Source organism: Campylobacter felis (assembly GCF_030250085.1).
In the GTDB taxonomy this organism is placed as follows: Bacteria; Campylobacterota; Campylobacteria; order Campylobacterales; family Campylobacteraceae; genus Campylobacter_D; species Campylobacter_D upsaliensis.
Map to the genome: position 1 here is coordinate 1 of NZ_JANURX010000001.1, position 57,671 is coordinate 57,671.

Sequence of the window (57,671 nt, forward strand, 5' to 3'; positions counted from 1 at the left end):
TGTGACTCTTAACAATAATAAGTTAAAGAACGGCTTTCTAAAGGAGTTAAAATGTTGTATTTAGACTTTTTTAGAAAGTGAAAGTCGAAATTATACATAAAGAAGCTTAAGGGAAGATGAAAGTGGGAAGATTAATAAATATCAATCCCCCTATCATTTAACTCTCTATATGCCACACAAGCTTCTTTATGTTTTTTATCACAAGCTATGCCAAAATAGCGTTTTGCCCTTTTCATATCCTTTTTTTCAAGCTGATTATAACGCCCTAAAATATAACAGCTTTCTCCTAATCCAAAAGTGCAAGATTGAGAATAAAAATGTAAAGCGGTGTTTAAATTTTGCCTAACTTTTTCACCCTTCTCATAAAGCAAACCAAGCTTATAACAGGCATTAGCGTCCTTTAACTCGCAAGATTTTTTATAAAAATAAAGACTCAATTCACTATCTTTTTCTTCTTCATAAAATAAAGCTATATTGTTGCAACTTCTCGCATCTCCCAATTTGCAAGCTCTATTATAGGCTAAAATCGCCTCATTTTTATAGCCATTTTCCTCCAAACTTAAAGCCAAATTTGAACACCCCTTAGAATAGCCGAATTTGCAAGCCTTATCATAAAATCGATGGGCTTTTTTCAAGTCTTTTGAAACACCTTGTGCTTTTTCATTCATATAGCCTAAAGAAAAGCAAGCTCTTGGATTATCTTTTTCACACAAATCTTCAAAAAGCTTATAAGCTTTGGCAAATTTATTAGCCTCATAAAGCTTTAAAGCCTTTTCTATGTCTTGTGCTAAAAGCCCACTAAGTCCTAAAAATAGTAACAAAATGAATCTTTTCATAAAGCCTTAATCCTTTCCTCTAAAGCTAGAATATAATTTAAACGCTTATTGTTTTCCTCTTTTTTAGTTAAAATCAATGCTCTTTTTTGCGTAATTAGATCTAAATTCTGCTCAAAAAATATACTAATAACCTTTAAAATAACAGGCTTTGCAATCAATAAATTTTCAAATTCATACACATTAAGCTCATTTAAAACTCTTTCGTAAATTTCGCTTTTTTTAGGATAATATAAAGAAAATTGTGAGCTGTCAAGCTCGTAAAATGTGCGACTTTCGTTCATTTTGCGCTCAAAAAAGGCTAGGCTGAGTTTGGCGGCGTTTTCGTAATTGCTAAGAGTCTTGCTTTTGAGTTTTTCAAAAAAAAGCTCAAGCTCTAAGGTGCTTTTAAGTAAGGCGTTTTCAAAATCCCTCAAAAAATGCTCCTCACTCGCACTAGCAAAGGCTCTAAGGTCGGCAAAATTTTTCTCACTTTGCAAAAAATCATCTTTTTGAATATTAGAAATTCGTGCCTTAAAAAGCAAAATTTCTTTTTTTAAAGTTTCAAAACTCTCTTTTAAATGCCATTTTAAATCTTCAAAAGAAATTTCAAATTCCTTTTTAATACGCTTAAATTCCCTATTCATCACATCAGAATGGTAAAACATCGCCAAAAAGGCATCATCGCTGGAAATAAAAGGAGTTTTGTAGCTGTATTTATGATATAAATTTTTCTTAAAAAAACCTTGAGTTTCCTTATAAAAAAAAGCCTCCTTTTCTCTAACAAAACTAAAAATTTCTATACTCAAACGCTCAGCAATACTTTTAAGTTGTTCTAAAATTTGGTGATTTAAAAGTTTAATTTTCTCTCTTAAATCGGCAAAATAAGCTCTTAAATAATTCTCATAGGCTTCAAATTTAAGCTCAAGTTCATTAAAAATAGTATCAAAAAGAATATTTTCTTCCTTAGTGATTTGGCAAAATTCAAGCAATTTTCTCTTGCTAAATTCACGCTTTAAATTTTTTGCGTCAATGTTTTCTAGATATTTTAATAAAGTATTAAAGTTAGATTTATCATATTTATCTTTTTCTTTAGCTTCCTTACAAGAAATGGCGATAATTTGCTTAAAATATTTTCCAAAAACACTTTCTGCATACTCAAGGACCCTTTCAAGTTCTACCTGATTTAATTTATCCTTTTGATTTAAGACGCACAAGCTATTTTTACCAAGAAGTTTTAAATTTGCTTTAATAGCATCCTCTTCGCTTTTTTTGCCCGCATTATCAATTAGACTTAACCAAATTACACAGTGAATATTCTCAAGCTCCCTAAAAGTCGTTAGCGTATCGCTTTCATTTGCATTAAGTCCGGGAGTATCCACAAGACTTAAATGCTTTAAAAGTGGCACAGGTGCATAAATATGTATGCTTTTGGCTTCTTTTAAGCTTTTTCTTTGATCTGTATAAAATTCAAGCTCACTAAGCTCTGCGATAACATCGCTTCCATCTTCAAATTCTACACGCAAAATATAATCTTTTCCATAATGTAAAAAAGTGGGTTTAAAGGTAACAGGCACAACACCAGTCGGCAAATATTCACGCCCCAAAATCAAATTTAAAAGACTTGATTTTCCACTAGAAAATTGACCTATAATGGCTATTTGTATATTTTTCTCCAAAGAAAAAATGAGGCTTTTTAAACGCTCTTTTAAGCCTAAACTAAGATGCATAAAAGGTTCATCAAAATCTTTACAAAGCTTTTTTATCTTTCCTTCAAAACTCTCATCAAATTCTTTTTTATAAGCGTTTTCATAGGCTTCAATAAATTGTTTTAAAAACTCAATTTGCATTTAAAAGATCCTTTTGAAGTTCTTTTAGCTCGGCAATTTTTTCTAAATTTGCTTCATAATTTTGCGTAAAATCAAAATGTTCTTTTTCTAAATTTTGAAGTAAATTTGTGAGATTTCTTAATTTTTCTTTCACATTTTTTTCAAAATACGCTAATTTTTCATTTAGAAAATTTAAAAAGTTTCCATTTATATCTAAATTTTCCAAAATCTTATCAAGCTCAAACCCCATAAAAGCTTCCATTATAAGCTTGTCTAATTTTTTTTCCATAGTAAAAATATCGCTTTTTTCTTGTATCATTTGACCAAGTTCTAGCTTTAAAAACGCAAATTGATCTGTCGCAAAAATATCCTCTATCGCCCTTGAAATACCCTCTTTAAAGTCTTCAAAACCACTATCAAATTCTGCTTGCAAGAAATCATATTTTAAGCTTAAATTTTTCTTAATATCATCAATTTTCTTCAAATTTTCAAATTTTACCTCCCTTAAAATGTCATTAATCCCATCTCTTGTCGTAATATCAACCATATTTAAAACGCGATTTAAATCAAGTTTTTTAGCATTATTATTAAGATATTTTAATTCATCAATTAAGCGTTCCTTAAGCTTTTTGGCTAAAAGCAGGACAAGTTGATTAATATCATTTTGAGAATTTCTAAGCTTTGAAATGGAATTTTTAATATCATCTTTGGCATTTAAAAGTTCTCTTTCTTGTTTTTTAAATTCCGCTAAAAATTGCATATTTTCATCTTGAGCGGTATGTGAGCTTTCTTTAAAAAGCTTATTTTGCATTTCATACTCGCTTAAGATTTGCACAAGCTCTAAACCAAGCTCTTTTTTATAGGCATTTAAAGCCGTTTTACTTTTCTCTCCAGAATAGAGCGCATTTAATAAATATCTTTCAAATTCCTCCATTCCGCTTTGCCCAAATTCCTCTTTGCCTACCAAATTTTTATAAAAGTCATTTGCTTTTTTTGCACTCACACAGAGAAAATCAATTTTTTCAATCAACATTTCCTCTCCCTTAAGTCTCTCTTTTAACGAATTTTTCGTATAAGCAATAACCTCTTTTAAATCCTCCTCACTCAATAAATCCACCTTAGTCAAAACGACCAAAAATTTACCAAGACGCGAATTTAATAAACAAGAAACTAAAAATTCCATATCCTTTTGTGTCAAGCTTTGAGAAGCATTCATTAAGTGAATTAAAAAATCACTTTGTTTTAAATAAGTTTTCGTCAATAATTCTCTTTGAATAATTACATCATCAAGCCCCGGAGTATCAACTATGGAAATATTATTTTGCAAAAATTCTAAATTTGCCTCAAGCTCAATCTTTTTAATAAAAGCTGAAATTTGATTTTTCGCGCTACTAAATTCCTTAAGCTCTTCTTGTGAAATTTCCTTTATCAAACCATCTTTTTGTATATACTCATCGATATGATATTTTTTCGAAAGCCCATTGACAAAACTTTCAAGCTCAACACTAAATTTAGAATTTAAAAGTATATTTTGCCATTCCTTTTCACTCCAAAAATATACTTTTGCCTTTTTAGACTCCCCATATCGCAAAACGCTTAAATTTGCCGTCTCTGGTATATTTGAAACGCCCAAAAATTCTTCTTTGAGTAAAGCATTTAAAAGGCTTGATTTACCAGCGTTCATCACGCCTGTAACGGCGACATTAAATTCTAAATTTTTAAATTTTTCTAAAGCTTCTTGTAAATTTTCTTTACTAGTTTGACTAAGAGCTAGGGACTGAAGCTTGAAGTTAATAGCATCTAACTCATTAAAAGAAGTTTCAAAAAGGGCTTTTTTATCTTTTTCTTCTAGTTTAGTCTTTTCTATAAATTTTATTATCAAATCATTGTTAGTTATCTTTTCTAAAATCCTCAAAGCTTTTAACAAATCTTTTTGATTTAAAAAACCTTTTTGCAAAAGATTTAAAGTGCAAATTTGTGCATATTGAATACTAAAAATATCCACTCTTAAAGCAATTTTTTTCATAATATTTGCAAATTCTTTTAAGAGAAAATACCTTTCATAATTTGTTTCATCAACACTTAAAATAATAGCAAATTCACTAAGATCAAGTTGGATTGAATGGTCAAAAATCGAGTTAAAATCTAAAAATTGTAATTTATTTTGCCAAAGTTGCTGAAGAATATTTTGCATTAAAATCCCCCTTTAAAAAGGGGGAAATATTTATTTACATTTTTGCGCAACAAGCTGTCTTCTCATGTAGGCGATCTTGCTTTGAAGCGGCAGATCCTTAGGGCAATTATCCTCACAAGCAAGCAAAGACATACAGCCAAAAACCCCATCATCATCACCCACAAGCTCGTAAAAATCCTCTACGCTTCTGTGATCGTGTGGGTCCTGCAAATAGCGCGCCGTGCGAAGCAAGCCCGTAGCCGCGATGAAATTAGGACGCATTAATTTAGTCGCACACGAAGCAACACAAATGCCACACTCTATACATCTATCAAGCTCAAATGTTTCATCAGCTACTTCAGGCTCGATGCGCTCCTCAATCTTAGAAATGTCGGTTTCTTTTTCATTATGCACCCAGCTTTCCACCCTCTTACACATCGCCTCAAACCACTCGCCCGTATTGACACTCAGATCCTTAATGTGCCTAAAGGCTGGCATGGGCATGAGCTCAATCACACCCTCAGGATAGTCCTTAGTGAGGGTCTTGCAGGCAAGCTTTGGAACGCCATTGATCATCATCGCGCAGCTTCCGCAAATCCCCGCCCGACAAACAAAATCAAAACTCAAATCCGCATCCATTTTCTCGCGAATCTGAGTCAGGCACACAAAAACAGTCATAAAGGGAGTTTCCTCAAGCTCATAGGTTACAAAATGTGGCTTTGAAATTTTGCTTAAAGGGTTGTATTTAAACGCTTTCACAATTAATTTTCTACTCATAATCAACTCCTATTCTTTGATTGGGTGCTTTGTATTTTGCCTGAAGCTCATAAGGCATTAAAGCATTTTGAATTTCATAGCGCCCCTTGCCCTCACTTTCCATTTTTTCCCGTATGGCATCCACCTCGGCTTGACGCTTTTCGCTTAGTGGGTTTTCTATGATATTGCCCTTTGCGCCGTATCCACGAAAGGCTGGAGGCATTTCCATTTTCATAATGTCAAGCTCATCATACTCGATTTTTGGCAGAGTCTCGCCCTCAACCCAATAAGCAAGCGTCCTTTTCATCCAGTTTAAATCATCTCTTTTTGGATAATCTTCCCTGTAATGCGCCCCGCGACTTTCTGTCCTCAAAAGCGCGCCGTAAGCAACGCAAAGGGCGATTTTAAGCATTCTAGGCACTCTATAAGCTTCTTCAAGCTCAGGATTTGCAGCATTTAATTCTTTGCAATGCACTTTAACATTTAAAGATTTTTTATAAAGCTCTTCAAGCTCATTAACGGCTTCTTTTAAGCCCTCGCCCGTTCTAAAAATGGCAACCTTATCCCACATTACCTCTTTCATTCTATTTTTAATTTCAAAAACATCATTTTGCCCCTCTTTATCCACTAAAGATTTAAGATATTGATATTCTTTACTTAAAAAATCTTTTACAACATTAGTATCTACAACTTCGCCATTATTTTTACAATAATCCGCAAAATAATCCCCCACTATCATCCCCGCCACAACGGTCTCCGCGCAAGAATTTCCACCCAAGCGGTTAAAGCCGTGCATATCCCAGCAAGCCGCCTCCCCGCAGGCAAAAAGCCCCTCAAGCCACTGACTTTCTCCTGTTGGCTTAGTGCGAATTCCACCCATAGAGTAGTGCTGCATAGGAAGCACGGGCGCCCAGCCCTTCGGCCCCTCATCGGCCGGGTCTATGCCGTTGAAAGTTTTGCAAATATCTTGCACATCGCGCAAATTTTTCTCCACATGCGCCCTGCCTAAAATAGAAATATCAAGCCACAAGTGATCCCCATAAGGACTTTTCACACCCTTACCCTTGCGAATATGCTCCATCATTCTACGACTTACCACATCACGGCTAGCAAGTTCTTTTTTTTCTGGCTCATAATCAGGCATAAAGCGGTAACCATCCACATCGCGCAAAATTCCGCCATCCCCACGACAGCCCTCAGTCAGTAAAATTCCACTCGGCACGATGGGGGTCGGGTGAAATTGCACCGCTTCCATATTAGAAAGTCTGCAAAGTCCTGTTTCAAGGGCAATCGCCGCGCCTGTCCCCTCGCAGATAACGGCATTGGTCGTTTGCTTGTAAATTCTACCATAGCCGCCCGTTGCTATCATCGTGCCGCGTGCGATGTAGGCGATGAGCTGCCCATTTGTCAAGTCCCTAGCGATGACGCCCAAGCATTTTTTCCCATCGTGCATGATACGCACTGCTTCCATTCTATCAATAACTTTAACTTGATGCTTAATCGCTTCATTTGCTACACCATAAAGCATACAATGCCCTGTCGCATCGGCGATATAACAGGTTCGCCATTTTTTCGTGCCGCCAAAGTCCCTTGCGTTAATAAGTCCGTGTGCCTCTTCTTTTTCTTCAATCACGGTTTTTTGTGCGTTGATAACGACCGTTCTAGGACCCTTCGTAACTCTAGTCCAAGGCACACCCCAAGCCGCAAGCTCTCTAACTGCTTTTGGTGCAGTTTGAGCAAACATTCTTGCAACCTCTTGATCGCATCCCCAGTCTGAGCCTTTTACGGTATCTGCAAAGTGCAAATCCTCATTATCTCCCTCACCCTTAGCACCATTTCCAAGACTTGCTTGCATACCACCTTGCACGGCTGCTGAGTGAGAACGCTTCACGGGACAAATACTTAAAAGTGTTACGCTTTGCCCACTTTTTGCCACTTCAATGGCTGCCCTAAGTCCTGCTAGACCGCCGCCTATTACTAAAGCATCACTATATTGTATATTCATAATTTGCTCCATTGTAGTTTTTTATCATCGCGTTTGCTTGATTTTGATAATTTTCAAATCCAATTTTTGCAAATGCGGCAAGAGATAGCACACCTAAAACTAAGAAAAATACGCTAATAACCCATTTTGCCATTTTGAGCTTTTTGCGACTTTCTTTAGCGTTTTTACCCTCAAACCAACCCCATTTAACACAAAGCCTATAAAGTCCTATACTTCCGTGAAGTTCCACGCAAATAAGTAAAACAATATAAAAAAGCCACATAAAGTGATTAATCACTCTTTCGCCTGACATATCGCCACTGATTTTATCGGCATTTGTAATAATGAAGATAAGATGAGCTGAACCTAAGAAAAACATTACAAAACCTGTGAAAGCTTGCACCCACCAAAGTGTCGTATCTTCGTGCTTCATTTTTTTTGTATGTGTTCTTAAAAGTTGATATTGACGAAAATTAATAGGAAATTTTCTCATCGCAAGAGCTGCATGCACGATGAAAATAATCAAAACACAGGCGGCGAGAAATGAGGTGGTGTAACTCATAATAGGGTTATCATAAACAAATTTTAACTCTAGAAAATGGACAACAGAGTTAAAAAAATCTTCACTCACCAAAATTGTAGATACAAAAAGCATATGTAGCCACATAAAAAGTCCCAAAAAAAGCCCTGAGGCGCTTTGGATAAAATCAAGCCTGGCTGGCATTTTGCTTTTTTTGCCATCGATGCTCTTACCCAAATAACCTTCGATAAGATCACTCATCTTTTCTCCTTAGAATAAATTTAAAAACTATTAATTATAATTTTATTAGCCTTTAAGATACATTAAATTTTTTTTAAAAAAAAGATAAAAAAGCAAAGCAGCCACAAACATTATTAAGCTTAAAATTTGTCCCATACTTAGTCCAAAAACAACGAAGCCGATCCCAAAATCAGGCTCTCTATAAAACTCGCACACAAAACGCGCCAAAGAATAAGCTCCAGCATAAATAATAATAAGCTCTCCCTCAAATTTTTGTCTCAATTTAAACAAATAAACAACAATAAAAACAACAATGCCTTCCAAAAATGCTTCGTAAAGCTGAGAAGGGTGTCTTAATAAGCCATCAACATAAATTCCCCAAACTACATCACTAACGCGTCCAAAAAGCTCTTGATTGAGGAAATTTCCTACGCGACCAAAAACATAAGCCAAAGGAACACTCAAAGCTACAACATCAAGATAAAGCCAAAGTCTTTGTTTATATTTCTTACAAAAAAGAAAGGTTGCTAACAAAAATCCCACAATAGCACCATGATAGCTCATACCACGAATACCTACAAATTCGCCATTTATATCAAAGGGATTAAAAATTTGCCAAGGATGCGTAAGATAATAAAGAGTATGGAAATCATAAATCAAAATATAGCCAAGTCTAGCACCCAAAATTACGCCAAGTTCAACCCAAATAAAATAATTATCCAAATGTTTATTATCTATATCTAAATTGAATTTCTTAACAAAAAATTTCGCCAAATATAAGGCTAAAAGTAAGGCTATTACATACATAATGCCATACCAATGCACCTTAAAACCAAAAAACTCAAAGGCTACAACATCAAAATTTGCATAAATATTTTGCCAAAATTTCATTTTAAATCCAAATTTTTTAAGGAAAATATAGCAAAAAAACTTTAACTTGTTATAATTGCATTTAAAAAAATAAAAGGTTAAATAATGAAAAAAGCTTTTTTACTTAGCGCAGCCTTATTCTTTGCAGCTTGCTCAAATACAAGCTCAAATTTCGTCCATGTTTCTATGCCCAATTTCAAGCCCCAAACTCCCACTCAAATTCAAGCTATAAATTCTGGCATTAAAATCGCTTTAGAGCCTTTAGCTTTAGAGCAAAATAATAATTATTCGGATAATTTTGAAAATTCTGTGCTTAAAATTCGCATCGATAAAGAAAATGAGCTTTTAAAACAAAATTTAGAAGAGCAAATCAAAACAATCGCAAAACTTAAAGGCTATGAATTAGATAATACAAATCCCGATTACAAACTTAAAGGTATAATTAAAATTTTCATCGATGAAAAAGAAATTCAAAAAACAAACGAATGGCTTAGTGGAGATTCTATAGACTCAAAACTTGGTTTAAAATTTGAAGGGAAAATCGAATTTGTCGATGCTTATAATCCACAAAATAAAACTAAAATCTCAAGCGATACTAAACTTGATTCTTTCATCGATTTAACCTATCCTATTAAAAGTAGTGATGGTGTGGGTATATTTAAAACGACACTTAGTAATGTCCCAACCCAACTTAACAAAGGCTTAGAGCGCCCAGCTTTTGAAATAGACAAAGCCTATTTAGCTTTTTACAAAAACACTCTAAATTCTCTTCACGCAAATCTTCCAAAAGCTCTAGATTTGGGCAAAAGTGAGCCGCAAAATACTAAAGAATATAATGAATTTATAAATGAAGGCTTTAGCGAAGAAAATCCTACTCAGCAAAGGCATAAGAAAGAAAGCCAAATGCAAGAAACTCCAACAAATAACGAAGAAAATGGGGTGATTATCTTTGAATAACCCTTTTCATCTAAGATAATAGGCGATTTGCTCTTTCTTTAAAATACGTATAAGATTACTCGTTCCCTCCACACCCGTTGGAAAACCAGCGCTTAAAATATAGCATTTATCTTCGCTCATAAAGCCTCTTTCTACGCTAGATTTTACAGCATCTTTGAGTAATTTTGTTAATTCATCACTTTTATTAACTAAAATAGCAGGATTAACTCCCCAAACTATACTAAGAAAATTAAGCGTTTTTTCACTATGTGCTATGGCTATAATCTCTATATCAGGACGATAGCGAGCGATTTTAATGGCGGATTTACCGCTACTTGTGAGAGCGAAAATAGCATCCGCATTTAAATCTGCCGCTAAATGAGTGCTTGATTGCATAATTTTATCCGTATCATCTAAATAATCAAAACGATTAAATTTATTGTAAGGATAATTTTTCTCCACTTCCACTATGGTCTTACACATCACATCAACGGCATTAGCAGGGTCTATCCCTACGGCACTTTCTTCGCTTAACATTACCGCATCCGTTCCATCTAATACAGCATTTGCCACATCTGAAATTTCGGCTCTTGTCGCAGTTTTAGCCTTGGCAAGAGAAAAAAGCATTTGTGTCGCTGTAATAACAGGCTTTGAAGCATTGTTTGCCTTTTGAATAATGCTTTTTTGTATATTTGGAACCTTATAATAAGGCACTTCAATACCCAAATCTCCACGAGCTACCATTATGCCATCACTTGAAGCGATAATTTCATCAATATTTTCCACCGCATCAAATTTCTCAATCTTAGCAAAAATAGCAATCTTCGCTCCATTTTGTGCCAAAATTTCCCTCACCTCATCAATATCGTGAGCGTTTTGCACGAAAGAAATGGCAAGAAAATCAACACCATTTTCAATACCCCAAAGCAAATCTCGCTTATCCTTTTGCGTAATCACATCGATATTAATACGCGTATTTGGAAAATTAATGCCCTTGTTAGAATTTAAAAAGCCATCATTTTCTACCACACTTTGGATAAAATTTTCATTAACGCTCACTATTTTTGCACGAATGCTACCATCATAAAGATAGACATATTCCCCTATTTTTAGCATATTTAAAATATCGCTTTGATTAATGCTTAATTTATAATGTGCCCCATCAATCCTTTCTCCAAGAATTTTACTACGGTAAAAATCTAATCTATCACCCTTTTTAAGATCGAAAGGCTCTTTAAGCTCACCTGTGCGAATTTTAGGACCACTAATATCTTGAAGTATCCCTATTCTTGCATTTAGCTCACTTGCTACCTTACGAATTTTTTCTAAATTTTGCTTATGATACTCGTGAGTTCCGTGAGAAAAATTTAATCTAAAAACATTAACGCCATTAATGATCATTTGGCGTAAAACTTCCTCACTTTCACTAGCTGGACCAACTGTGGCGACTATTTTAGTTTTTTTAAGCATTTTTACCTCACAATAATTCTGTGCTAAATTTATCCTCATCAAATTTAGCACCCAAATAATCACAAACCATTTTTGCATCTCTTTCGGCATTGCCAAGACAGCTTGTCGCACCCGGACTTGGTGTCATATTGAAAATAATACCATCAACCTCATTAATGCTGGCTTCACCTAGCATAAGCTCTCTTTTTGTTTTATCAATCACTTGCGGACGCACCCCACCAAAACCCTTAGCATAATAAATATCATCAGCCTTTAAGCTTGGGACAATCTTTCTAGCATTTCTAACAAATAAGTTTTTATTAATAAAAGGCAATTCATATAAATAATTATAGAGAATATAATTTCGAATCGTAGCATCTTTAAACATGCCTAAACTCACACTTAATACAACCCTATCAAGCTTCAAAGCCTCAAAAAATTCTGGCACAGATTTCAAGCCTTTATAACGCTCAAGCTTAGGAATTACTAAAGCTGTTGGACCAAAACGCGTATTCATATCTGCCATTAAATCAGGATCTCCGTGAAGTGCTGCAAATGGGAGCTTAGGATTTTGCACCATATAAACTTTGCCATTTAAAAGTTTTTGTTTTGTAAGATAAAAACTTCCTGCCACAGGCCAACAAGATTTATCAAGCCCCAAGCCCATTTTGTGTGCGAGATACAAAGAATGTGCGCCAGCATTTACCACAACAGCCTTAGCCTTATACTCTTTAAAATTTGCAGTCCTTATAGTAAAAACCCCATTTTCTTTAGAAATATGCACAACCTCCTCATTAAAAGCTACCAAAGTGTTTTTACCCTGCTTTTGTCCTTCTTCAATTAAACTTTCACTCATCTTAGCAAAATCAACAGTCGTAAAAACTTCTCCCGCTTCAACACCCATAGCGACAATATTTTCCCTCCTATCGCTTACGCCGTCCTCCCCAAGGGCGACCTTAGGTTCTATCTGTTTAATTTTATTTTTATCAAAAAATTTAATATAAGGGTAAAGTTCTTTAAATTCCTCATAGCGACCCTTCATATACTCACATTCTGTATCATCTACAGCTAAAGCCATTTTTTGATGAGAAAACATAAACTTGTTTTGTGCATTTTGCAAAAGTCCATATTTAACTATCATATCGGCAGTGCGTTTGACTTTTTGTGCCTTTTCCAAAGTGTAGTTTGTCTCTATATCGCCACAATGTATAGTTTGTGAATTACTTGTGCTTTTGCTGTTTATAGTTGCTGGAGCGTGATACTTTTCTATTAAAGCGATATTTTTAATATCTGTATATCTAGCAAGCTCATAAAATAAAGCTGCACCAGAAATTCCAGCTCCTATAACTAAGACATCAAATTCTTGCCGGCTCATTAATTTTCCTTAAAATAATTTATTTCTTTACAAAATAAAAGTGTAATTCATTTTATTTTATAAAAAAATAAAAGCTATAAAAGCTTAAATTTTATGAGTAAAATAGTAACATTTTAAAGCTTTAAAATGCGAGGATTTTCACTGATAAGCTTTTTCATTCCTCTAAAAATTAACAATTTATCATAAATAGCATTGTCAAAAAAATTTGCTAAAAACTGACCATCTCCTCCCGTAAAATATAATTTTTCATTTTTTGCCACATCTTTGATAAGTAAATAAATTCCTTTAAAAACAGCATAGCTTAAGGCATCGCTTGTTTTTTGTGGAAAGGCATCAAAGCTAATTTGTGTATTAAATTCACTTTTTAAGCGTGGGGATATATGAGCGTAAATTTTTTTATAATTAGCAATTCCGGGCAAAATGAATCCTCCCAAATGAATAAAATTCGACACCAAATCCACAGTAATTGCGCTTCCAGCATCAACAACCACTCCATCGCTTATAGTATAACAAGCCGCGATTCTATCCACGCCAAGCCCCTGATAAATCGTATCAAAAGCAAAATAAGGCTCAAGATTGATAAAATGATTTTGTGTGGATAAATAATTTTTAAGTCTTTCATTGACATTAATATAATAAATTTTTTGCTCACTTTTAAATTCTAAAAACTGCTCTATGTTTAAAGTAAAATATTTATTATCATCTAAAAAATTGGTACTAGAATTACCTATATCACATAGAAGCATTAATACTAAAGCCTTTCATTTGCAAATAAGTCTTAGCCTTAGAACAAAGCGTTGAGTGTGAAATGAAAGAAAAATTAGCATTTTTAATATTATATTTTTCCAAAACATCAAGACATAAGCGTTCTAAAAATACTGCATCTTTTAATACAAATCTCGACTTGCCCGTATAAGAAAAAACCAAATTCTTCCCACTCAAAACACAAGAATAGCTTCGCTTCTTGGTAAATTCACTCAAATCCACATCAATCCTATAAAACTTTATCTAAATCCAAAATACGATTATCGTAATAAAACTTATTTCCATCCATAAAAGATTTTTTATCTATGGCTCCTTCGAGTTTAAAAATTTCTATATTTTCAAGTTTAGTATCACACTTAATTAAAAACCCCATTTTTTCAAAAACATACAAATGATTTCCATAAATGCTTGCTTTATTAAAAATAGCAAATTCAAATTTCTTTTCATCAAGCTTTTTTAACTCAAAATCCGTCTTTATTACACTTCCATCTTTTCCTAAAATAAAAATAGCATTATCATCAACAAGTACTTCTTTAATATCTAAATCTAAATAAAAAGTCTTTACAGGAGTAACAACTATAATCTTTTTTCCACTTGCAGCTATCATTTTATCACCTAAAACGCTTAAATGAATAATATTATTAAAAAAGTCTTGCGATGAAACAATCACATCTTTTATAATTTGAGAACTAAGTCTTGAAAAAACAACAAGCTTTCCATCCAAGGTAGGATAAATAATTAACTCTCCTAAAAATACAGGAGCAGCAAAACGATAATCTTGTGCTACGGCTTGCGTGAAAGTCTTAGAAAATTTCACGCCTAAACTACGATTTGCCAAAACAATAGTATTATTTGCCAAAATTAAAGCAATATCATCTCCATCTAAAGCTACACTTAAAACACTTGCATCAAATTGATATGCGTAAAGCTCCTCCTTATCCGCATTTAAAATTTTCAAATTACCCCTATTATCCGCGACAACAAATTCGCCATTTTGATAATGTAAAAGAGTATAATTTTTCTCTAGCTTAAAATCTAAAATGCCGTCATTTTTGAAGATTGTTTTGCTATTATTTAGTTTAGCTGAAGCAATATTATAATCAATAATTTTAGCTCCCAAACTTCCACTAGAATTTAAAACTCCATCCTCATAGCTAGGTGTAAAATACTGCCTTTTTGTGCCACAAGCACAAAGCAAAAAAAGACAAAAAAGAGTTACTATAATATGTTTCATTGTGATATACCTTGATAATGTTTAAGATTTTTAGCAATTTTCTCTAGAGGTGTATTTGGCTTAATTTGCGCAAGAATAACATTTGCTTCTTCAATTTTCTTTTGCTCTAAAAGAACATAAGCTTCCAAAATTTTAGCATAATCTTTTAAAAATATGGATTTATTATTGTTAGTCAAAGCTATAATATTGCGAAATATGGGGTCGATTTTTTCACTCTCACTCAATGTGTTAAGTTCTTGCAAAATTTGCGTATTTGTTGGATTTTGAGTCAATTTCTGCATTAAAAAAATGGCATATAAATTAAGATTTTTATTTTTTAATTTATCTAAAAGAATTTTGTCGTCATTTTTTACGAGCAAATTGGCGTAAATTTCATTACTTTCCCTTACATTACTCTCTTTTATAGTATCCATAACAAAACTGACTATCAACCATAAAACAAAAATAATGACAAAACTGACAAGATAAAGTTTATATTTGCGTATAAATCTCTCACCTTTGATGAAATTTTCCAAAAATTGCTCTTCTGTATTCATCTCTGTTTTTATCGCTCTTAAATTCTCTTTTAATGCCAAAATAATTCCTTATTTAAATTTTTGCAAAATTGTATCATAATAAACGCAAAATATTCTAAACAATTAAGCCTTTTATGTTATAATTCGCTCGAAATTTTGAAAAATTTAGGATTACAAATGCAAATTGATGAAAAACTTTTAAATAAGCTTGAGAAACTTAGTGCTCTAAAGATTAATGAAGAAAAAAGACAAAGTGTAATTAACGAATTGAGTGAAATTGTCAATTTTGTCGATAAGCTTAACACGCTAGATTTAAGTCAAAACAAAGTTACCATTAACACACTAAAAGGTGGCACACCTTTAAGAGCCGATGATGAAAAAACATCTGAAGTGATAGAAAATGTATTAAAAAATTCACCTAGCCACGAGGAAAGATTTTTCTCTGTGCCAAAAATCATAGAGTGATTTACTCATCATTTTTGGATTTAAAGTAAAATGTGTTTTATAGATTTTTATTTTTAAGGTAAGATTAAAATGAATTTTTATTGGTTTGATGCTTTTATTATTGGCTTCACTTTATTACTAGGACTTAAAGGGATTTTAAATGGACTATTTAGGGAAATTTTTGGACTTTTAGGTATAGTGGGTGGAGTTTTTGTTGCTTCAAAATATGCCAATGATGGTGCTTCCTTCATACAAAATACTTTCTATAGAATAGAAAATGAATCTTTAGCTTCTTTTGCGGGCTTTTTGGCGATCTTAATTGTTTTTTGGATTGCTTGTTTATTACTTGGAAATTTTTTAGCAAAACTTGTTAAACTTAGTGGCTTAGGCTTTCTAGATAAAATTGGTGGCTTTTTGTTTGGCGGAGCTAAGGTTTTTTTAATTTTTGCAATTTTAATCTTTTGTGTCGCTAGAATAGACTTTTTAAACGATAAATTAGAAAATTTCGCCAAAGATAGCTACACCTTAAATTTACTTAAAAACACCGGTGCATTTATAATGAATCAGCCTTTAGCGAAACAAAACCTAGAAGAGGCACAACAAAATTTAAAAGAAAGTGTAGAAAATATATCCAATGAAACTCAAGGACAATAAATGCTAATGGAAAATTTAGAATATGATGTTTTACTTGAAAAATTTAAAAAAATTTTGCGTGAGGGTGGGCTCAAATACACAAAACAAAGAGAAGTTTTACTTAAAACGCTTTACCATAGCGACACACACTACACTCCAGAAAGCTTATATATGGAAATCAAACAAGCCGAACCAGACTCTAATGTCGGCATAGCCACAGTGTATAGAACGCTTAATTTACTTGAAGAAGCTGAAATGGTAACCTCCTTATCCTTTGGCTCTGCGGGCAAAAAATACGAACTTGCAAACAAGCCTCACCACGACCATATGATTTGCAAAGTCTGTGGAAAAATTATAGAATTTGAAAACCCTATCATCGAAAGACAGCAATCTTTAATCGCCAATGAGCATCATTTTAAACTCACGGGACATTTAATGCAACTTTATGGAATTTGTAGCGATTGCAATCATAAAACAAAGGTAAAAATATAAATGTTTGATAATATTTTAGAACAGCAAAGAATCGCCAAAATAGCAGAACTTAAAACAGCAGGGATCAATCCTTACCCACATTTTTTACAAAAAGAATTAAGCATTAAGGAATTTAAAAATAAATTTGCTTACATTACACAAAAAGATGAAAAAAGAGATGAAAAAGTCTTAGTAAGCATAGCAGGACGCGTTAAGCTTTTAAGAATAGCCGGAAAATCTATCTTTGCAAATATAGAAGATGAAAGTGAAAATGTCCAAATTTATTTTTCTAAAGACAGCATAGGAGAAGAACAATTTAATCTCTTTAAGAAAAATTTAGAAGTGGGCGACATTATTTTAGCTAAAGGCTATCCTTTTTTAACGAAAATGGGAGAATTTAGTCTGCACATTAGCGAATTAATTCTTGCGACAAAAAGTATAGTGCCTTTACCTGAAAAATTTCACGGACTCACAGATATAGAGCAAAGATATCGCAAACGCTATGTGGATATGATTATGAACGCAGATGTTAGAAAAGATTTTTTCACGCGCTCTAAAATTGTGAGTTTGATTAGACATTTTTTTGAAAATAAAGGTTTTTTAGAAGTAGAAACCCCTATGATGCACCCCATTGCAGGTGGAGCAAATGCCAAGCCTTTTGTAACCTTCCATAATGCACTAGGCGTAGAAAGATTTTTAAGAATTGCTCCAGAACTTCATTTAAAAAGGTTAATTGTAGGGGGATTTGAAGCTGTTTTTGAGATTAATCGCTGTTTTAGAAATGAAGGTATGGATCTAACGCATAATCCAGAATTTACAACCATTGAATTCTATTGGGCTTATCACAATTATAGGGATTTGATGGATTTAACAGAGAAACTTTTCGCTCTACTTTTGAAAGAATTAAATTTAGAAACGAAAATCACATTTGACGATAAAATCATCGACTTTTCTAAACCTTTTGAAAGGATTAGCTATAAAGAAGCCTTAAAAAAATATGGAAATTTAGACAAAGAACTAATCGAAAACAAAGAACAAATTCTAAATAAACTCAAAAATGACGGTTTTGAAGCAAATGAAAAATTAGATTTAGGACATTTACAAGCAGAACTTTTTGATCATTATGTCGAAGATAAGCTTATTAATCCCACTTTCATTATAGACTTTCCTATATCTATAAGCCCTCTTTCAAGGCGTAGTGAAAAAGATGAAAATATAGCCGAGCGTTTTGAGCTTTTTATCGCAGGTAAAGAGATAGCTAATGGTTTTAATGAATTAAACGATCCGCTTGATCAATATGAAAGATTTTTAAAGCAAATCGAAGCCAAAAATGCTGGAGATGAAGAAGCGTGTGAAATGGACGAAGACTTTGTTAATGCTCTAGGCTATGGTATGCCACCAACTGCTGGTGAGGGTATAGGCATTGATAGGCTTGTAATGCTTTTAACCGGAAAAAAATCTATCCGCGATGTGATTTTATTTCCAGCGATGCGTCCGTTAAAATCAGAACTTAAGGAGGATAAAGAATGAGTTTAGAGCAATTTGATAAAGAAATTTACGATCTTACCACTGCAGAATTAAAGCGTCAATGCGATGGACTTGAAATGATAGCAAGTGAAAATTTTACTCTGCCTGAAGTGATGGAGGTAATGGGTAGTGTTTTGACAAATAAATATGCCGAAGGTTATCCGGGGAAAAGATATTATGGTGGCTGTGAGATTGTTGATGAAATTGAAACTCTTGCTATCCAAAGATGCAAAAAACTCTTTAATTGTGCCTTTGCTAATGTCCAGCCAAATTCAGGCTCACAAGCAAATCAAGGCGTTTATGCTGCCTTGCTTAATGCAGGAGATAGAATTTTAGGTATGGATTTAAGCCACGGAGGACATCTCACACACGGAGCTAAGGTTAGTAGCTCGGGTAAAATGTATGAAAGCTTTTTTTATGGAGTTGAGCTTGATGGGCGTATTAATTATGAAAAAGTAAGAGAAATAGCACACATCGTTAAGCCAAAACTCATTGTATGCGGGGCAAGTGCTTATGCTAGGATTATTGATTTTGCTAAATTTAGAGAGATAGCCGATGAAGTGGGGGCTTATCTTTTTGCAGATATTGCTCACATTGCTGGACTTGTCGTAGCCAGTGAGCATCCTAGTCCTTTCCCTCACGCACACATCGTAAGCTCAACCACACACAAAACCCTAAGAGGTCCTAGAGGTGGAATTATTATGTGTAATGATGAAGAAATTGCTAAAAAAATTAATTCTGCGATTTTTCCTGGAATTCAAGGCGGTCCTTTAATGCATATCATTGCCGCTAAGGCTGTGGGCTTTAAATTTAATTTAAGTGCTGAGTGGAAAAACTATGCCAAGCAAGTTGTGCAAAATGCTAAAGTTTTAGCAACAATCTTAATGGAAAGAAAATTCAAACTTGTAAGCGATGGCACGGACAATCATCTTGTTTTAATGAGTTTTTTAGATAAAGAATTTAGCGGCAAAGATGCGGATTTAGCTTTAGGAAATGCAGGCATTACTGCCAATAAAAACACAGTCCCTGGTGAAACGCGTAGCCCTTTTATAACAAGTGGCTTAAGACTTGGCACACCAGCGCTTACTGCAAGAGGCTTTAAGGAAAAAGAGATTGAAATAGTAGCGCACTCCATTGCGGATATTTTAGATGATATCAACAATACAAATTTACAAATCAACACAAAAGAAAAGCTTAAAAAACTTGCGAGCGATTTTATCATTTATCCAAAGGCTATGTTTTGATTTCCGCTATGGATATGTCGCTTATAAAAATGATAAGCGATCATTATTATATTAAACGAGATAAGATTGTCAGCAAATGCGAACATAGAGGTAGGTATTTTTTTAATAAATTTGAAAGGATTGATGCTCCTCTTAACGCAAATATTTTAAGGGAACACGCTAATAAAAAAATCGTTGTTGCTCACGACCTTATCACAAAAGATAATAAGGTCGAAAATATCGTTTTTGACTATAATGGCTTTAACGCTGAGAGGTTTTGGCATAGAGCACAGCTTATCCTACGCGAAGAGGGTTTTATTAATTTTACAGCCTACAAAACTAAAACGCCAGGACATTTGCATCTTTATATCCATAAAGGACACACGGCTTTAAATGAGGGCTATTCTCTAGCCTCTAAACTTTCTATGATGTTTGCTAGTAAAATGCCTATTGAATGGAAGGTTTTTCCTAGTATGGATATGCCAAGGGATTTTAATATTTTAGTGGTGCCTTATGAGGTTTATCAAAAAGAACGCGGTAGTTCGTGGTCTAAACATATGTAAAAAGGAAAATTATGGAAAACAATAAAAAAAATGAATTTGATGATATCATCTTAGAAAAAAGTAATAAAAATGAGAAAATTAAGAAAATTCTCCTTAGGGCTATCGCTCTTATCATACTTTTTTTAGTCGTTATGATAGTTATGAAGCTTATCAATAGTGATGAAAGCACGGAGCAATTAACCCCACCAAGCGAACCAATCACTCAAACCCCAACAGAATCTAACAATGGTTTTGAAAATATGCCAATCACAGAAAATAGCCCTGAAGATCAATTTGATCTTTTAAGAAAACAGCTTCAAGGCGAAGAGAGTAACGAAAGCTCTCAAGCTCAAATAGAGCCTAGCGTCAATAACGAAACGCAAACGCCTCCACCTGCCATCCAAGAGCCAGCAGAGATAGAAGAGCAAACGCCTCCACCTGTCGCCAAACAAGAATCAAACCCAGTAAAGCAAAACATAGCTAAACCAAAACAAGAAGCTCCAGTCAAAGAAAACCCTAAGAAAGAAACTCCTAAAAAAGAAGCTAACCCTAAGGACTTATTTAAAAATGTCGAAGCTGTCCCAACACACTCAAGCGGTCTTGCTATGGGTATGTATGTGCAAATTTTTTCGGTTAGTAATTTAGACCAAAAATCTAAAGAACTTGCCAATGTCAAAGCTAAAGGTTATGATTATAAACTCTTTAAAACGACGGTTAATGGCAAGGAAATTACTAAGGTTTTAATCGGTCCTTTTGAAAAAGATAAAATTGCAAATGAACTTGCAAAAATTCGCCAAGAAATAGCAAAAGACGCCTTTTCTTTCACGCTAAAATGAAATTTTTTTGTGTCATAGGCGATCCTATTTCGCATTCTAAATCGCCTAGAATTCACAATAATGCCATTAAACTCTTAGGGCTTAATGGCATCTATACTCGCTTCCACCTTAAAGATAAAGAAAAGCTTAAAGAAAGCCTTTTTAAGCTTGAATTAAATGGTGCAAACATTACCCTACCCTTTAAAGAAGAAGCTCTTAAAATAGCCGATTTTAAAGATTATTTAGCCGAGCAAATAGGCTCTGCCAATACTCTTATCTTAAAAGAAAATCAAATTTATGCTTACAATACAGACGCACCGGGCTTTTTAAAGGCTATTGAGGAATTTAAAGATGTAAAAAAAGCCTTAATTTTAGGTGCGGGAGGCACAGCTAGAGCTATCGCTTATGCCTTAAAACAAAAAAATATTACAAGCCTTATAGCAAATAGAAGTGAGAAAAATTTCGCCCATTTTAAGGATTTTAATTGTGTGCTTTATGAGGATTTAAAGGACTTTAATTTCGATCTTATCATTAATAGCACTTCAGCAGGTTTAAGCGATGATTACTTGCCTTGCGATGTCAATTTATTGAAAAAAATACAAACAAAATACGCTTTTGAAGTGATTTATGGTAAAAAAACGCCTTTTATAAAATTTTATGAAGAAAAACATATCAAACATAAAGATGGGCTTGATATGCTTTTATGGCAGGGCGTTTTTGCTTTTGAGCTTTTTTTTGACTTAAAAAATCAGCAAAAACAAATTCAAAAAGCTATGTTAGAGGCTCTAAATTTAAGCTAATTAGCTCTCAATTTTACACTAATATCTCCCGCTCCAAATCCTATAATAAGCCCCTCATCAAAAAGCTCTCCCCTATTTGCTACCAAGAATTTTCCCTCTCTTTTAATATCATCTACAAATAAGGCTTTAGGAAAATGTGTCCTTAAATCAATCTCAATTTCATCTTCTCCAGCCGCATAAATAGGCAAAATAACAAGAGCATCCACCTCACTAAAAGCCTCCTTAAAATGCTCCAAATTTGCCACCAAACGCGTATAACGATGTGGCTCAAAAATAGCCGTAAGTTTAGAGTAACCCGCCAATTTTGCATATTCTTTCGCCGCCTTTAAAGTTGCCTTAATCTCCGTTGGATGATGTCCATAATCATCAATAATAGCCAAATCTTCATCTGCATATAAAATATCAAAACGCTTTTTAATGCCTTGGTAATTTTTAAGCTTTAAACGCACCTGCTCCACATCTTCAAATTCCAAAGCTACCATTACCGCTAAAGCCGCATCAAGAGCTAAATGATAACCCATACCAAAAACACTAAATTGCCCCAAATTTTTAAATTCAAAACGCGTAAGTGGCTTATAATCTTCAATTTGCATAGAAACATTTTTAATATCCAAACTTGGATAAAGCCTTAAAGCTTCGCCTTTATAGTTTCTTAAAAAATGATCTTCAGCATTAATCACTCGTATTTTAGCTGCATTTAAAAAATCCGCATAAGCATTATGGAGCTTAGAAAGGTCGTTATTATAATGCTCCAAATGTTCAGCTTCTACATTTGTAACAATCGCCAAATAAGGATTTGAATTTAAAAAAGAGCTATCGCTTTCATCTGCCTCAAAAACAAGCCTTTCGCTCTCTTTATAAATCATATTTGAACCAAATTCCTTAAGCACCGCCCCGATAATCACGCTCGCATCATTTAGCAATGAAGCCAAAATGCTAGAAGTCGTGCTTTTGCCGTGTGCTCCAGCCACAGCAAAAACCTTTTTATCTTTTAAAATTAAGGGTAAAGCTTCTTTTCTTGAAAGACATTTAATGCCAAGGGCTTTAGCGTGTTTAAATTCTTTATTTTCCTCCTTAATCGCCGCAGAATAAATAACTAAATCTTTACCGCATACATTTTCTTCATTATGGGGGATTGATACTTTCACACCCTCGCTTTCAAGCTCTTTTGTGATTTTACTAGGCTTTAAATCGCTACCACTTATCTCATAGCCCTTTTCTTTTAAAAATCTAGCCAAAGCAGAAATTCCTATGCCGCCTATACCTATAAAATGAATTTTACGCATCATAAACCCTCTTTATAAAAGGGAGAATTCTAACAGCTTATGTTGAATGCTTGATTAAGAAAAATTTAAAATTGTAATTTATAAGGCGGTTTAAATTTTTAAAAGCTTTTAAAAGCATTATGTTGATAACCCTCATCAATCATCTCATATATCACATTAGAAACTCTTTCTTTAAATTCTTCTTTATTGTCAAGCTGTGTAAAAAAATCCTTGTTTCTCTTAAAAAATTGTAAATATTGATTTTTAAAAATATCCGCAAATAACCTGCGTGCATTTTGCTCATCACCTAAAGAATCTCTAAAAGTCTGCTCCTTTGCAATATCATCTTTTAAATCCATAAGTTCTTTTGCTATCTTTTCATTTGTCCCAAAATCCACGCTACCAAATTTAGTGTTAAATTCCCTAACGATGTTTAATAAGCGTTCAAGCTCTACTTCCTTCTTGCTAGAGCCATCAGCACTTGATGGTTTAACCCCGCCTTTATCCTCCTCTAGCTCTATATCCTTTTTGCTCTCAAGTATTATGCGTATGCTCTCTAAATCTACATTATTTACTATCCCCTTTGCTAAATCCTCCGTGCGTGGTGGGGCAATCTTTGTGATAAGCATTTTTAGCAAAATAGATAATTTTTCAAGTTCTATATCATTAAAGGGTAAAATTTGTGCTAGAAAAGAATATTCTCTTAAATACACCCTTGCCTTTGTGTAAAACTCTGTCTTTTTATCATCGCTTTTTGCGTTATATTCTTTTATCATATTATCAAGTTTAGAGTGGATTTTATCCTCGCTTTGCTCATCTAAAATAGCTTTTGCAAAGTCATCTAACTCATATTGCGTATAAATTCCATAGTCAAATAACTCGCTTTTAAGCGTGTAAATATTATCGATATTTGTCGGCTCTTTGAGATAAGTCTGCCCATAAAAAGTGCTAAAAGATTTGCCAATCTTTTCGTGCGTGTTTGCAAAATCTAGCACACAAGTATCCTCTTTATTTTTGCATATTCTATTCAGGCGTGAGAGTGTTTGCACTGCACTTATGCCCTCTAAGGCTTTATCTACATACATTGTATGTAAAAGCGGCTCATCAAAGCCTGTTTGATATTTTTCTGCGACAATTAAAAAGCGATAATTATCCTTTTTAAATTCATCTTTTAGCATAGCTTCACTAACGCCATTAAGCTCTGCTTCGCTATAACTCTCCCCATTTATTTCCTTATCCCCTGAAAATGCCACTAAAGCTTGATACTCTGGGTAATTCTCTTGCAAATACTTTTTAAAGAAAAGATAATATTTAACCGCATTCTCCCTAGAGCTTGTAACGACCATTGCCTTTGCCTTGCCACCGATTTTTTTATAAATATTTTGAAAAAAATGCTCTATCATTATTTTTGCTTTTCTCTCAATCGTTTCAGGATGATTTGTTACATAGGCTCTTAATTTCGCATTTGCTTTTGCTTTATCATATTCTTTATCATCATCTATGCTAGAGATGATTTTATAGTAGCTTGTATAAGTGATATAGCCTTTTAACACATCAAGGATAAAGCCCTCTTCTATGGCTTGTTTCATAGAGTAGAGATGAAAGGGGATAAATTTTTTCTCCCCATTTATCTCACAAGCACTTCCAAACATTTCTAGCGTTTTTGGCTTAGGCGTAGCAGTGAAAGCAAAATAACTTGCATTTTTTTGAAACTTTTTATTTTCAATGATTTTTATCAGCTCTTCTTCTATGTCTATTTCATTAGAATCTATGTGATTAGATTCTTTATTGCTTATGGCTTTTGCCATTTCTTGTGCGTTTTTACCACTTTGGCTTGAATGTGCTTCATCTATGATAATAGCAAAGGTTTTATCACTTAAATGCGTGATTTCATCAGCGATATAGGGGAATTTTTGTATCGTTGTAACGATGATTTTTTTACCCTCTTCTATGGCGGCTTTTAGCTGTCTGCTTCCATCTGTGATAGCTTCTACAAGACCTTTATTTTCCTCAAAAGACTTGACATTTTCTTGTATTTGTCTATCAAGCACCCTTCTATCCGTTACGACTAAAATGCTATCAAAGACAGGTTTTTCTTCATCATTTTGCCTTCTATGTAAGCTTACTAGATTATGTGCTAACCACGCTATGGAGTTGCTTTTCCCACTTCCTGCACTATGCTGGATAAGGTATCTTTGCCTCACGCCTTTTTCTTTTACATCTTTTAAAAGCTTACGGACGACATCAAATTGATGAAATCTAGGAAATATCACAAATTCCGCCTTATCTTTTTTCACAATTTGTGCGAAGTTAAAAAGCAAATTTGCTAAAGTATCCTTTTGTAAAAGCTCTTCCCAAAAATAGCTCGTTTTCATCTTATCTTTTACCGCTGGATTGCCTCCACCACATTCACACCCTATCGCCCCACTGCCATTATTTAGCCCACGGTTAAAGGGTAAGAATCTCGTCCCCACTCCCTCTAGCTTTGTGCTCATATAAATTAAATCACTATCTAGGGCAAAATGCACCACACTTTGCTTAAATATACTCTCTCTAGGGTCTCTATCTTTTTTGTATTGTTCTATGGCATTATAGACATTTTGACCTGTGAAAGGGTTCTTAAGCTCCATAGTGATAAGGGGTAGTCCATTTAAGAAAATCACCATATCTAAAGACTTATTATTTTTTTCACTAAAATAAAGCTGACGCGTGATAGAAAAGATATTTTTCTCATAATTTTCTAGGGCTTGTGGATTAGCACTTGAATTTGGCTTAGGGTATGCTAGAGAGAGTTTAACGCCCATTATTTCTATATGAGCTTGCAAGGCTTTTAGAATTCCTCTCCGCCTTATTTGTGAAGCCACTCTTTTTAGCAACTCTTGCTCTTTTATATTTCTTTTTTCTAATTCTTGCAGGGCTTTTGCTTGAGTTGATTGTAAAAAGCGTTCAAATAGCTCTTTATCCATACATAAGCTTTTATCATAATCTTTGCTTTCTCTTTTGATATAGCCATTTTCTAATAAAGCAGATTCTATAAAGCTTTCTAAGTCTTTTTCTGTGTAATTTCTCATTTTACTTCCTTTCTAAATTTATCCTACCACAAACGGCTTCGTTTATGAGTGTGTTTTTGTATTCCTTCACAAGTTCTATTTGCTTTTTTGTTTTCTCTATAGCTGAATCTATTTGTGCCACTTTGGAATCTAAAAATGCCGCAATTTCTTTTTGCTCTTGGAGTGGTGGCACAACCATATCAACATTAATTAACTTTTCAAGCACTAAATGAGCTATACTTACACGACTAACAACAGAATCAAAAACCCCTAGTTTTCCATAAGCAAAAAATGCATAGAGAAAAAATTTAGCATTATTGAATTTATTTAATGTAATTTTATGCACTGAATTTTGGATATAACATTCTGCTAACTCATTATTCCAAATACAAGTTTTTCCCACTTCTCCACCTTCGCTTACCAGTAAATCATCTTTTTTAATTCTGTAAAGAGATTTTTCATATTCTGAAAACCACATTTTTTCAACTTGTGATACTTCTACATTTAGCCATTGTAGATTTTTTGACTTAAGATAATAGCAATGGCTATAACCTTTTTGATATTCGTTGCATAACATTTTCCCTAAAACAACTTTTCCTACATACTTCAACTTTTTTACTTCCCAGTGGTGTGGAATAAGCCCGAGATATTCTATACCACTATTTTTAGATTCTATATTTGGATTAAGTCCTTTTGTAACGGCTTCGTTAATTAGGGCTTGTTTTTTTCTCTTGTAAAAGTGTGATTAGCTTTTGCTTTTTGTCTATATAGTTTTGAATCTTCTCGCACTTAGAATCTAAAAATTCCGCAATCTCTTTTTGCTCTTGGAGTGGGGGTGTAGGTAAAAACATCTTTTTAAATTCTAAATAATCTATACTTTCCCTAATTTCCATAATACCATAAGCAAATTTTCTTAAAAACTTTTGGATAGATTTTGTTTGAAAAAGATAAGAATAATAAGCTATCAAATAGTTTGGATTTTCAATATATAAAACTAAATAAATGGGACTAACTAAACCATCATATTTTGAAACACCTAATGAGCCGATTACAGCATTCATTTTGTTTAATACTAAATCATTAACTCTTGCAATCTTATAGCCCTGCAAATCGTCTTTTGCTTTGTTGCCGACATTTCCTTTTTCTTCATAAGGTATTACGCCGACATCTTTAACAAGTGAAAGAATTGTTTGAAATTCTAAATTATTATTTTGCTCATTTCTTTGATTAAAAATAGCTTGGAGAGGTTTAATCTCCCAACTTTGCGGAATCTCCCCAAGCCATTCTATCCCGCTAGGTTTATAAACACGCATTATAGAATCTCCCTTAATAAATCCTGCGTTTCTTGCTCTAAGTCTTGTAAATCTTTATTGATAGATTCTAGGCTTCGTGGGGCTGTGTAGGTATAGAAATATTTGTTAAACAAAATCTCGTAGCCTATGTTTAGAGTATCCCACGCTATCCAAGAGTTTGGCACATAGGGCTTTACTTCGTTTTCATAGTAGCTTTGTATATCTTGTGTTAGGGGGATTTTCTCCGTGTTGTTTGTCTTATCAGAATCTATGAGTAAATTTTCCTCTGCTTTTTTGAGTTTGACATCAAGGAAGTTTATAAAGTCTTCTTTGCTTGTGAAATCTTGCGGATTAGAATCTAGCTCTTGTAATTTTTCTAGAATCTTATCTTTGTCTTGCAAGGCTTGAAACTTTTCATCATTTACTAAAAGCTCTATGCTTTTTGGTCTCTCAATGGTGATTTTAGTGTAGCCAAACTCAGCGTTATCAAAAATCTTGCAGTCATCATTTTCTTTATTTGCTAAGAAAAGATTTGTAATCTTGTCTATATGTTCTTTTGTCATATTATTTTGCTTTTGCCCTAAGGATTTTTTCATCTTTGTATAATATGTCTCTTTTGTGGCATTTATAAGCTGGACTTTGTCTTTTTTAGATTCTGTTTTGTTGTTGGTTAGAATCCATATAAAAGTGGGAATGCCTGTGTTGTAAAACATATTTGTAGGCAGGGCGATGATGGCTTCTAGGAGGTCGTTTTCTATGATGTATCTGCGGATAGCTACCATACCGCTATCGCTATTAAAAAGTGAGCTGCCATTATGCACGGAGGCTATGCGAGAGCCTACGCCATTATTCTCCTTTGGCTTTTTCATCTTGCTTAGCATATTTAGCAAAAACATCATCTGCCCATCACTTTTACTTGTAATGCCTACCTGAAATCTTGGGTCATTGCAAGTGGCGATTCCGCCCTTTTTGCTGACATCTAATTCTTTTTGGTCTTTTTCCCACGATTTGCCATAAGGGGGATTTGTCAGCATAAAGTCAAATTTTTCGCCTCTTAGTTTATCTTCGCTTAGGGTTGAGCCGTATTTGATATTGTCGGGATTTTCGCCCTTTATTAGCATATCGGCTTTACAGATAGCGTAGGTTTCTGGGTTTATCTCCTGCCCGTAGAGATAAATTGTAGCTTTAGATTGGATAAGCCCTTTTTCATCTGTGATAAACTCTTTAGACTCTGTAAGCATACCGCCGCTTCCACAAGCATTATCATAGATAGTAAAAGTGCCTTTTTGGATTCTATCTTTTATAGGCAAAAAGACTAAATGCGTCATAAGCTCTATAAGCTCTCTGGGTGTGAAATGCTCGCCGGCTTCTTCATTATTCTCTTCATTAAATCTTCTTATAAGCTCTTCAAAGACATAGCCCATACCAAGATTGCTTAAGCCCTTATGGAGAATTTCGCCTTTATCGTCTTTAATATCGTGCATAGAAAGATTGATTTTAGGAGAGCAAAATCGCTCTATAACGCCATAAAGGATTTTTGCATCTTCTAGCGTGTCAAGCTGATTTTGAAATTTAAACTTTGTGATAATGTCTTTGATGTTTTCACTAAAGCCTTCAAGATAGTTTTCAAAATTGATTCTAATGTTTTTGGGGTCATTTAAGAGCTTTTTGAGTGTGAAATGCGAGTGGTTGTAGAATGTGGTCTCACTTGCATTGCATAGTAAATCTTTTAGAGTATCTTCATCTGCTATATCTTTGTCTTCGTTGTAAGTCTCTAAAACTTTATCTTTTGTCGGCTCTAGGATAACATCTAGCCTCCTTAAAATCGTCATAGGCAGGATAACATCGCGGTATTTACCCTTAACATACACATCGCGTAGTAAATCATCTGCCACACTCCAAATAAAACTAATAATAGGCTGAAACTGATGGATTTGCATAGATACTCCTTTTTTGACGAATTATAACACCATTACAAATTTAAAGCAAAGTTTCAACGATTATCAAATTTAAAAATGCTACAAAAAACGATAAATTTAAAAGAAGTGGCGGACAGAGAGGGATTTGAACCCTCGAGACCCGTTAAGATCTGCACCCTTAGCAGGGGTGTGGTTTCAGCCACTCACCCATCTGTCCGTAAAAAGAAAGTGTGATTATAATAAAATTTAAATAATACTCAGCTTAAAGCCGAGCATTATAAACTTAAATAAGCTAAAAGTATCGTTACTAAAAGCCCGATAGCAAAAGTCGTAAGCTGTTTAGCCCTATCCTTTTTACTTGCAAAAAATGTTATCATAAGCCCAGAAAGATAAAGTAAAAATAGCACCACTCCAAAGCCCACAGAAAGCACGGAAAAATACCACGCCGCTTTATCTTTATGTAGCATTATCATATCTCCTAAAATGCTTCTAGTTTTAAGCGTAATCTCATAATGATTTGCCACAGGTTTCATTTCTACACTATAATGCGTCCCTCCCATTAACATCACATTAGCCGAATTTCCCTTACCCTTACCCTTACCAATGCGAAGTTCGGTATTACTTGGAATTTTTAAATGATTTTCTTTTAAAAATTCTAAAAGCGTCTCGCGTTCCTTACCCGCCTCTATATTTTTTTGCAAAATATAATTTTGCGTTTTAAGTCCCACATCTTGATTGAAACCAAAAATATAAGCCATACCAGTAAAAGCAAAAAGCACAGCACAGGGTAAGAAAAAAAGACTAGTGTAAATGTGAATTTGTCTAAAAAGCTTGTTTTTGTTAATCATATTTCACTCCTTGAAAGATTTAGCGTATTATAAATATAATCTGTGAAGTGAAAGTGAAATGAAGATAAGCCCGACTTTGCGGGCTTAAATTATTGCTTATCAACGACTTGATGATTGTAAGGCTTGAGATTTTTATCCCCTTCGATTAGGGCATTTGATGGGCTACCATTGACATTATCGTGCTTATAATAGCGTTCTCCCTCCTTATGTCCGTTAAGCTCGACTTTGTAGCGTATCTCGCCCGGATTTAGTTTTTGCATATCTTCAAAGCCTAAATTTGAGGTTTTAAAACCTGCTATGCCATTTGCGTTAGCGATTTCTACAAGCTTAGTTTGACCCATTCTAGCCATATCCACAGCTTGTAAAAGCATTCTAGAACTTTCTCTTGGATTATGAAAGCCTGTTGAATTTTCCGCACCAATAAAATCTGCTCTCATTTGTGCTTTTCTATGAAGCTCTAAAACTTCATTTAACTCTTCATTAATCTTCTTCACATCTGCCTTACCTTCGCTTTGATAAGATTCTAAAGCACCAAGTGCATCACGCATTGTTTTAATGTCTGTGATAAGACTAACGATTGCATATTCTGCTGTTCTTAGATTATGTGCGGTTGAGTTTTGAATATCTTTAATCTGAGCCTTAAGATAATCTTCGCTTTGGTTATGACAAGTTTTACAAGCAGAATTAATATCTGCTAAAGGTGAAGTGATATTATGCTGAGTCATTTTCTTCGCACCTTTTCTAATATAAGGCATATGACAATCCGCACAGCTTACACCATTTGCCGCATGCACACCTCCACTATAAAGCTCACTTTCAGGGTGTTGAATTTTAATCATAGGCGCACCGCTGATTTTATGCGCCCAGTCTTTATCAAAAACTTTACGCACTTTTTCATAATATTCGTCAAACATTTCTATTCTAAATGGCTCACCCTTTTTCCACTCACTCCAAGGGAAAACAAGCTCTATCCCAGCAACTTCGATTTCGGTAGGCTTGTTACCATCTCTCCAAGTGTCAAATTCATCGTAAGTTTTTTGTGTGCCGTTCCACCATTTTTTGCTTGTATCATTTGCTATACTTTCGCCCATAACCTTAACTTTTTCGCCTGTTGGTTTGAAGTAGTATTCAACATGGCACTGTGAGCAAACTAAAGTTCTCATTTCTTCTCTAGTCGCTTTCACGCCTTGCTCCGCATCTCTTTCGTAACCTCTAGCCACTAAGGCATTAATGGCTGCTGGACGCGTAAGTCTTAAGCTCATATTATTTGGAGTATGGCAGTCCGCACAGGTTACGCCCATTCTCTTACCTCCATGTGGTCCGCTATGCTCTACTGAGCCTTCTTTATAGCCATTAACCGCTGGGATATTTTTAATCATAGTCCAGTATTTAGTCGAGTTAAACGCTACCCAGTCATCTTTAGCGACATTTTTCAAAAGCCAAGGAGTCCAACCACTATGGCAATTCATACAGGCTGTTGGCTGTCCGCCAAAACCTGCAAAGCCGTGAGCGTTAAGAAAGTCTTTGTTATTTCTAGCTGTGTCCATTTGATCAACTTGTATCCAAAAATGTCCCCTTTCTTCATTTGCGTCAATAGAAAAGGGATACCCCGCCCAAAGCACAGTAAGCTGCGGATAGCGGATAAGTTTAGAATAAGCCAAATTTCCACCAAAATCCGTCTCAAAAGGCTTTTCCTTCTCCACAGTCAAATACATATCTAAATAATCAGGGAAATTTTTACCCCACTCATCAAAGGTAGGATTATCATCACTCATCTCCACGAAATTTTTACTGACGATACCTCCTACGCTTTCTTGTTGCTTTTGATTCACATCATTATTAAGCCATAACACTCCGCCGATTAAAGCGATAACTACGATTATACCGAAGTATAAAGGACCCTTTTTATTCATTAAAACCTCCTAATTTAAAATCCGCGTTTATGACCGACACCACTATGGCACGATACACAGCTTAAAGAATTATCTTTATGTGGGTTACTTGTCGCATTGATAGCTGCCCCAGCGTAATCACCGTGGCAACGAATGCAATTATCCTGCACCATTTCTTTACTTTTTTGTGTCGCACTCAAATTTGTCGGCAACTCATCAAGCTTAAAGGTAAAAGCATAAGCGTGAGATAAGCCACTCTCAGCCTTTGCAACCCATTTTTTAACACCTTGATGTGGCAAATGACAATCCACACAACTAGCCCTTGGCTCTCCTTTGACCTTTTTAGAATGAGAAGCTGCCAAATAGTCGTTATAAACCTCATTCATAATATGGCAATTATTACAAGACTCGCTAGCATTACTAAAATAAGAAATGCCCTTTGCATTATAAAAGGTATAAAAACCCACAGCAAACAAAGCAAAAAGCAAGAGTAAAAAAATGCCAAAAAGATTCGTAAAAGCTCTCTTTTGCCCCAAAATCCCCTCCTTGTAAAATAATTTACAATCGTAATGGAAAATTATAACAAGAAATATTTAATTTTTATTTAAGGATAAAATAAGTCTTTAATATACATTTATATTAATATAACTTGCGGCATTATAGTTATTTGAGGACAAAAAATTATAAAATTTTATTCATAATTTATTTGATTTTAAATCGTTTTAAAATAATTTATCATAAAACCTCGCTCTATCAATAAAAGCGAGGTTTAAAATCTTAATTAAACCAAGCTGTTGATTAAACTAAAAATAAAAATCCAAGACTAATTACCAAACCTGTAAAAAGAAGAGTGATGACACAATAGCCCATAATATCTTTCGCACCAAGTCCCGCAATAGCAAGAGCAGGTAAAGCCCAAAAAGGCTGAATCATATTAGTCCAAGCATCTCCCCAAGCAATAGCCATAGAAGTTACCGCAGGACTTATACCAAGCTCTAGTCCAGCAGGTATCATAATCGGCGCTTGCACAGCCCACTGCCCTCCGCCTGATGGCACAAAAATATTAACAAAACCTGCACTCCAAAAAGCAAAAAGTGCAAAAGTATTAGAATTTGAAATACTGATAAAAAAATGCGATAACACACTTGCAAGGCTATGCTCCCCACCAGCGACCATCATACCGATAATCCCTGCATAAAAAGGAAATTGCAGTAAAATCCCCGCCGCATTTTTAGCAGCAGTATTGATAGCTTTGATATACAGGGCAGGTTTTTTGTGTAATAAAATTCCTAAAAATAGAAAAATCATATTTAAAACATTTAAATTTAAATCCCCACCCTTAGCAAAATGCGACACAATATACACAAAACCCAAAGTAGAAATAGCAGCACTAACTAAAAAACTATTTTCAAGCCAGACGGCTAAACTTTTATCCTTGCTATGATTGATAATCTCTAAGTCTTTATTTTCCTGCTCTAAAAGCCTTTTGTCAATTTCTAAAGTGTTCTCTTTAGTTGGGTGGATAAAGGCAAGTAAAAAAGGTAAGCATAAAACAATAATAGCGATGATGGTAAGATTAAAGCTTGAAAATATCGTCATAGAGCTAGGGATACTCTCACTCAAAATTCCCGCTGTGCTTTTCGATAAAGCTTCGCCTCCACTCGATAAGGTCAGCGGTATAGAGCCTGAAAGTCCGCCGTGCCACACCACAAAACCAGAATAAGCCGCCGCAATGAGCAAACGATAATCCACACCCCTAACTTTTTTTGCAATTTCCTTTGCAAAAATCGCCGATATAACCAGTCCAAATCCCCAATTTATAAGATTAGCCACAAGCCCAAGAAAACTTACCATCAAAATCGCACTAAAATAACCCTTAGGTATATCAGCAAGTCTTTGCAAAAAAGTGGATATGATTTTCGCACTTGCTAGGGCTTGCCCTAAAACTAACACTAAAGCCATTTGCATAGAAAAAGCAAGTAAATTCCAAGCACCATTACCCCAGTTTTGCACGATTTGCAAAGGCTCTTGACTTGTAAAACCCCACACCGATAAAAAAACAAAAAGAGTTAAAATTGCCACTAAAACAAAAGAATCAGGAAGCCATTTTGACGCTAAATTGACACAAATTTGAGTAAAGGATTTTAACATTAAACACCTCCTAGCCTGACTTTAAATTCCGCTTCGGTTTTAGCTTTTAATTCTTCCAAACTAACCCCTTGCATTAATTCCACCAAAAACATTTCATTATTTTCAAATTCAAAAACTCCAAGCTCTGTAATGAGTTTATTAACCACAGCTTTTCCCGTCAAAGGTAAGCCGCATTTCTTCTTTACCTTACTTTCTCCGTGTTTATTCGTATGCTCCATAACCACCACTATACTTTTAGCACCGCTTACTAAATCCATAGCCCCACCCATTCCTTTGACAAGTTTGCCCGGTATCATATAGTTAGCCAAATCTCCACTTTGAGACACTTCCATTCCTCCCAAAATCGCCAAGTCAATATGCCCACCGCGTATCATTGCAAAGCTCTCAGCACTATCAAAAAAACTAGCGCCCTTGACTACTGTAACGGTTTCCTTACCTGCATTAATCAAATCTGCATCCACTTGCTCCTTAGTGGGATAAGCACCTATACCCAAAAGCCCATTTTCCGACTGCAAAAAGACCTTTAAATTTAGCTTTTCTATCTCATCGGCGATAAGCGTAGGAATACCTATACCAAGATTAATATACATTCCATTTTGAATTTCTCTAGCTGCTCGTTTAACTATAAGTTCTTTTGACATCTTTTATCCTTTTGTGATGATTTTTTCTATGCGCTTTTCATAATTTTCGCCACAATAGACAAAATCGACATAAATTCCGCTCAAATGGACACTATCAGGCTCGATTTCATCGACGATTTCTTCCACTTCAGCTAGGGTAATTTTGCCCGCCATTGCACAAAGAGGGTTAAAATTTCTCGCCGTTTTATTGAAGATAAGATTTCCAAATCTATCTGCCTTTTGCGCCTTAACCAAAGCAAAATCCCCCTTAATCGCTTTTTCTAAAATATAAGTTTTCCCCTCAAATTCCTTATGCTCTTTACCTTCTGCGACCAAAGTCCCCACACCCGTTTGCGTATAAAAGCCCGCTATACCAGCTCCCCCTGCTCTAAGCTGCTCGGCTAGTGTGCCTTGCGGTGTGAGAACGACTTCAAGCTCACCATTGATAAATTGCTGCTCGAAAGTTTTATTCTCCCCCACATAAGAAGCGATGATTTTTTTAATTTGCTTGTTTTGAAGCAAAATTCCCAAGCCAAAGTTATCTACACCGCAGTTATTACTCACTATGGTTAAATTTTTAATATTAAGCTCTTTAACTTTCGCGATGGCATACTCAGGTATCCCACATAAACCAAAACCCCCAACCAAAAGCGTTACGCCGTCTTTTATGTCTTTAAAAGCAAGATCTAAATTTGTAATTATTTTATTCATTTTTACCTTTCTATCTCAACTACAGCAGCAATTCCTTGTCCGCCACCAACGCACAAAGTCGCCAAACCTAAATTTTTGCCCCTAGCTCTTAAGGCATAAATAAGACTTACTAATATCCTTGCTCCACTCGCACCTATGGGATGTCCCAAAGCAATAGCCCCACCATTAACATTTACCCTATTTACATCAGCCCCAAGCTCTCTAAGCGTGGCTAAACTTTGGGCTGCAAAAGCCTCATTTGCCTCTATAAGCTCTATATCATCAATACTTAAATCAAGTTCTTTAAGCACCTTTTTCGCCGCAAAAGCCGCACCTATACCCATAATGCTAGGCTCTACACCCACACTAGCAAAACCTTTAAGCTTCGCTAAAATGGGTAAATTTAACTCAAGTGCTTTCTCTTTAGAACTTAACAATAACATAGCTGCCCCATCATTAACCCCCGAAGAGTTACCAGCGGTAACAGAGCCATTTTTATCAAAGGCAGGTTTTAAACGCGATAAAGCTTCTAAATTTGCATCTTTACGCACAAATTCATCTTCACTAAAGATAAATTCTTTTTTCTTATCTTGAATTTTTAAAGGCAAAATTTCCGCCCCAAAGGCTTTATTTTCAATAGCTTTTGAGGCTTTTAATTGAGAATTGAGCGCAAATTCGTCTTGCTCTTCGCGTGAAAGCTCATATTTTTTAGCTAAATTTTCTGCGGTAATGCCCATATGACAATCACTCAAAGCACACCAAATTCCATCTTTAATCATACTATCGATTAAATTTTGATGCCCCATTTTATAACCAAGCCTAGCATTTTCAAGTAAAAAAGGCGATAAAGACATATTTTCAACACCGCCACATAAAAGCATATTTGCATTATTAAAACGAATCGAGTCAAAGCCAAGCTGGACAGCTTTTAAGCCCGAACCGCAAAGCATATTAACAACAAAAGCCGTTTTTTCCAAGCTTACACTACTATTTATAAGAACTTGTCGCGCCACATTTTGCCCACAACCCGCCCCCAAAACTTGTCCCAAAATAAGCTCATCAATCAAATTTTTATCTAATCCCACTTCATCAAGCAAAGATTGAGAAAGTGAACTTGCAAGCTGGACGGCTGTTGTCTGCTTTAAACTGCCTAAAAAAGAGCCGATAGCTGTCCTTTTTGCAGCCATTATAACCACTTCTTGTGTTTTCATCACTTCTCCTTTTTATTTAAAAATTTAAAATAACTTTATTAATAAATATAGGCAAAGAAATATTTTTAAAGAAAATTTAAGATAAAAGTTACTTTTAGTAATATTTATTTGTAGGATTTGAGAGTTAATAAAATTTTTAATTCTTAGAAAAAGTTACAAAAAGTAATATTTTGCAAGATTATAAAATCAATTTTTACTCCACTTGAGGATCGCCAAAACATTGCCTTAAGGCTTCTTTAGTTTCACCTTGAGGGTCTGCTTTTTTGGCATTTTTACGCAATTCATCAAATTGCGAATTTAAATCATTTTCACTAATATTTTGCTTAAGACTTTGCAATTTACTTTCGTCTATAACAACTTCTTTTCTCACTTCTATCTTAGCATTTGTGCCAAAATTTTCTCTTAGTAATTTTTGTATGAGCTTAAAGCCTTGATTTAACAAAGTGCGATTTTGCCCCTGCGCATTAGAGCTAATAATTAAAACCTCGTTTTCATAAGCTATAAATTTCGTGCTTTGCTTAAAACACTCAGCAAGCTCATAATCTCTATCATAAATTTTTTCAAGCAAAAGCTCATAAGCGTTTTGATTTGTTTGAGACTTTATCGCCTTTTCTATTTTAATATTTTCTTTTGCTTTACCTTGCTCTAAAGGCTCTTTAATTTGACTTTGAAGATCGCTAATTTGCATATCGATTTCCTTAAGATAGCTTGCCTCCATCATCATAAAAGCCATCACGCAAAGTGTAAAACCATCATCATCGCAAAGCAAATTCTTAGCTCTTGAAAGTATCCTAAAAAATCTTTCGTAAATCAGAGTTGAAAATTCTTCACTCCTTGCAAAAAAACTTTCTTTGAGATAAAAAAGCATTTCATCTATCACGCTATTTGCCTCATAGTCTTGAAGCTCTTCTAAAAATCCAAACACCCTTTCTCTGTCTTTATGTAAAATAGCGTAATAAAATTCCTTAATTTTGGACGGGTCTAAAAAGCCTAGCAACTCGGTAATTTTAGCAGTGCTAATATGATTTTCACTAAAAATAATGGCTTGGTCTAAAAGCGTAAGAGTATCGCGTAAAGAGCCACTTCCACTTCTTGCTATAAATTTTAAAGCCTCTTCTTCAAATTTCACACCTTCTTTATTTAAGATATCTTTAAGATGTGTCAAAATTTCACTTTGAGCGATTTGCTTAAAACGAAAATGCTGCGTGCGTGAAAGCACTGTGGCTGGAAGTTTTAAAGGGTCTGTTGTCGCTAAAATGAATTTCACATAGCTTGGTGGCTCTTCAAGGGTCTTAAGCAGGGCATTTGCTGCTTGTGGGGTGAGCATATGCACCTCATCAATGATGAAAATTTTAAAACGCGCCATTGAGGGAGCGTATTTTGTCTGTTCTATAAGGCTTTGTATATCTTCAAGCCCCCTATTGCTCGCTGCATCCATTTCTATAATGTCGATGTGCTTACCTTCAAGTGCGGCGATACACTGCTTACAAGTGCCGCAAGGTGTGGCATTTGGTCCCTCATCGCACACAAGGGCACGAGAGAAAATTCTAGCACTTGAAGTTTTCCCGCTACCACGAAGCCCTGAAAAAAGATAGGCGTGAGCAAGGCGTTTGGAATTTAGGGCGTATCTTAAACTCGCACTAACAGCTTTTTGACCAATTAATTCATCGAAGGTTTTAGGGCGGTATTTAATCGCTAAGGCTTGAAGCATATTCTACTCATTCATTATAGATAAAAGCTCGGTATTGTCTTTTGTTTTAAGCATTTTAGAATATAAAAATTTAAGCGCTTCCACATCGTCCATTTGTGAAATAGCAGAGCGAATCGCCCAAATTTTTTGCAGATTTGTAACTCCTTGCAAAAGCTCTTCTTTTCTTGTGCCTGATTTAATGATATTAATCGCAGGGTAAATTCTTCTATCTGATATACTTCTATCTAGCACGATTTCACTATTTCCTGTGCCTTTAAATTCCTCAAAAATCACCTCGTCCATTCTCGAACCCGTATCAATAAGAGCCGTAGCGATAATGGTAAGTGAGCCTCCATTTTCTATATTTCTAGCCGCTCCAAAAAAGCGTTTTGGCTTATGCAAAGCATTTGCATCCACGCCCCCGCTTAAAACCTTGCCAGAGCTTGGAGTGGCTGTATTATAAGCTCTTGCAAGACGCGTGATGCTATCTAGCAAGATGATAACATCTTTACCCATTTCTACCATTCTTTTTGCTTTTTCTATGACAAGCTCAGCTACACGCACGTGATTATAAGCTGGTAAATCAAAAGTCGAGCTAAAGACCTCACCCTTAACACATCGTTGCATATCAGTAACCTCTTCAGGTCTTTCATCGACTAAAAGCACGATTAAGTGCATTTCTGGGTGATTTTTAGCTATAGCGGTGGCAAGTTCTTTCATCAACTCAGTTTTACCCGTGCGAGGCGGTGCGACTATGAGACCTCTTTGTCCCTTACCTATGGGAGTGAAAAGATCTAGCACCCTACCCGTGAGTTTCATCGCATCGTATTCAAGCTTAATTTTTTCTGTGGGAAAAATGGGAGTAAGATTATCAAAAAGAGGTCTTTCTTTCGCCTCTTTTAGAGGAAGGTAATTAATCGCTTCAATTTTTAAAAGTGCATAATATTTCTCTTGGTCCTTTGGCTCTCTAACCTGCCCAGTAACGATATCGCCTACCCTTAAAGCAAATTTGCGAATTTGCGAATTTGAAACATAAGCATCATTTACACTATCGCTTAAATTAGCATCCATTCCCCTTAAAAAGCCATACCCTTCGGGACTAAGCTCTAAAATCCCCGTGAAAAGGATAAAGCCACCTTTTTTAGTTTGTGCTTTTAAAATTTCAAAAATTAATTCTTGTCTGCGAAATTCTCTAGGATTTTCTATCTCGCACTCATTTGCGATTTTAACTAAATTTTCTAAGTCAAGTAGCTTTAAATCTTCTATTTTATAGCCCTCAACGGGAACATGCGTTCTTTGATGTTTTTTTTCTTTTTCCATAAGTCCTCTGTAAGATATAGCAGTAATCAAAAGTGTGATTTTAGTAAAAAATTCTTATTTTTGTCAAATTTAGTTTATACTTACAAAAAAATTCAAAGTCAAAAAATGAAGTGCGAACATTGTAAATTAAATTTCAAACAAGAACAAATGCGTGAGAAAAATGGGCTATTTTTTTGTTGTAAGGGCTGCGAAAGCGTGTATGAAATCTTGCAAGATAATGGACTTGATGAGTTTTATCAAAGACTTGGTAATCAAAGTCTAAAGCCTGTTAATTTAAGCAAAGAATTTAAAAATTATGATGAATTTATCCATATGAGTCAAGATGGCTTTAGCGAAATTCATCTTCTCATACACGGCATAGAATGTGCCGCTTGTATCTGGCTCAATGAAAAAATTTTAATCCGTCAAAAAGGCATTTTAGAACTTGAAATTAATCATCTTAACCATAAAGCTAGAATTGTATTTAACCAAAAAGAAATAAGCCTTAAAGAAATTTTAACCCTCATTGAAAGCATAGGCTATAAAGCAAGTGCTTATGATGTGAGCAAAAACGAAAAAAAGGCAGAAAGATTAAAACGCGAATTTTACTCTAAAATGATAGTTGCCATTGCTTGCGTGATGAATATAATGTGGATTGCCGTGGCAAAATATGCAGGCTTTTTTAGTGGTATGGAAAGAGACATTAAGGATATTTTAAATTTCTTCGAATTTGTCTTAGCCACTCCTGTGCTTTTTTACACAGGTTCAAGTTTTTATAAAAATGCTTTTAAAGCCTTAAAATACAAGAATTTAAATATGGACACTCTTGTCATTAGCGGGGCGAGTTTGGCTTATATTTATTCTTTATGGGCGATGTTTTTTAGAGTTGGGGAAGTCTATTTTGACTCTGTGGCTATGATTATTTGCTTTGTTTTTGTGGGTAAATATTTGGAAGTTTTTAGCAAAAAACGCGCCCTTGATACCATAGATGGCTTAAATGACTTTTTACAAAATGAAATTTTAGTCTTTAATGGAAGCGAATTTAAGCCAAAAGAAGTACAAAAAGTAAAATTGAGCGACATCATCTTGCTAAGAGCTGGAGATAAAATTTTAATCGATGGAATTTGCGTAAAGGGTGAGGGCAGTATCGATCGCTCCTCTTTAAATGGAGAAAACACACCGCAATTTGTTCAAAAAGGAGATGTATTACAATCAGCTTGCGTTTTAATAGATGGAAATATAGAATACAAAGCCACCAAACTTTACAAAGATTCTACACTCTCTAAAATCATCAAACTTTTAGAATTTGCAGGCTCTAAAAAGACAAAATTGACTAATCTTGTAAGTCAAATTAGCGGCTATTTTTCAAGGACGATTTTAACTCTAGCTTTGCTTTGTTTTTGCTTTTGGTTTTTTTATCTCAATGAGAGCGTGGAAAAATCGCTTATTAACGCCATTTCTGTTTTAATCATCGCCTGTCCTTGTGCCCTAGCCCTTGCAACTCCTGTGAGTAATTTAATCGCTTTAAGCAAGGCTTTTAGACATCATATTCTTTTTAAAGATTCTAGTGTGATTGAGAATTTAAGCAAGTGCGATTTTGCCGTTTTTGATAAAACGGGCATTTTGACAAAGGCGGAACTTCAAGTCGAGCAATTTTACCTTAGCGAAAAACTTGATCCTAATGAACTTTATACCTTTTTAAGTCTTTCAAAACACCCCATAGCAAAAAGCGTTGGAGAATTTTTAAAGCAAAGGGGTGCTAAAAAGCTCAATTTAGATTTCAAAGAGCTTCAAAATATCAGTGCTAGAGGATTAAAAGCGAATTTAAATGGAGAGCTTTTTTTAGGGGGCAATGAAGTTTTTCTAAGAGAAAATCACATCAAAATAGAAAAAAAGCTAGAAAATTCACATTTTTTCTTTGCTAAAAATAATGAAATTTTAGCCTTTTTTGAGCTAGAAAGCATTTTAAGAGAGGGGGCTAAAGACTTAATCACATATTTACAAAAAGAAAAAAAACAAGTGATGATTTTAAGTGGAGATAATGAATTTGCTGTTAAAAAAATAGCCGAAGAGCTTGAAATTTCAAATTACAAAGCTTCTTGTTTGCCAGAGGATAAAATAAAAGAATTAGAAAAACTCTCGCAAAATCACAAAATCTTATTTGTCGGCGATGGAGTAAATGATGCTTTAGCCTTAAAATTTGCTGCGGTGGCTATTACTTTAAGAGAGGGGAGTGATTTGGCGATTGAAAATAGTGATATTTTGCTTTTAAAAAATGATTTAAAATCCTTACAAACAGCCTTCGAGCTTTCTCAATTTACCTTTAAAATTATCAAGCAAAATTTAGCCTTTTCACTTTTTTACAATGCCTTAAGCCTACCTCTAGCCTTTTTAGGTCTTATTAATCCTCTCATCGCAGCCTTATCTATGTCTTTTAGTAGTATAATAGTCGTTTTAAATGCATTAAGGATTAAAAAATGAATTGGGTGATTATGATGATGATGGGGGTTTCTATCATCGTTTTTTTTATCATACTTGCGACCTTGCTTTGGGGGGTTAAAAATAAGCAATTTGACGATGATTATAAATTTACAACACTAAATGATGATGAAGAAAGTCTAAAAGAAGCGGTAGAATTAGAGCGTAGAAAAAAAGAAGCCTTAGCAAAAAAGGCTCAAAAAGAGCCTTAATTATAGAGTTTCAATATAAGCTTCAATAGCTTTAAAATCTTCCTCCGTTAAACCTTTAAGGTTGATTTTCATAATTGCACCCTGTCCATAAGCATTTCTTTTACCCTCTGAATATTCCTTCATATATTGAAGTCTTTCAGCAGTCGAAATGCTTTTAAGTGCTGGGACCTTGTTAAGATACACCTTATCAGCCTTTGGTCCGTGGCAAACTGCACATTTTTTATAAAGCGTAGCACCATCTGCCGCATAAGCTGAGATAGCCAAACAGGCTAAAGCTGAAATTGCAACAAACTTTTTCATCTTATCTCCTTTTTACAAAATCTCGTTATTATATCCTTAAAAATTTAATACTTCTTAAATTTCTCAATCATTTAAAAAATTTAACTATAATGATTTTATGAAAAAGGCTTTATTTTTAGACAGAGACGGCGTAATCAATGTCGATAAAAAATATGTTCACAAGATAGAAGATTTTGAATTTTGCGAGGAGATTTTTAAGCTTTGCCGAATTTTCACACAAAAAAATTATCTTATTTTTGTCATCACTAATCAATCAGGAATTGCAAGAGGCTATTATGATGAGAAAGATTTTGCGACATTAAGTGCTTTTATGTGTGAAGAATTTGCCAAAAAAGGAATTTTAATAAATAAAATTTATCATTGTCCGCATTTGGAGGGTTGTGAGTGTAGAAAGCCAAAGCCCGGTATGTTTTTAAAGGCTTATGAAGAATTTGACATCGATAGAGAAAATTCCTTTTTTATAGGCGATAATCTCACAGATATGCAAGCAGGACTTAAAGCAGGACTTAAAAAACTCTATCTTATAAATTCCACTCAAAAGGGCGATTTTTACCACAGCTATGCAAATTTAAATGCACTTTTAAAAGACATCGAAAAGGGGGAAATATGCGTATAATTATCACAGGAGGAGCAGGCTTTATCGGTTCAAATTTAGCCCTTGCTTTGCAAGAAAATAATGAAATTTTAATCATCGACAAAATGCGAAGCGATAAAAAACTCGATAATGGAAATTTAGAAAGTTTTGGACATTTCAAAAATTTGCTTGATTTTAAGGGAGAGCTTTTTGTAGGCGACATCAACGAAGCAAAAACTTTTGAAGTGATGCGTGAATTTAAACCCGAAACCATCTTTCATCAAGCAGCCATTTCAGATACCACAGCTTACAATCAAACACAGGTTTTAAGCACGAATTTAAACAGCTTTAAAGACTGCATTAAACTTGCTATTAAATGCGACTCTAAGCTTATCTACGCAAGCTCTGCTAGTGTGTATGGAGATATGCCAAGCCCTCAAAAAGTAGGCTATGAAGAGCCTAAAAACCCTTACGCTTTTTCAAAATTAATGATGGATAAACTTGCACAAAAATATTTTAACGAGCTTCATATCGTGGGGCTACGCTATTTTAATATTTATGGGAAAAATGAATTTTTTAAAGGCAAAACCGCCTCGATGATTTTACAATTTGGCTTACAAATTTTAAATGGAGAAAATCCGCGTTTATTTGAGGGGAGTGAAAAAATTTATAGAGACTTTACCTATATCAAAGATGTCGTAAATGCGAATTTAAAAGCCTTAGAAACAAAAAGCGGAATTTATAATGTAGGCAGTGGCAAGGCAAGGACTTTTAAGGATATTGTAGATATTTTACAAAAAGAGCTTGGCACAAATTTAGCTTATGAGTGGATACAAAATCCCTATAAAAAAGCCTATCAATTTCACACCCAGGCACATTTAGACGAGAACTTTTACACAAGCGAATTTGAACTTGAAGCTGGGATAAAGGATTACCTGCCTGAAATTAAACGCATTTTTGAAAAGGAATATAATGCTTGAAAATTTAAGCAAACAAAGCCCTAAAATTCTTGTTGTGGGTGATTTTATGGTGGATAATTACATTTGGAGTGCGTGTGAAAGAATTAGCCCAGAAGCTCCCGTTTTAATCGCAAAGTCCCTAAAACAAGACAAAAGATTAGGCGGGGCGGCAAATGTCTATGCAAATTTAGCTAATCTTAAAGCTAGAGTTTTTGCACTTGGTGTCGTGGGAGATGATGAAGCGGGAGAGTTTTTAAAGAAGAATTTAAAAGGCGTCTTACTCACACAAAAAGGACGCAAAACCCCACTAAAAACACGCATTCTAGCACACAATCAACAAGTTTTAAGGCTCGATGAGGAAGATAGCTCTAAAATCAGGCTAGAAGATGAACTCATCACAAATTTTAATACCATCGCAAAAGATTTTGAGGCAATTATCTTGAGCGATTATGGAAAGGGGGTTTTGAGTGAAAAAGTGTGTCAAGCTCTTATTTGTAGGGCAAATGAGCTTAATATCCCTATTTTAATCGACCCAAAGGGAAATGATTATAGCAAATATCAAAACGCCACTCTCTTAACGCCCAATAAAAAAGAAGCTTTGGAGGCTTTGAAATTTAAGGACTTAAAGGGAGAAAATTTAAAACTTGCCATTAAAAAGCTTAAAAATGACTTTCATTTAAAATACTCCATCATCACGCTTTCAGAAGACGGCATAGCCTTGTTTGATGAAGATTTACACCTAATCAGTGCTAGAGCTTTGGAGGTTTATGATGTAACTGGGGCTGGAGATAGTGTCATTGCTGTTTTAGCCTTTTGTCTAGCTTGTAAAGTGCCTATTTTAAAGGCTTGTGAATTAGCCAACGAGGCAGCGGCTGTGGTTGTAAGTAAGATAGGCAGCGTGAGCGTGAGTTTTGACGAGATAAAAAGCCTCAATTTAAGCACTTTCGAAAAGAAAATTAAAAGCAAAGAAGAACTTGTGGCTTTACTTGAAAATTTAAAGGATAAAAAAATCGTCTTTACCAACGGCTGCTTTGACATCGTGCATTTTGGGCATTTAAGCTATTTAGAAAAAGCAAAAAAACTAGGGGATATTTTAATCATAGGGCTAAATTCTAACCCGAGCGTTAAAAGACTTAAGGGAGAGAGCCGTCCTATCAATGGTGCATATGAAAGAGCTTGTATGCTAGGGGCGTTTTATTTTGTTGATTTTGTTTGCATTTTTGAAGAGGACACTCCGCTTGAACTTATCAAGACTTTAAAGCCTGATGTTTTGGTAAAGGGGGCAGATTATGAGGGCAAAGAGGTCGTGGGAAGTGAGCTTGTCAAAGAAGTGAGATTACTTGAATTTCAGCAAGGCTTTAGCACGACAAGCATTATAGAAAGGATGCAAAAATGAAAGTTTTTATCACTAATCTCTTACGCTCTACGCACAGAAAAAAGGCTATGCAGAAGCAAATTTCTAAGCTTTTTAGCAAAAATCCCTCCCTTAAAGATCGCTTAGAATTTATCTTTTTTGAAGCTGTTGATGGAGATGGGGGAGAGGAATTTGCCAAATTTCACCCAACTTGGACGAAATATCTCAATGGTAGAAAGTTAAGTTCGGGTGAAAAAGGCTGTTTTGCAAGTCATTATAAATTATGGCAAAAGTGCTTAGAGCTTAATGAGAGCATTTTTGTGCTTGAGGACGATGTGGAATTTACTCAGGCTTTTAACGCACAAAATTTAGAAAAAATTTTAAAAAGTCCCTATGAGTATGTGAGAATTCACTACATAAAAGAAAAGAGTTCTTACGCTCTTAATAATCATTTTAATATCACTTTTTCAAATGTAGGGGGAACGAGAGGCTATTTCATCAAGCCTAGTGCGGCTAAAAAATTCATAAAACACACGCGAATTTTAATCAATCCTGTTGATGATAGTATGGATTATAGCACTGTTTCAAACATCATCTTTAAACCTCTTTTTCTGCAAGATTTTGACACAGCAAGTGATATAGCCGCTACAAGAGAGAGAGAGAGAGAGAGAGAGAACAACTACAAATTCACGCGTGAGCTTTACCGCCTATATCGCAACGCAAAACACTTTCTTCTCACACTCAAAACAAGACTTCGTTTAATCTTTCTCCTTAAAACTTAAAGCAATTTTAGCCTGCATTTTAAGCCAATCTTTTTGCAGCATTATAGGAAAGCCCCCATATACACGCCCACCTTCTAAGCTTTTACTCACGCCCCCTCTTGCTGCTATGGTGCTAAAATCGCCAATTTTAAGATGTCCGCTTGTCGCACTTTGTCCGCCCATTACTACATTGCGTCCTAACTCGGTTGAGCCTGAAATTCCTGTTTGAGCGACTATAATGCAATTTTGCCCTATTTGACAATTATGTCCTATTTGGACTAAATTATCCACCTTAGTTCCAGCTTTTATAATGGTGCTTCCAAACACAGCCCTATCAATAGTCGTGCAAGCACCTATTTCGACAAAATCCTCCAAAATCACATTGCCATTATGATAAATTTTATAATGCTCTCCATTTTTATTATGCGCATAGCCAAAGCCATCACTTCCTATCACGCAATTTGCTAACAAATGGCATTTTTTGCCTATTTTAGTGTCATTATAAATGACGACATTAGGGTGAATCACACTTTCATCGCCTATGCTGACATTATCCCCCACAAAAGCCCCCGCCATAATCACCACATTTTCGCCTATGTTAATATTATTTCCCAAATAAACATTAGGCATAATCTTCGCACTTTTTGCGATATTTTGCGACTTAACCTCGCTAAAAAGAGGTTTAGCAAAAATTTTACTTAAAAAAGCAAAGCTAAGATGAGGATTAGGAGAAATGAGAGCCTTAGTATCTTTTGGAACTAAATTTTCATATTCTTTAGAAACGATAATAGCCGCTGCACCTGTGTTTGGAATGTCTTTAGCATTTTTTTCCCCATCACAATAAGTTAATTCCGTAAAACTAGCCCTTAATAAAGAATTAAGCGCACTAATTTCTAAATCCTCGCCCTCATATTCTAAACTCAAAAATTCCGCTATCTCTCTTAATTTCATTTTTTATCCTTATCCATTAAAAGTTGTTTCTATCATACCGCTTGGCTTATCCACAAAACGCGAATTTTCCTTTTGAAATTCCACTTCAGCTGTGCCAACGGGACCATTTCTATTTTTACCGATGATAATTTCAGCATTTTCTTGTCTTGGATTAGGGATAAATTTAGGGTGGTATTCCTTCTCCTCTGCCTTTGCCTTATTTTCCCTTTCCTTTTCCTCTTGTTCTCTATACACTTCATCACGATAAACAAATAAAATCGTATCCGCATCTTGCTCGATGGCTCCACTTTCACGCAAATCACTTAACATTGGGCGTTTGTTTGACCTATTTTCTAAAGAACGGTTAAGCTGTGAAAGTGCGATGATAGGCATATCAAGCTCTCTTGCTAAAAGCTTGAGTCCGCGTGAGATTTCACTCACTTGCAAATGTCTATCGCTAAAATTTGAATGACTCATCATAAGTCCTATATAATCGACCACACACAAAGAAATATCATCTTCTTGAGCCTTAAGTCTTCTTAAAATCGCCCTTATATCCGTAATGCTAGCATAACCGCTATCATAAAGAAAAAATTGAGTCTTAGCATAATAATTACACGCATCACTCACCCTATCCCACTCATCATCATTTAAATCAGCGGTAATAATTTTTTGCAAGGGGATAGAAGTTTTAGAAGCGAGCAGTCTTTGCATAATTTGAATTCCGGGCATTTCAAGTGAAAACATTACCACACCTTTATTTTGCCTTAAAACATTATCGATAAAATTTAAGCATAGAGTTGTCTTACCCATACCAGGTCTAGCCGCAACGATAATAAGCTCACCACCCTTAAAGCCTTTAGTTTTATCATCAAGCTCACTAAAGCCACTTTCAAGCCCTATGATATGCTTATTTTCCAAACTTTTCTGCCTTTTAAATTCCTCTAAAAGCTCACCTAAAACCTCATTGACATTTTTAATATCAGCAGAATTAACACGACTAATAATGGTAAAAATATCCTTACTAAGCTCATCAGAAATTTCGCTCACAGCCCTATTTGCACTGATGCGACTTGGTAAAAGATGAGCGAAACTTAAAAGCTGTCTTTTGATAGACTTCTCTCTCAACTCTTTAGCATAAGCACTAATATTAATCATCGAGGGGGTGGCGATAATTTCATTTAAAATTTGCTCATCTAATTTGCCATATTTTTTCAAAAAACTAAGCCCAATTGGCTCTCCAGCATTCACACAAGCAACAATGGCTTTAAAAATATCTTGATGTGCTTTTAGGCTAAAGTCCTTGATTTCAATATCTCCAGCGATATTTGCATAAACTTCCCCACCGCCTAACAAACAAGAGCTTAATATCATACGCTCTAAATCTAAATCATAATGCTCTTCATTATTCATCAATTGACTCCATTTTGAAAAGCAAATTTTAACAAAACTATGTAATAAAATAAATGTTTTTAATCAATTTCTAAAAATAATTTTTAGTTTAATTTTTCTCCAATTCCTCACACATTTTTTCAAATTCCTTATAATACTTCCACGAAGCTACGATGTCAGGATGATGGGTTTTGAGATAGTTTAATTCTTCGTTAAGTAGCTTTTTAATCTTATTCCGTGTATGTGTATCTTTTTTAAGATATTCTAAAACTTTCTTTTCTGTGATGAGATTTTCTTTAGTTTTATCAACATTTTCTCTTAATGCTTGAAAATAGCCTTCTAGGAATTTTTTACTCTCTTGTAGTAATTTTTCATTACGCAAAATATCCTTACAATCGTCCTTTATATAAGCGATGATTCTACTATCATTAATGTTTGTTTCATCGATAATAATAATATCTTCCCTAAATTTTTGTATTACATCAGCACTAATATAAATTTCATAACCTCCTTCTTTATCAAGACTGCTTGTATCCTCTTCATTTTTAGCCACATCTTCTTCTAATGCGTAAAGACATGTGGGAAGAACCGACAAACCAAATCTTACAACCTCTCTTCTGGTTTCAAGTAATAATCTATCTGGTATAGAAAAATGAAATAGCTTAGCCAATTTATTCCAAGTCAAAAATACATTTTTAGGCTCAAATTCTTCGAAACTATAATAAAAAATTTCAGTAATACTAGGCATTTTTTGAATTAAACTATTAAAGCTAAGACAACCATATAGTAGCCAATTATCCTCAAAAGTAACATCACATCTTGGATATTCTCCATTATGTTTCCAATATTTATTTTTGGGAATAAGTTTACTATATTCTTTGCAGGTAAGATTAAAACGCTTCATAGTTGATTTGATATAGTCAAGTGCATTTAAGCCACAAATAAAATGATTTGAGATAGATTTAAGCTTAGAAATAGGGTCTCTCGTAACATAAAATGCTGGGACTTTTTCTATTAATAAATAAGGTAATTTTGAATAATGAACATGCACAGCCACAGCTACAAAATTATTTTTATTTAACAAATCATTATAATACAAATGATAATTTTCCTCTTGAGGCATCCAATACTCATAAATTTTAACACCCGATAAAGAAAAATAATTTAAAATAGCCGAAGAAGCTGAGGCTCCATTATTTAAATAAATAAATTTATATCCTCTCGGCAAAGGCAAATTCATTTCCCAAGCTTTTTCAGCAGGAATTTTCTCATAATTTAAAATATAATTTTCATCATTAAGCTTGTCAGGGTTTAACAAAGGAGGATAAGGGTGATTAATATCTTCATATCTTTCTTTAAATTCTTTAGAATTAAGCCATAAAGAAACTTCATCAAAATGCTCTAATACAAAAGCCTTATTTAACACAATGACTTCATTTAAAGCCTCATAATGTGTAAGTAAATTTTCTATCAAAGCATAGTTTTTAATGAAAAAATCAAAATCTTCTTCATTTTTAAATTTCAGTTTATCTTTGAGCCTATAAACCCTACTTTCTTTTAAGGCTTTAAATTCTTTTTTAGCTTGTTTGATTTTAGAGAAAAATTTAAAATAGCCTCCCTTCAATTTATCTCTATCACACTCAAGCAAGACCCTGCCAAGTCTATAAGTAAGCCAAGTTTTTACCCATAAAGCTTCATTAAAATCAAAACATTGTCTAAGGGGAGGATAGGCTAGATCTGCTCTTGCAAGCTCAAGTGTTTTTCTAAATTGAGTGAGTTTATGATGAGTTTTTTTGATGTGGTATAGTTTAAAGAGTAAGGATATTACCCCCCCCCCCCCCCGTGTTATATTTGATTAATTCTTGACCAAGTTTATAAGAAAGATGATTTTTGATTCTTTGTGTGGCTGAGTTTGGATTGGTGATCATAATGCTTCCTTGTTTTTAAGATAAATGAGAGGGGATTATATCAAAAAAAAAAAAAAAAAATGGAATTGCAATTCATAAAAATTGTCGATCCCTAAATATAATAGCAAAAAAATTAATTTCCCCTCAATCTCACTTCGTCCTCAACTTCCTCCAAAAAGCGTTCTACAAGCTTATCTTCTTTAAGTTTTGCCACCACTTCGCCAGCCCTTATTACAAGCCCTTGACCCTTACCAAAGGCTATGGCGACATCAGCACCTTTTGCCTCGCCAAGAGCATTGACCACACAGCCCATAACGCTAATATTCAAAGGGGTTTTAATATGCTTAGTTTTCTCTTCTACAAGTTTAATCGCAGAAAGCAAGTCGCTTTGGATACGCCCACAAGTAGGACAGGATATGATATTTACCCCACTTTTTTGCACACCGCTATCTTGTAAAATAGCCCTTGCTACGCGAATTTCTTCCTCAAGCTCCCCAGTCATAGAAACCCTCATCGTGTCGCCTATGCCCTTTAAAAGTAAATGTCCTAAAGCAATAGAGCTTTTAATAGTGCTGTGAAATTTCGTCCCAGCTTCCGTTACGCCTAAATGAAAAGGATAATCGCAAAGCGGACGCAATCTCTCATAAGCCTCAATGGTCGTTTGCGTGTGAGAAGTTTTCATAGAAATTTTAATATCTGTAAAGTCCAAATCCTCCAAAAGTCCTATATTATACTTCGCACTCTCAAGCATAGCATCAACTCCATAGCCAAATTTATCGCTAAATTGCTTTTCTATCGAGCCGTGATTAATGCCTATTCTTATGGGAATTTGCCGTTCTTTACACGCTTTTACTACTTCTTTGACATTATCTTTAGAGCCTATATTACCCGGATTAATTCGCACTCCGTCTATAAATTCCGCACAAAAAAGAGCAAGTTTGTAATTAAAATGAATATCTACGATTAAAGGTAGGGGGCTTTTTGCTTTAATTTCTTTTAAGACTCTAGCATCTGCCATATCCAAACAAGCAAGGCGGACAATATCCGCTCCCGCAAAATAAAGACGGTTAAGCTGCTCCAAACAGCCCTCAATGTCTCTTGTTTTTGTAAAAAGCATAGATTGCACTGAAATAGGTGCGTCCCCACCGATAGCTACTTTACCGACTTTAATTTGTCTTGTTTTAAATCTTTGCATAGAAACTCTTTTCGCCATTATTGGGCAATTTAAGCAAATTGCCCTTAAATTTAAAGCTTTCCACCCTCAATGACGACATCATCAGCTTTAATATCTGCTCCAAAATGTGCCTTTAAGCTTTCATCATAAGCTTTATGGAAAAACTGCTCTGCGGCTAAAGAAATGATTAAATTATCAATAAATTCTTTCAATTCTTTATCGCCTTTTTTAACTGCTGGAGCGATAACATCTTGATTTCCAAGCTCCTTAATCACAACCTTATAATCAGGTCTTTCTTTAACCCAAGCAAAAAGCAAAGTATTATCGTGTGCTAAAGCGTCTCCTCTTTTATCCATCAAGGCTGCAAATGTTTCAGTATTTTGGTCGAATTTTAAAGTTTTAATATCGGCGTGGTTTTTTGTAAAATACGCATCTGCTGTTGTGCCTTTATTTAAAATCAAAGTTTTATCCTTTAAATCCTCCACACTCTTAATTTCACTATCCTTAGGCGCTGCTACACCTAAAGCTACTTTCATATAAGGTAGAGCGAAATCGACCTGCTCCGCTCTTTCTGGAGTTTGAGTAAAATTTGCTAGGATAATATCGACCTTGTTAGACTTTAAAAACTCAACGCGATTTGCCGCTTCGACAAGCACAAATTCTACCTTATTTTCATCGCCCAAAAGCTCCTTAGCTATGCGTTTAGCTAAGATGATGTCATAGCCTTGATTTGCACCTTTTTCATCAACATAGCCAAAAGGAGGCTTATCGCCAAAAACGCCGATTTTAACTACTCCTGCATTTTTAATTCTCTCAATGGAATTTACTCCACTCTCACTACTACCACAAGCGGCTAAAAACACCGCAACAAAAGCTGTAAAAATACTTAAAAGAATTTTTTTCATCTTTGTCCTTTCCATGTAAATTTGCATTTATTTTAATACAAAAAAATTAATTAGGATAAAAATTATCGAAAAAAAATTAAGAAAAAATTGCTATAATTTCGCCCTATTAAATGGTAAAGGAAAAAATAATGAAAAAGAATTTAGCCCTACTTGGTGCTTTGGCATTTTTTTTAAATGCTTGCTCGTCAAATGATCTTAGCGATGAAATTGTTAAAAAATATGAAAAATCACTTAATGATTCCACACAAAAAATTATACAAGAGCAAATGAGTGCTTTTCCAAATTTTAAGATCGATTTTAAAAACTTCACTTGTAAAGCTGATAAAGCTTTTGTAGAGTGTCAAAGCCCTAATTTTTCGTTAAGTAATGAAAAGACAAAAATTTTTGATATTCAAAACATCAAATTTCGCTCAAATGAAATTTACACAGAAAATAATATTTCAGGTTTGATTTCCTACAAAGATTATTACACGCACCTTTTTGCTAAACACGATAAGCTAGAAGCAAATTTAATATTTGAAAATCTAAAATTAAGCGATGAAAGCATTAAAGCAGTGGAAAATGCAAGCAAACAACTTATAAATGATGAAAAAATCGCTAAATTAATGCAAGATCTTAGCAAGGATACTTACAATTTCACATACACATCGCTAACAACTAAAAATGACAAAAAGTTAAATTACGCTTTTTCCTACAAACTTGACAATAATAAAGAAAATGTCATTTCTACAAATCTAAAAGGCAGTTTCAAAGAAGAGATTTTCACCTTACTAGACAATTTAAATGTGAAATTTGACACCAATCAATTAGCCATTAATCTAACAAATTCGCCTCAAAAATTTGAAGAAGATTTCAATAATAATTTTGAAGAATTTTTAAAACAAGGCACACTTAAAGAATTTGACTTTAATTTCAATCTTCAAACAAATAACGCCTTTAGCCCTTACATCAATATGGCAAAAGCTTCCTTAGAAGCACTTCAAAACCAAAGCTCTAATGAAGAGCAAAATTTGCTTTATTCTCAAGTGCTTGAGCTCATCAATGATGTTAGCAAAGACCCGCTTTATAAGCTAAATCTTGCGCTTGGCTTTAAGGATATCCCGGTGAGTGATTTTATCAATTTAAAAGAAGAAAGTATTGCAAAAATTACCATTAATGGTAAGGATTTTAGTGCCATACTTAAAACTATCAATCAGCTTTCGCAAATTGGAAATAGCAATCCTTTAGACGAGATCTATCCTTGAAAATTCTATTTTCTCCAAGTGAAAGTAAGGATTTAAATTGCTCTTTAAGCCCTTTTGATGAAAGCTCCTTTATCTTTAGGGAGCTTTTTAAATTTAGACTTGAGGCACTTAAAAATTATGAAAATTATATCAAAAATGCTACACAAGAAGATTTGCAAAAGCTTTTTGGCGTGAAAAATCCTCCGCAAGAATTTTTGCAAGATCTTAAAAACGCACCCACAAAATACGCCATAGAACTTTACACAGGCGTGAGTTATGAATTTTTAGCTTATCAAAACTTGGAACAAAAAGCTAAAAATTACATCTTAGAAAATACGCTCATCTTTTCTAATCTTTTTGGAGTGGTAAGAGCAAATGATACCCTGCCCTTTTACAAATTTAAACAGGGTGCAAAGCTAAAGGATTTTAATGTCGAATATTTTTATAAAAAGCACTTTAGCAAGGCTTTAGATAAATTTTTAAATGAGGAAGAGGTGCTTGACTTAAGGGCTGGATTTTATGATAAATTTTACACGCCCAAAAAGAAAGTAAGCACTTACAAATTCCTTAAAAATGGCAAAATAGTCAGCCATTATGCTAAGGCTTATCGGGGCATTTTGCTAAGAATAGCCGCACAAAATCAAGTTAAGTCTAACGAAGAATTACTCTCAAAACTCCCAAATAACTTAAAATTAAAAGACATTAAAGAATTTAAATTAAAAGAAGAAATCACCTTAGAAATTGTAGATTAAGATTTGAGAAAGTTCTTTTTATTTGCTTGATAAACAAATTTAAACACCTCACTTACAGCCTTAAAAAGCTCTCTAGGGATAAGTTGATCAAGATCACAGTCCTTATAAAGCTGCCTTGCAAGAGGAGGATTTTCATAGACGATAACATTATGTTTATACGCCATCTCTTTAATACGTAAGGCTAGAAAATCGACCCCCTTAGCCACAACTCTTGGGGCGTTTTCCTTAGTCGTATCATAACGCAAAGCCACAGCATAGTGTGTAGGGTTAGTGATGACCACATCAGCACCCGCGACATCTTGCACCATTCTACGCCTTGCAGCTTCCATTTGCAAACGCCTAATTCTACTTTTAACCTGCGGATCTCCTTCCATTTGCTTATATTCATCTTTGATTTCTTGCTTACTCATTTTAAGCCCCTGAAAATATTGAAAACGCACCAAAAAAACATCTAAAATAGCAATAATCAAAAAGGCAATAATCACAATAGCCGCTAAAATCAAAGCCTTATCCCTTAGCCAAACCATTTGTGCAGCAAGGCTATAAAGCTCGACTTTAGGAAGCTCTTTGATAAATTGAAGTAAGACAATAAAAGCTATGGTAAAAACTACGCCCACTTTAAGAATAATTTTGACACTTTCGATGAGTTTTTTGAGAGAAAAAAGATTTTTAAGTCCTTTAAGAGGATTGATTTTACTTAAATTTGGCATAATGGGCTTAGTTGTAAAAATAAAGCCAAATTGCATTACATTACCGATAATTCCTGCAACCATAATGCTTAAAACTATGGGGGCAAGTATGATTAAAACCTCAAAAATGCTCTTCATTATAATAGCTTGAATAATGCGTAAGTCAAATTCCGTCCCGATAAAATTTTGATAATAGCGATACAAATTCGCCACTCTCTCGCCCATAAAGCCTAATAAAAACAAAAGCAAAGTAATCGCCACGATGAGCGTAACCACAGCGGCAGCATCTTGACTTTTAGGGACATTGCCCTCTTGTCTAGCGTCTTCTATCTTTTTGGAGGTGGGTTCTTCCGTTTTTTCTTGGTCTTCGCCTGCCATATTTTACCTTTAAATTTAAAGCTAAATTATAATGAAAAAATATAAATTTGTAGAGTTTTATCCAAGAAAGTGTGGTCTAAAACAAAAGTTTAGACCAAGAATTTTAATTTTTGTTTTTTAAAGCTTCAAGCATTTCTTGATGATTTTTCTTGCTACTATTTTGCAAAATAACTATAATGCCCCAAATTGAAGCAATAAAACAAAGAAAACCTCCAAAGAAAAACAGTATTGTAAAATAGCCTATCACGCAAAGGATAAAATTAAAAATCGCTTGTATCCAAAGACCTCTAACAAGTAAGGCAACATAGGGGAAGAAAAACGCTAAAATGTAAATCATAATGACTCTTACAAAATAAAAGCCGTTATCATACCCCCTCCCCTTAAAATTTGCTTAATTTATCTTAAATTTTAAAGTGTGGAAATTTGGTAAAGATTAAAAATGAGAATAATAAAGTAAAATGAAGATAAAAAGCCTCAAAAAGAGGCTTTGAGATTAAAGTTTGTTTTCGTTTTTGCCAAGATATTCAGCTACGCCCTTAGGATTGGCTTTCATGCCTTCATCGCCTTTGTTCCAACCAGCAGGGCAAACCTCACCGTGCTCATTTGTGAAAAGCATAGTATCGACCATTCTTAGCATTTCATCAATATTTCTACCAAGTGGTAAATCATTAATCACAGCGTGGCGAACAGTGCCATCAGCATCAAGCAAAAATGAGCCACGAAGTGCGACAGCTTCAGCAAAAAGCACATCGAAATTTCTAGCAATTTGTTTAGTTAAATCGGCAACAAGTGGAAATTTTACTTGACCGATACCACCTTGATTAATAGGAGTATTTTTCCAAGCAAAATGAGAGAATTCATTATCACCTGAAATTCCTATTACTTCAATGCCTCTTTTCTTAAATTCATCATATCTTTTATCAAAAGCGATGATTTCTGATGGGCATACGAAAGTGAAATCTTTTGGGTAAAAGAAAACGACAGCACCTTTTGGACCTATATTTTTGTAAAGATTAAAATCATTTACAATTTCATTATTGCCTAATACTGCTGGAGCAGTAAAATCTAAAGCTTTTTTTGTAACAATCATTGTGTTCTCCTAAATAATAAAATTTATTGATAGCAAAATTATATCATTTAAAACTTTAAAAAGATTTAAAAGCATAATAGAAAATGTAAAAAACAATAATTATTATCAAAAATAAAGCCTTTTTGATTATCAAAAAACAATAAAATTATATTCCTTTAAGATTTTGTCGATAAAATATTCAGCAAATATCAAATTTTAAAGGAGTTGAAATGGCTGTGAAAATCACAGATAGCTGCATTGCTTGTGGATCTTGCATTGATGAATGCCCAGTTAGTGCTATTGTAGATGATGCAAATAATCCTGAGGGCGAAGATAGATACTATGTTTATTCAAACAAATGTGTCGAGTGTGTCGGACATAATGACCAGCCAGCCTGTGCTAGTGCTTGCCCAACTGATGGTTGCATAGTGTGGAGTGAAGTTGCTTCAGGGCAACCAAGCAGAGAAAATATATCAAGCGATATGAGAAGTGGCAATACTCCTGTATTTGCTTAAAATGTTAAAGCTAGTTTTCACTAGCTTTTCTTTCGTTTAATTTTCTTATAAACAAATTTAAGTATAATTCCAAGTTTTATTTACTAAAATTGTCAAGGAGTGATTATGGAAAAAACTTTATCTATCATCAAGCCAGACGCTGTTAAAAAAGGTGTTATAGGTAAAATTTTAGACCGCTTTGAAAGCAATGGCTTAAGAATAGCAGCGATGAAAAAACTACAATTAAGCAAAGAGCAGGCTGAAGGATTTTACGCCGTGC

General features: G+C 34.5%; 56 protein-coding genes and 1 tRNA gene (1 of these 57 running past the window's edge). 19 read left to right on the top strand and 38 right to left on the bottom strand.

Going from position 1 to position 57,671, the window contains the following annotated elements; genetic code table 11:
- Positions 1–131: 131 nt before the first annotated feature.
- Genes NYG92_RS00005 through lgt form a run of 7 tightly spaced genes read right to left on the bottom strand, consistent with a single transcriptional unit; the run spans position 132 to position 9,205 of the window.
- A complete protein-coding gene (locus NYG92_RS00005) occupies positions 132–836 on the bottom strand; it encodes a tetratricopeptide repeat protein (protein ID WP_027304588.1) in 705 nt (234 codons plus the stop codon).
- Positions 833–2,662 carry a dynamin family protein gene (locus NYG92_RS00010; protein ID WP_289233148.1) on the bottom strand — a complete coding sequence of 610 codons (1,830 nt, stop codon included), beginning with the start codon at positions 2,660–2,662 and terminating at the stop codon, positions 833–835. The genes NYG92_RS00005 and NYG92_RS00010 overlap by 4 nt, the downstream gene beginning before the upstream one ends.
- A complete protein-coding gene (locus NYG92_RS00015) occupies positions 2,652–4,835 on the bottom strand; it encodes a dynamin family protein (protein WP_289233149.1) in 2,184 nt (727 codons plus the stop codon). Before NYG92_RS00015 ends, NYG92_RS00010 begins: the two co-directional genes overlap by 11 nt.
- A gap of 30 nt (positions 4,836–4,865) precedes the next feature.
- A complete protein-coding gene (locus tag NYG92_RS00020; RefSeq protein WP_289233150.1) occupies positions 4,866–5,591 on the bottom strand; it encodes a fumarate reductase iron-sulfur subunit in 726 nt (241 codons plus the stop codon).
- Complete coding sequence (locus NYG92_RS00025) at positions 5,584–7,575, bottom strand: fumarate reductase flavoprotein subunit (RefSeq protein WP_289233151.1); 1,992 nt, start codon at positions 7,573–7,575, stop codon at positions 5,584–5,586. The genes NYG92_RS00020 and NYG92_RS00025 overlap by 8 nt, the downstream gene beginning before the upstream one ends.
- The gene (locus tag NYG92_RS00030) at positions 7,559–8,335 is read right to left on the bottom strand and encodes a fumarate reductase cytochrome b subunit (RefSeq protein WP_289233152.1); all 777 of its coding nucleotides are present in this window, start codon (positions 8,333–8,335) and stop codon (positions 7,559–7,561) included. The genes NYG92_RS00025 and NYG92_RS00030 overlap by 17 nt, the downstream gene beginning before the upstream one ends.
- A gap of 45 nt (positions 8,336–8,380) precedes the next feature.
- Positions 8,381–9,205: a prolipoprotein diacylglyceryl transferase gene (lgt, locus tag NYG92_RS00035; protein ID WP_289233153.1), complete on the bottom strand. Its 825-nt coding sequence runs from the start codon at positions 9,203–9,205 to the stop codon at positions 8,381–8,383.
- A gap of 84 nt (positions 9,206–9,289) precedes the next feature.
- Here lgt and NYG92_RS00040 point away from each other — a divergent pair, with 84 nt between their 5' ends.
- Entirely contained in the window at positions 9,290–10,141 is an 852-nt protein-coding gene (locus tag NYG92_RS00040) for a hypothetical protein (RefSeq protein ID WP_289233154.1), read from the top strand.
- A gap of 6 nt (positions 10,142–10,147) precedes the next feature.
- On the opposite strand, the gene pyk is transcribed toward NYG92_RS00040, so the two are convergent.
- From pyk to NYG92_RS00070, 6 genes are all read right to left on the bottom strand, one after another.
- Positions 10,148–11,590: a pyruvate kinase gene (pyk, locus tag NYG92_RS00045; RefSeq protein WP_270977750.1), complete on the bottom strand. Its 1,443-nt coding sequence runs from the start codon at positions 11,588–11,590 to the stop codon at positions 10,148–10,150.
- Between the two features lie 7 nt (positions 11,591–11,597).
- Positions 11,598–12,944 carry an FAD-dependent oxidoreductase gene (locus NYG92_RS00050; protein WP_289233155.1) on the bottom strand — a complete coding sequence of 449 codons (1,347 nt, stop codon included), beginning with the start codon at positions 12,942–12,944 and terminating at the stop codon, positions 11,598–11,600.
- A gap of 113 nt (positions 12,945–13,057) precedes the next feature.
- Positions 13,058–13,690 (bottom strand): type III pantothenate kinase, encoded by a 633-nt coding sequence (locus NYG92_RS00055; RefSeq protein WP_270977732.1) that lies wholly within the window; start codon positions 13,688–13,690, stop codon positions 13,058–13,060.
- Positions 13,677–13,931 carry a hypothetical protein gene (locus tag NYG92_RS00060; protein WP_027304580.1) on the bottom strand — a complete coding sequence of 85 codons (255 nt, stop codon included), beginning with the start codon at positions 13,929–13,931 and terminating at the stop codon, positions 13,677–13,679. Before NYG92_RS00060 ends, NYG92_RS00055 begins: the two co-directional genes overlap by 14 nt.
- Before the next feature lie 7 nt (positions 13,932–13,938).
- Positions 13,939–14,943 carry a hypothetical protein gene (locus NYG92_RS00065; protein ID WP_270977730.1) on the bottom strand — a complete coding sequence of 335 codons (1,005 nt, stop codon included), beginning with the start codon at positions 14,941–14,943 and terminating at the stop codon, positions 13,939–13,941.
- On the bottom strand, positions 14,940–15,518 hold the full coding sequence (locus tag NYG92_RS00070; protein WP_270977728.1) for a hypothetical protein: 579 nt from the start codon (positions 15,516–15,518) through the stop codon (positions 14,940–14,942). The genes NYG92_RS00065 and NYG92_RS00070 overlap by 4 nt, the downstream gene beginning before the upstream one ends.
- Before the next feature lie 117 nt (positions 15,519–15,635).
- Between NYG92_RS00070 and gatC the strand changes: the two genes are divergently transcribed.
- The 8 genes from gatC to NYG92_RS00110 all read left to right on the top strand — a co-directional run bounded on the left by gatC (position 15,636) and on the right by NYG92_RS00110 (position 21,913).
- Positions 15,636–15,923: an Asp-tRNA(Asn)/Glu-tRNA(Gln) amidotransferase subunit GatC gene (gene gatC / locus NYG92_RS00075; RefSeq protein ID WP_004277506.1), complete on the top strand. Its 288-nt coding sequence runs from the start codon at positions 15,636–15,638 to the stop codon at positions 15,921–15,923.
- 69 nt (positions 15,924–15,992) lie between these two features.
- Positions 15,993–16,556 (top strand): CvpA family protein, encoded by a 564-nt coding sequence (locus NYG92_RS00080; RefSeq protein ID WP_289233156.1) that lies wholly within the window; start codon positions 15,993–15,995, stop codon positions 16,554–16,556.
- On the top strand, positions 16,557–17,027 hold the full coding sequence (locus NYG92_RS00085; protein ID WP_004276395.1) for a Fur family transcriptional regulator: 471 nt from the start codon (positions 16,557–16,559) through the stop codon (positions 17,025–17,027).
- Positions 17,028–18,536 (top strand): lysine--tRNA ligase, encoded by a 1,509-nt coding sequence (gene lysS / locus NYG92_RS00090; protein ID WP_027304576.1) that lies wholly within the window; start codon positions 17,028–17,030, stop codon positions 18,534–18,536. It abuts the gene before it with no gap.
- The gene (locus tag NYG92_RS00095) at positions 18,533–19,777 is read left to right on the top strand and encodes a serine hydroxymethyltransferase (protein WP_289233157.1); all 1,245 of its coding nucleotides are present in this window, start codon (positions 18,533–18,535) and stop codon (positions 19,775–19,777) included. Before lysS ends, NYG92_RS00095 begins: the two co-directional genes overlap by 4 nt.
- Positions 19,774–20,319 (top strand): DUF1882 domain-containing protein, encoded by a 546-nt coding sequence (locus tag NYG92_RS00100; RefSeq protein WP_004277510.1) that lies wholly within the window; start codon positions 19,774–19,776, stop codon positions 20,317–20,319. The genes NYG92_RS00095 and NYG92_RS00100 overlap by 4 nt, the downstream gene beginning before the upstream one ends.
- A gap of 11 nt (positions 20,320–20,330) precedes the next feature.
- Positions 20,331–21,134: an SPOR domain-containing protein gene (locus NYG92_RS00105; RefSeq protein ID WP_004277511.1), complete on the top strand. Its 804-nt coding sequence runs from the start codon at positions 20,331–20,333 to the stop codon at positions 21,132–21,134.
- Positions 21,131–21,913 carry a shikimate dehydrogenase gene (locus tag NYG92_RS00110; RefSeq protein WP_027304572.1) on the top strand — a complete coding sequence of 261 codons (783 nt, stop codon included), beginning with the start codon at positions 21,131–21,133 and terminating at the stop codon, positions 21,911–21,913. The genes NYG92_RS00105 and NYG92_RS00110 overlap by 4 nt, the downstream gene beginning before the upstream one ends.
- On the opposite strand, the gene murC is transcribed toward NYG92_RS00110, so the two are convergent.
- From murC to rho, 15 genes are all read right to left on the bottom strand, one after another.
- Positions 21,910–23,202, bottom strand: a complete 1,293-nt coding sequence (murC, locus tag NYG92_RS00115; RefSeq protein ID WP_289233158.1) for a UDP-N-acetylmuramate--L-alanine ligase — start codon at positions 23,200–23,202, stop codon at positions 21,910–21,912. The genes NYG92_RS00110 and murC overlap by 4 nt on opposite strands.
- 95 nt (positions 23,203–23,297) lie before the next feature.
- Entirely contained in the window at positions 23,298–26,249 is a 2,952-nt protein-coding gene (locus NYG92_RS00120; protein WP_289233159.1) for a type I restriction endonuclease subunit R, read from the bottom strand.
- 1 nt (position 26,250) lies between these two features.
- Positions 26,251–26,838, bottom strand: coding sequence for a restriction endonuclease subunit S (locus tag NYG92_RS00125; RefSeq protein WP_432264791.1), 588 nt, complete (start codon positions 26,836–26,838; stop codon positions 26,251–26,253).
- A 97-nt stretch (positions 26,839–26,935) separates the two neighbouring features.
- Complete coding sequence (locus NYG92_RS00130; protein ID WP_289233160.1) at positions 26,936–27,541, bottom strand: restriction endonuclease subunit S; 606 nt, start codon at positions 27,539–27,541, stop codon at positions 26,936–26,938.
- Positions 27,541–29,460: a type I restriction-modification system subunit M gene (locus NYG92_RS00135; protein WP_289233161.1), complete on the bottom strand. Its 1,920-nt coding sequence runs from the start codon at positions 29,458–29,460 to the stop codon at positions 27,541–27,543. Before NYG92_RS00135 ends, NYG92_RS00130 begins: the two co-directional genes overlap by 1 nt.
- Before the next feature lie 106 nt (positions 29,461–29,566).
- Positions 29,567–29,656 (bottom strand) — tRNA-Ser (locus tag NYG92_RS00140).
- Between the two features lie 58 nt (positions 29,657–29,714).
- On the bottom strand, positions 29,715–30,287 hold the full coding sequence (locus NYG92_RS00145) for a hypothetical protein (RefSeq protein ID WP_289233162.1): 573 nt from the start codon (positions 30,285–30,287) through the stop codon (positions 29,715–29,717).
- Positions 30,288–30,376: 89 nt separating this feature from the next.
- Entirely contained in the window at positions 30,377–32,200 is a 1,824-nt protein-coding gene (locus tag NYG92_RS00150) for an ammonia-forming cytochrome c nitrite reductase subunit c552 (RefSeq protein WP_289233163.1), read from the bottom strand.
- Between the two features lie 14 nt (positions 32,201–32,214).
- On the bottom strand, positions 32,215–32,715 hold the full coding sequence (gene nrfH / locus NYG92_RS00155) for a cytochrome c nitrite reductase small subunit (protein ID WP_027304565.1): 501 nt from the start codon (positions 32,713–32,715) through the stop codon (positions 32,215–32,217).
- Positions 32,716–32,977: 262 nt separating this feature from the next.
- Positions 32,978–34,330, bottom strand: a complete 1,353-nt coding sequence (locus NYG92_RS00160) for a short-chain fatty acid transporter (protein ID WP_289233164.1) — start codon at positions 34,328–34,330, stop codon at positions 32,978–32,980.
- Positions 34,330–34,971, bottom strand: coding sequence for a 3-oxoacid CoA-transferase subunit B (locus NYG92_RS00165; protein ID WP_139018313.1), 642 nt, complete (start codon positions 34,969–34,971; stop codon positions 34,330–34,332). Before NYG92_RS00165 ends, NYG92_RS00160 begins: the two co-directional genes overlap by 1 nt.
- 3 nt (positions 34,972–34,974) lie before the next feature.
- The gene (locus NYG92_RS00170) at positions 34,975–35,661 is read right to left on the bottom strand and encodes a CoA transferase subunit A (RefSeq protein WP_289233165.1); all 687 of its coding nucleotides are present in this window, start codon (positions 35,659–35,661) and stop codon (positions 34,975–34,977) included.
- 2 nt (positions 35,662–35,663) lie between these two features.
- Positions 35,664–36,851, bottom strand: coding sequence for a thiolase family protein (locus tag NYG92_RS00175; RefSeq protein ID WP_289233166.1), 1,188 nt, complete (start codon positions 36,849–36,851; stop codon positions 35,664–35,666).
- A 193-nt stretch (positions 36,852–37,044) separates the two neighbouring features.
- Positions 37,045–38,562: a DNA polymerase III subunit gamma/tau gene (locus NYG92_RS00180; RefSeq protein ID WP_289233167.1), complete on the bottom strand. Its 1,518-nt coding sequence runs from the start codon at positions 38,560–38,562 to the stop codon at positions 37,045–37,047.
- Between the two features lie 3 nt (positions 38,563–38,565).
- Positions 38,566–39,861 carry a transcription termination factor Rho gene (gene rho / locus NYG92_RS00185; protein WP_270977708.1) on the bottom strand — a complete coding sequence of 432 codons (1,296 nt, stop codon included), beginning with the start codon at positions 39,859–39,861 and terminating at the stop codon, positions 38,566–38,568.
- A gap of 105 nt (positions 39,862–39,966) precedes the next feature.
- Here rho and NYG92_RS00190 point away from each other — a divergent pair, with 105 nt between their 5' ends.
- Both NYG92_RS00190 and ccoS read left to right on the top strand, forming a co-directional pair.
- Positions 39,967–42,321 (top strand): heavy metal translocating P-type ATPase, encoded by a 2,355-nt coding sequence (locus NYG92_RS00190; RefSeq protein ID WP_289233168.1) that lies wholly within the window; start codon positions 39,967–39,969, stop codon positions 42,319–42,321.
- On the top strand, positions 42,318–42,530 hold the full coding sequence (gene ccoS / locus NYG92_RS00195) for a cbb3-type cytochrome oxidase assembly protein CcoS (protein WP_027304557.1): 213 nt from the start codon (positions 42,318–42,320) through the stop codon (positions 42,528–42,530). The genes NYG92_RS00190 and ccoS overlap by 4 nt, the downstream gene beginning before the upstream one ends.
- Here ccoS and NYG92_RS00200 read toward each other — a convergent pair whose 3' ends face one another.
- Positions 42,531–42,830, bottom strand: a complete 300-nt coding sequence (locus NYG92_RS00200; RefSeq protein ID WP_027304556.1) for a c-type cytochrome — start codon at positions 42,828–42,830, stop codon at positions 42,531–42,533.
- A gap of 97 nt (positions 42,831–42,927) precedes the next feature.
- Here NYG92_RS00200 and NYG92_RS00205 point away from each other — a divergent pair, with 97 nt between their 5' ends.
- From NYG92_RS00205 to NYG92_RS00220, 4 genes are read left to right on the top strand one after another with little or no spacing between them, the layout of a single operon-like run.
- Positions 42,928–43,446: a D-glycero-alpha-D-manno-heptose-1,7-bisphosphate 7-phosphatase gene (locus tag NYG92_RS00205; protein WP_289233169.1), complete on the top strand. Its 519-nt coding sequence runs from the start codon at positions 42,928–42,930 to the stop codon at positions 43,444–43,446.
- Positions 43,437–44,384, top strand: a complete 948-nt coding sequence (gene rfaD / locus NYG92_RS00210; RefSeq protein WP_289233170.1) for an ADP-glyceromanno-heptose 6-epimerase — start codon at positions 43,437–43,439, stop codon at positions 44,382–44,384. Before NYG92_RS00205 ends, rfaD begins: the two co-directional genes overlap by 10 nt.
- Complete coding sequence (gene rfaE1 / locus NYG92_RS00215) at positions 44,377–45,759, top strand: D-glycero-beta-D-manno-heptose-7-phosphate kinase (RefSeq protein WP_289233171.1); 1,383 nt, start codon at positions 44,377–44,379, stop codon at positions 45,757–45,759. Before rfaD ends, rfaE1 begins: the two co-directional genes overlap by 8 nt.
- Positions 45,756–46,499: a glycosyltransferase family 25 protein gene (locus NYG92_RS00220; protein WP_289233172.1), complete on the top strand. Its 744-nt coding sequence runs from the start codon at positions 45,756–45,758 to the stop codon at positions 46,497–46,499. Before rfaE1 ends, NYG92_RS00220 begins: the two co-directional genes overlap by 4 nt.
- On the opposite strand, the gene lpxD is transcribed toward NYG92_RS00220, so the two are convergent.
- From lpxD to NYG92_RS00250, 6 genes are all read right to left on the bottom strand, one after another.
- The gene (gene lpxD, locus NYG92_RS00225) at positions 46,476–47,429 is read right to left on the bottom strand and encodes a UDP-3-O-(3-hydroxymyristoyl)glucosamine N-acyltransferase (RefSeq protein WP_289233173.1); all 954 of its coding nucleotides are present in this window, start codon (positions 47,427–47,429) and stop codon (positions 46,476–46,478) included. The genes NYG92_RS00220 and lpxD overlap by 24 nt on opposite strands.
- Positions 47,430–47,438: 9 nt before the next feature.
- The gene (locus NYG92_RS00230; RefSeq protein ID WP_289233280.1) at positions 47,439–48,821 is read right to left on the bottom strand and encodes a replicative DNA helicase; all 1,383 of its coding nucleotides are present in this window, start codon (positions 48,819–48,821) and stop codon (positions 47,439–47,441) included.
- A gap of 88 nt (positions 48,822–48,909) precedes the next feature.
- Complete coding sequence (locus tag NYG92_RS00235) at positions 48,910–50,649, bottom strand: DUF2972 domain-containing protein (protein WP_489752802.1); 1,740 nt, start codon at positions 50,647–50,649, stop codon at positions 48,910–48,912.
- Positions 50,609–50,728 carry a DUF8374 domain-containing protein gene (locus tag NYG92_RS00240; RefSeq protein ID WP_039882932.1) on the bottom strand — a complete coding sequence of 40 codons (120 nt, stop codon included), beginning with the start codon at positions 50,726–50,728 and terminating at the stop codon, positions 50,609–50,611. The genes NYG92_RS00235 and NYG92_RS00240 overlap by 41 nt, the downstream gene beginning before the upstream one ends.
- Positions 50,729–50,840: 112 nt before the next feature.
- Positions 50,841–51,902, bottom strand: a complete 1,062-nt coding sequence (ispG, locus tag NYG92_RS00245) for a flavodoxin-dependent (E)-4-hydroxy-3-methylbut-2-enyl-diphosphate synthase (RefSeq protein WP_432264792.1) — start codon at positions 51,900–51,902, stop codon at positions 50,841–50,843.
- A 50-nt stretch (positions 51,903–51,952) separates the two neighbouring features.
- Positions 51,953–52,786, bottom strand: coding sequence for a cysteine ABC transporter substrate-binding protein (locus NYG92_RS00250; RefSeq protein ID WP_289233176.1), 834 nt, complete (start codon positions 52,784–52,786; stop codon positions 51,953–51,955).
- 128 nt (positions 52,787–52,914) lie between these two features.
- Between NYG92_RS00250 and NYG92_RS00255 the strand changes: the two genes are divergently transcribed.
- Positions 52,915–54,030, top strand: a complete 1,116-nt coding sequence (locus tag NYG92_RS00255; protein ID WP_289233177.1) for a JlpA family lipoprotein adhesin — start codon at positions 52,915–52,917, stop codon at positions 54,028–54,030.
- A complete protein-coding gene (locus NYG92_RS00260) occupies positions 54,027–54,761 on the top strand; it encodes a YaaA family protein (protein WP_027303500.1) in 735 nt (244 codons plus the stop codon). Before NYG92_RS00255 ends, NYG92_RS00260 begins: the two co-directional genes overlap by 4 nt.
- Here NYG92_RS00260 and flhB read toward each other — a convergent pair.
- From flhB to NYG92_RS00275, 3 genes are all read right to left on the bottom strand, one after another.
- Positions 54,758–55,828, bottom strand: coding sequence for a flagellar biosynthesis protein FlhB (gene flhB, locus NYG92_RS00265; RefSeq protein WP_270976370.1), 1,071 nt, complete (start codon positions 55,826–55,828; stop codon positions 54,758–54,760). The two genes, NYG92_RS00260 and flhB, sit on opposite strands and share 4 nt — an antisense overlap.
- Positions 55,829–55,931: 103 nt before the next feature.
- Positions 55,932–56,165, bottom strand: coding sequence for a hypothetical protein (locus NYG92_RS00270; protein WP_289233178.1), 234 nt, complete (start codon positions 56,163–56,165; stop codon positions 55,932–55,934).
- Positions 56,166–56,321: 156 nt separating this feature from the next.
- Positions 56,322–56,918 carry a peroxiredoxin gene (locus NYG92_RS00275; RefSeq protein WP_270976368.1) on the bottom strand — a complete coding sequence of 199 codons (597 nt, stop codon included), beginning with the start codon at positions 56,916–56,918 and terminating at the stop codon, positions 56,322–56,324.
- A gap of 209 nt (positions 56,919–57,127) precedes the next feature.
- On the opposite strand from NYG92_RS00275, the gene NYG92_RS00280 reads away from it, so the two are divergent.
- Complete coding sequence (locus NYG92_RS00280) at positions 57,128–57,412, top strand: DUF362 domain-containing protein (RefSeq protein WP_289233179.1); 285 nt, start codon at positions 57,128–57,130, stop codon at positions 57,410–57,412.
- A 105-nt stretch (positions 57,413–57,517) separates the two neighbouring features.
- Positions 57,518–57,671, top strand: the beginning of a protein-coding gene (gene ndk, locus NYG92_RS00285) for a nucleoside-diphosphate kinase (RefSeq protein ID WP_289233180.1). 260 nt of this gene lie beyond the right edge of the window; 154 of the gene's 414 nt are visible here — the first part of the coding sequence; its start codon is at positions 57,518–57,520; its stop codon lies off the right edge, out of view.

What these genes read in the sequence shown, in the direction of transcription:
- NYG92_RS00005 (WP_027304588.1), bottom strand. Translation starts at nt 836, where the DNA reads ATGAAAAGATTCATTTTGTTACTATTTTTAGGACTTAGTGGGCTTTTA.
- NYG92_RS00010 (WP_289233148.1), bottom strand. Translation starts at nt 2,662, where the DNA reads ATGCAAATTGAGTTTTTAAAACAATTTATTGAAGCCTATGAAAACGCT.
- NYG92_RS00015 (WP_289233149.1), bottom strand. Translation starts at nt 4,835, where the DNA reads ATGCAAAATATTCTTCAGCAACTTTGGCAAAATAAATTACAATTTTTA.
- NYG92_RS00020 (WP_289233150.1), bottom strand. Translation starts at nt 5,591, where the DNA reads ATGAGTAGAAAATTAATTGTGAAAGCGTTTAAATACAACCCTTTAAGC.
- NYG92_RS00025 (WP_289233151.1), bottom strand. Translation starts at nt 7,575, where the DNA reads ATGAATATACAATATAGTGATGCTTTAGTAATAGGCGGCGGTCTAGCA.
- NYG92_RS00030 (WP_289233152.1), bottom strand. Translation starts at nt 8,335, where the DNA reads ATGAGTGATCTTATCGAAGGTTATTTGGGTAAGAGCATCGATGGCAAA.
- lgt (WP_289233153.1), bottom strand. Translation starts at nt 9,205, where the DNA reads ATGAAATTTTGGCAAAATATTTATGCAAATTTTGATGTTGTAGCCTTT.
- NYG92_RS00040 (WP_289233154.1), top strand. Translation starts at nt 9,290, where the DNA reads ATGAAAAAAGCTTTTTTACTTAGCGCAGCCTTATTCTTTGCAGCTTGC.
- pyk (WP_270977750.1), bottom strand. Translation starts at nt 11,590, where the DNA reads ATGCTTAAAAAAACTAAAATAGTCGCCACAGTTGGTCCAGCTAGTGAA.
- NYG92_RS00050 (WP_289233155.1), bottom strand. Translation starts at nt 12,944, where the DNA reads ATGAGCCGGCAAGAATTTGATGTCTTAGTTATAGGAGCTGGAATTTCT.
- NYG92_RS00055 (WP_270977732.1), bottom strand. Translation starts at nt 13,690, where the DNA reads ATGCTTCTATGTGATATAGGTAATTCTAGTACCAATTTTTTAGATGAT.
- NYG92_RS00065 (WP_270977730.1), bottom strand. Translation starts at nt 14,943, where the DNA reads ATGAAACATATTATAGTAACTCTTTTTTGTCTTTTTTTGCTTTGTGCT.
- gatC (WP_004277506.1), top strand. Translation starts at nt 15,636, where the DNA reads ATGCAAATTGATGAAAAACTTTTAAATAAGCTTGAGAAACTTAGTGCT.
- NYG92_RS00080 (WP_289233156.1), top strand. Translation starts at nt 15,993, where the DNA reads ATGAATTTTTATTGGTTTGATGCTTTTATTATTGGCTTCACTTTATTA.
- NYG92_RS00085 (WP_004276395.1), top strand. Translation starts at nt 16,557, where the DNA reads ATGCTAATGGAAAATTTAGAATATGATGTTTTACTTGAAAAATTTAAA.
- lysS (WP_027304576.1), top strand. Translation starts at nt 17,028, where the DNA reads ATGTTTGATAATATTTTAGAACAGCAAAGAATCGCCAAAATAGCAGAA.
- NYG92_RS00095 (WP_289233157.1), top strand. Translation starts at nt 18,533, where the DNA reads ATGAGTTTAGAGCAATTTGATAAAGAAATTTACGATCTTACCACTGCA.
- NYG92_RS00105 (WP_004277511.1), top strand. Translation starts at nt 20,331, where the DNA reads ATGGAAAACAATAAAAAAAATGAATTTGATGATATCATCTTAGAAAAA.
- NYG92_RS00110 (WP_027304572.1), top strand. Translation starts at nt 21,131, where the DNA reads ATGAAATTTTTTTGTGTCATAGGCGATCCTATTTCGCATTCTAAATCG.
- murC (WP_289233158.1), bottom strand. Translation starts at nt 23,202, where the DNA reads ATGATGCGTAAAATTCATTTTATAGGTATAGGCGGCATAGGAATTTCT.
- NYG92_RS00120 (WP_289233159.1), bottom strand. Translation starts at nt 26,249, where the DNA reads ATGAGAAATTACACAGAAAAAGACTTAGAAAGCTTTATAGAATCTGCT.
- NYG92_RS00130 (WP_289233160.1), bottom strand. Translation starts at nt 27,541, where the DNA reads ATGCGTGTTTATAAACCTAGCGGGATAGAATGGCTTGGGGAGATTCCG.
- NYG92_RS00135 (WP_289233161.1), bottom strand. Translation starts at nt 29,460, where the DNA reads ATGCAAATCCATCAGTTTCAGCCTATTATTAGTTTTATTTGGAGTGTG.
- NYG92_RS00145 (WP_289233162.1), bottom strand. Translation starts at nt 30,287, where the DNA reads ATGATTAACAAAAACAAGCTTTTTAGACAAATTCACATTTACACTAGT.
- NYG92_RS00150 (WP_289233163.1), bottom strand. Translation starts at nt 32,200, where the DNA reads ATGAATAAAAAGGGTCCTTTATACTTCGGTATAATCGTAGTTATCGCT.
- NYG92_RS00160 (WP_289233164.1), bottom strand. Translation starts at nt 34,330, where the DNA reads ATGTTAAAATCCTTTACTCAAATTTGTGTCAATTTAGCGTCAAAATGG.
- NYG92_RS00165 (WP_139018313.1), bottom strand. Translation starts at nt 34,971, where the DNA reads ATGTCAAAAGAACTTATAGTTAAACGAGCAGCTAGAGAAATTCAAAAT.
- NYG92_RS00170 (WP_289233165.1), bottom strand. Translation starts at nt 35,661, where the DNA reads ATGAATAAAATAATTACAAATTTAGATCTTGCTTTTAAAGACATAAAA.
- NYG92_RS00175 (WP_289233166.1), bottom strand. Translation starts at nt 36,851, where the DNA reads ATGAAAACACAAGAAGTGGTTATAATGGCTGCAAAAAGGACAGCTATC.
- NYG92_RS00180 (WP_289233167.1), bottom strand. Translation starts at nt 38,562, where the DNA reads ATGCTTCAAGCCTTAGCGATTAAATACCGCCCTAAAACCTTCGATGAA.
- rho (WP_270977708.1), bottom strand. Translation starts at nt 39,861, where the DNA reads ATGGAAAAAGAAAAAAAACATCAAAGAACGCATGTTCCCGTTGAGGGC.
- NYG92_RS00190 (WP_289233168.1), top strand. Translation starts at nt 39,967, where the DNA reads ATGAAGTGCGAACATTGTAAATTAAATTTCAAACAAGAACAAATGCGT.
- ccoS (WP_027304557.1), top strand. Translation starts at nt 42,318, where the DNA reads ATGAATTGGGTGATTATGATGATGATGGGGGTTTCTATCATCGTTTTT.
- NYG92_RS00200 (WP_027304556.1), bottom strand. Translation starts at nt 42,830, where the DNA reads ATGAAAAAGTTTGTTGCAATTTCAGCTTTAGCCTGTTTGGCTATCTCA.
- NYG92_RS00205 (WP_289233169.1), top strand. Translation starts at nt 42,928, where the DNA reads ATGAAAAAGGCTTTATTTTTAGACAGAGACGGCGTAATCAATGTCGAT.
- rfaD (WP_289233170.1), top strand. Translation starts at nt 43,437, where the DNA reads ATGCGTATAATTATCACAGGAGGAGCAGGCTTTATCGGTTCAAATTTA.
- rfaE1 (WP_289233171.1), top strand. Translation starts at nt 44,377, where the DNA reads ATGCTTGAAAATTTAAGCAAACAAAGCCCTAAAATTCTTGTTGTGGGT.
- NYG92_RS00220 (WP_289233172.1), top strand. Translation starts at nt 45,756, where the DNA reads ATGAAAGTTTTTATCACTAATCTCTTACGCTCTACGCACAGAAAAAAG.
- lpxD (WP_289233173.1), bottom strand. Translation starts at nt 47,429, where the DNA reads ATGAAATTAAGAGAGATAGCGGAATTTTTGAGTTTAGAATATGAGGGC.
- NYG92_RS00230 (WP_289233280.1), bottom strand. Translation starts at nt 48,821, where the DNA reads ATGAATAATGAAGAGCATTATGATTTAGATTTAGAGCGTATGATATTA.
- NYG92_RS00240 (WP_039882932.1), bottom strand. Translation starts at nt 50,728, where the DNA reads ATGATCACCAATCCAAACTCAGCCACACAAAGAATCAAAAATCATCTT.
- ispG (WP_432264792.1), bottom strand. Translation starts at nt 51,902, where the DNA reads ATGCAAAGATTTAAAACAAGACAAATTAAAGTCGGTAAAGTAGCTATC.
- NYG92_RS00250 (WP_289233176.1), bottom strand. Translation starts at nt 52,786, where the DNA reads ATGAAAAAAATTCTTTTAAGTATTTTTACAGCTTTTGTTGCGGTGTTT.
- NYG92_RS00255 (WP_289233177.1), top strand. Translation starts at nt 52,915, where the DNA reads ATGAAAAAGAATTTAGCCCTACTTGGTGCTTTGGCATTTTTTTTAAAT.
- flhB (WP_270976370.1), bottom strand. Translation starts at nt 55,828, where the DNA reads ATGGCAGGCGAAGACCAAGAAAAAACGGAAGAACCCACCTCCAAAAAG.
- NYG92_RS00270 (WP_289233178.1), bottom strand. Translation starts at nt 56,165, where the DNA reads ATGATTTACATTTTAGCGTTTTTCTTCCCCTATGTTGCCTTACTTGTT.
- NYG92_RS00275 (WP_270976368.1), bottom strand. Translation starts at nt 56,918, where the DNA reads ATGATTGTTACAAAAAAAGCTTTAGATTTTACTGCTCCAGCAGTATTA.
- NYG92_RS00280 (WP_289233179.1), top strand. Translation starts at nt 57,128, where the DNA reads ATGGCTGTGAAAATCACAGATAGCTGCATTGCTTGTGGATCTTGCATT.